Source organism: Plantactinospora sp. CA-290183 (assembly GCF_050936375.1).
Taxonomy (GTDB): domain Bacteria; phylum Actinomycetota; class Actinomycetes; order Mycobacteriales; family Micromonosporaceae; genus Plantactinospora.
On sequence record NZ_JBNJMX010000002.1, the window covers coordinates 458,706 to 514,535 of the forward strand.

Here is a 55,830-nt window from a genome sequence, read left to right on the forward strand (position 1 = left end):
GGTCGCGACCCAGCTCGGCGTCTCGGCCAACACCGTCAAGACCCGGCTGGCCCGGGGACGCAGGGCGCTGGCCCAACTGGTCGGCGACGTCCTACCGGAGGAGAGCGTCAATGCCTGATCCGCTTTTCGACCCCCTCTACCGGGACACCGAGCACCTGAGCTGGGCGCCGACCGCCGACGTACGGCTGCGGGGCCGGCAGCGGGCCGTGCGGCAGCGGGTCACCATGCTGGCCGCGGGCTCGGTCGTGGCGATCGCCGCCAGCCTCGGCGCGCTGGTCGCGCTCCCCGGCTCCGATTCCGGCCCCACCCCACCCGACGTCATCGCGACGCCGCCCACCCCGTCGACCTCGGCGCCGACTCCGAGCGCCGGGCCGACGGCCACCGCGACCCCGTCCGGCACCACCCCGCCGACCACACCGAGCCGGACGGCGGACTCCGGCGACGCCGGCGAGCCCGCCGATCGCGGCGATCCCGACCCGGCCATCCCGGCCGCCGCGATGTTGCAGGTCTCCGACCTGCCGTCCGGGTTCCGGATCATCGAGCCGGAATTCGAGGGCGACGGGAGCCTGGGCTTCTTCTCCACGGTCTGCGGCAACGACTGGACCTCTGGCGGCCCGGACACCGCGGAGCGGAAACGGTTCTTCGCGGCCGAAGGCACCGGCATCGATCAGCGCGTGAACCGCTATCCCCGCACCGTTGCCCAGCGGTACATGTCCGCGCTGCGGGCCGATGTGCAGGGCTGCCGGGACGCCGAGCTCACCATCGCCGACCAGGGCTTCGCGGGCCAGGAGTCGATGCTCGTCCTCAGCGGCGACAACGGCTGGATCCTCGTCCGGCAGGGCGACCTGCTGACCGAGATAACGGTCGACAACGGCTCCGACACCGCCGAGGCGCGGCGGCTCGGCGCCAGAGCGGCGCAGCGGCTCTGCGCCGGTACCGACGCCTGTTGACCGGCGCATCGCCAGGGACTGGACCCGGACGGCCGGGTCCGGTCCCGACGGTCAGAGGCGCAGCGTCTCCGGGGCGTGCAGGCGGAGCATGGTCGCGCCGATGTCGGCCGGCACGCGGCGCCGGGTCGCCCACGAGCCGGTGACCATCACGGTGAAGGCCAGCGGCACGGTCCAGGCGGCCGGCTGGGCGATCAGCACCGCCGGCCAGCCGGTCAGTTCCGGACCGACGACGGTGCAGAGCACCGCCGCGACCGCCGCGCCGCCCCCGGCGAGGATCCCGGCCGCCACCCCGACGTCGGTCAGCCTGCGCCACCAGATGCCGAGCACGAGCAGCGGGCAGAAGCTGGAGGCGGCGACCGCGAAGGCCAGCCCGACCACCTGGGAGACGTTCAGCCCGGAGACGTTGAGCGCGAGCACCACCGGCACCAGCCCGGCGAAGACCGTGGCCAGCCGGAAGTCGCGTACCGAGCCCTGGCCGAGCACGTCGGTGGAGATCACCCCGGCCACGCTGGTGAGCAGCCCGGACGAGGTGGAGAGGAAGGCCGCGAACGCCCCGGCGGCGACGAGGGCGGCCAGCAGCTGCCCGGTCAGGCCGCCACCGAGCGCCGCACCGGGCAGCAGCACCACCACCGCGTCGGTCTGCCCGGTCAGCAGCAGGTGCGGGGTGTAGATCCGGCCGAGCACCCCGTACAGGGTGGGGAGCAGGTAGAAGGCGCCGACCAGGCCGAGGACCACCAGGGTGGTCCGCCGGGCCGCCGCGCCGTCGCGGTTGGTGTAGAACCGCACGAGTACGTGCGGCAGCCCCATCGTGCCGAGGAAGGTCGCCAGGATCAGCGAGTACGTGGCGAAGAGCCCCCGGTCGTCGCTGCCCGCCGCGCTCGGCAGCAGCCAGTCGAGCCCGTCGGCGGCGTCCACGCTGGAGACCGCCGGCACCGGGTCACCGGCGGCGAAGCTCAGCTCCTCGCCGGGGCGTACCTCCCGGGTGGAGCCGTCGCGGAGGGTGAGCGTCGCCGCCTCCTCGACCAGGACGGTGGTCGCGGCGGGGAAGACGGCACCGGCCTGCGGGGTGACCGCCGGGCGCCCGTCCGCCTGCCAGTGCAGGACGAGGAAGATCGCCGGTACGGCCAGCGCGGTCAGCTTGAGCCAGTACTGGAACGCCTGCACGAAGGTGACCGCCCGCATCCCGCCCAGCGCCACGTTCGCGGTGACCACCGCGCCGACCAGCAGCGCGCCCAGCTCGTACGGTCCGCCGGCGACCGTGGTCAGGGTCAGCCCGGCCCCCTGCAACTGCGGTACGAGGTAGAGCCAGCCGATGAAGACCACGAAGAGGGTGGCGAGCTTGCGCAGTCGCCGGGAGCCGAGGCGCAGCTCGCAGAAGTCGGGCAGGGTGAAGGCGCCGGAGCGGCGCAGCGGCGCGGCCACGAAGAGCAGCAGGGCGAGGTAGCCGGCGGCGAAACCGACCGGATACCAGAGGACGTCGACGCCGTACTTGAGGATCAGCCCGGCGATGCCGAGGAACGAGGCGGCGGAGAGGTACTCCCCGCCGATCGCGGCCGCGTTCCAGGTGGGGCTGACCATCCGGGAGGCGACCAGGAAGTCCGAGGTGGTCCGGGCCAGCGTCAGCCCGTAGAAGCCGATCGCCACCGTGACCAGGGTGACCGCGACGATGGCGGGCACGGTGAACGGGTTGCCCACCTCAGCGCTCCGGCCGCTGGACCAGGTCGGTGAAGTCCTGCTCGTTGCGCTCCGCCAGGTGCACGTACGCCCAGCCGACGGCGAGCAGGAACGGGAACGCGGCCACCCCCAGCAGCAGCCACGGCAGGTTCACCCCGAACAGTTTGACCGCGCCGACCTCGGGGGCGATCGCGAAGAGCAGCGGCAGGCCGCCCAGGCCGATCGCGACCACCAGGGACAGCCGCAGCGCCAGGGCGAGCTGGGCCCGGACCAGCCCCCGCACCAGGGCCTCGCCGACCTGGGTCTGCTGGGCCAGTTCGGCCCGGGTCCGGTCGGCGCGGCTGTGCTGCCGGGCCACCTCCGCCAGCACCACCCGGGTCCGTCGCGGCCTGCCCGGCGGACCCGGATCGGGCTGCGGATCGACGGGTGCGGTCACCCCGGCAGTCTCGCCCGCTCCGGAGGAATGTCAAGTGGCCGGCGGGACCCGGAAGCGCTCCCGGTCGAGCGTACGGGGTTGTGCACAGCCTGTGGAAAACTGCCGAGCCCTGTGGATAACTACCCGCACGCCAGGAAGAGGAGGTTGGGGTGGTCCTCGGTGGCCGGCCGGACGACGGTGACCAGGCGAACCCCGGGCATCCGCGTCACCGGGGTCACCCGGGCGCAGTCGAACACCTTCGCGGTGGTCTCGACCCGCAACGACGCGGGCCGGTTACCGGGCTCGGCGTCCGGGACCAGGTTCGGTTCGTCCGCGTACTCCTCCCTGAGCCGCTGCCACGTCCGCTCCGGGTCCTCCGCCCGGACCCGGTCCGCCGGGTACCGGGCCGACAGCGCCGACTCCACCGCCCGCTTCTGCTCGGCGGTGACGTCGTCGGCCAGGAACACCGTCACGACGTAGCGGTCCCCCGCCTGCCAGACCCGCTGGGCGACGAGGATCCCGGTGGCGGTCGCCGCCCCGACGAGCATCGCCACCACGGCCACGGCGACGGCCACCGGCACGATCCAGGACGGCCAGCGGCCCGGCCGGCCGGCACCGGCGGGCGGCGGAACCGTGGGTGGCGGAACCGTGGGCGGCGGTACCGTGGGCGGCGCGACGGCGGGCGTCGGCGATCGGGGTGGCAGGTCGGACATGGGCTCCACTCTCCATCGGTCCGCGCCGGCGCGCGGTACCGCCGCTCGGAACTACGGGCACCCCAGGAGGTCCGCGTCGGGAAGCCCGCCGGCGGCGAGCTGCCGAACCCGGATCTGATCCACCCCCGGCAGCCGCTCCACCGGCGCCAGGCCCGCACAGTCGAACACCCGTCCGCCGCTGCGCACGAGGAACGACTCCGGCAGGTCGTCCGGCCGGACCCGGTCGAGCAGTTCCGGATCGTCCTTGAACACCTCCCGGAACCTCTCCCAGGTCTCGGCGCGGCTCTCCAACCGGACCCCGTCGGCCGGGTAGCGCGCGGTCAGCGCCGCCTCCACCGCCGCCTTCTGCTCGGCGGTGGCGTCCATGGTCAGGGTCACCCGGGTCTCGTACCGCTGCTGGGGCCTCGGCGGTCCGTCCGGCGCGAACGCCAGGACGACCGCGGTGGCGGCGCCCGCCCCGACGAGCATCGCCAGCACGGCGACGGCCGCCAGCAGGATCCAGGGCCGCCACGCCGCGGACCGGTCCGCGGCGCCGGGCGGCGGAACCGCGGGCGCCGGCGGAACCGTGGACGGCGGGCCCATCGTCGGCGGGCCCATCGCCGGCCGGGGTGGCAGGTCGGACATGGCGACCAGTGTGCACCGATCCACGCCGGCCCGCGACACCCGGCGACACCGACGCTCAGGTCGGCCCGGGCCGCACGGGCTGTCCGGGCTGGGCACCGGCCGCCGAGGCGGCGATCCGGCGGAGCTGCGCCGGACGCCACCGCCCCGCCACACCGGGGCGTACCCGCAGGTAGTCCGCGATCCGGGCGGCGTCCCAGCCGTGGCTCTCCCGCAGGCCGGCGGCGAGCATTCCCAGGTACGCCGGGGCCGGGCGGTTCCACCGCACCTCGTACGCCCGCCACGGGGCGGTGAAGGTCAGCATCGGATACCCGTCGAGTTCGCCGACCCGCAGCACGGTCTCGTACCGGCCCGGCCCGAGCCGGGTGCGGCCCCGCCGGACCAGCTCGGCGAGGTCGAGGTCCGTCCCCGGTGGCCGGTACATCTCCTGGGCGGCGACGTCGGCGAACTGCCCCGCGCCGAGCAGGTAGGCCCGGGCCGCCGCCTCGCCGGGCAGCTCCGGGTCGTAGAACGCCATGCCGCCGGTCCAGGCCCGGGACTCCAGCGCGAAGTAGATCCCGCCGGTCAGCATCACCGGCGCCGAGGCGCGGGGCGGGCGGCGGTCGCGGCAACCGGGATAGCCGCGCAGGGCGCCGGGCGGGCTGCCGCCGCCGAGATAGCAGCCGAGCCGGCCGGCGCAGAGGTTGGTGCCGTACGCGACGTACCAGATGTGTCGGAGGTCCACCGGCGCCGTCCCGGTCAGCGGTTCCAGTCCTGCTTCGCGGCGCGTACCAGCTTGTCCTTCAGCTCCCGGGTGTGCCGTCGGCTGACCGGCAGCTCGGTGTCGTCGATCACCACGACATAGCCGGAGTTGGCCACCCGCAGCTCGGCGATGAGCCGGAGCTGCACCAGGTAGGACCGGTGGATCCGGACGAATCCCGCGTCGGCCCACCGGTCGGCGAGGGTGGCCAGCGGCACCCGGACCAGGTGCGAACCGTCCGCGGTGTGCAGCCGCGCGTAGTCGCCCTGCGCCTCGACCCAGCGCACCGCCGAGCGGGGCAGCATCCGGGTGGTGCCGGCCAGCTCCACCGGGATCGTCGGGTCGGCCGTCGAGCGGGCGACCGCCGCCGGGTGGGTCGGCACCACCCGGGCGCCCACCACCCGGCGCAGCGACTCGGCCAGCCGTTCGGCGCGTACCGGCTTGCGGACGTAGTCGGTGGCGCCCAGGTCGAACGCGTCGACCGCGCCGTCGTCGTACGCGGTGACGAAGACGATCGCGGGCGGCCGGGCGAACCGGCGCAGCACCCGGGCCAGCTCCATGCCGTCCAGGCCCGGCATCCGGATGTCGAGGAAGACCACGTCCACGTCGGCGTCGCGGAGCACCCGCAGCGCCTCGGTCGCGTCGCCCGCCGTGTGCAGCCGGGCCACCCGGGGATCGGCCCGCAGATGGTACGCCAGCTCGTCGAGCGCCGGAGGTTCGTCGTCGACGGCCAGCACCCGCAGGAAACCACTCATGCGGCCACCCTCCCAGTCACCCGCGTCGTGCGCTCGCCCGCACCGCACGGTGGAACTTCGGCACCCGCATGCTCACCTTCGTACCCGATCCGAGGGCCGTCTCGACGACCAGGCCGAACTGGTCGCCGAAGACCGCGCGCAGCCGCTCGTCCACGTTGGAGAGCCCGACGTGCTGGCCGGAGTCCTCGCCCGCGTCGACGGCGACCTCGGAGAGGCCGGCCGCCAGCACCGCCGGGTCCATCCCCACCCCGTCGTCCTCGACCGTGATGTGGCATTCCGCGCCGGCGTCCCGGGCCTCGATGCAGACCGTGCCGATGCCGGGCTTGCGGGACAGCCCGTGCCGTACGGCGTTCTCCACCAGCGGTTGCAGGCAGAGGAACGGCAGGCTGACCGGCAGCACCTCGGGGGCGATCTGGAGGCGCACCTGCAACCGGTCCCCGAACCGGGCCCGCTCGATGGTGAGGTAGCGGTCGATCGACCGCAGCTCCTCGGCGAGCGTGGTGAACTCGCCGTGCGCCCGGAACGAGTAGCGGGTGAACTCGGCGAACTCCAGGAGCAACTCCCGGGCCCGCTCCGGGTCGGTCCGGACGAACGAGCCGATCGCGGTCAGCGCGTTGTAGATGAAGTGCGGGCTGATCTGGGCCCGCAGGGCGCGTACCTCGGCCCGGGCCAGCCGCTCCCGGGACGAGTCGAGCTCGGCCAGCGCGAGCTGGGCGCCGGCCCAGTGCGCGGTCTCCAGGGCGGCCTGCACCAGCCCGGGTGCGGGCTGGTCGTCGGCGATGGCCACCAGTGCCGCCCCGGCCCGCCCGTCCGGGCCGGTCAGCGGCGCGATCACGGCGCCCCGGACCGGGCAGTCCACCCGGTCGCAGCGCAGCTCCGACTCGCCGAGCACCGCCGAGCGCCGGGACTCGATCGTCGACACGGCGGCGGCGAGGAGCTGCGCGGAGTGGTGTCCGCCCCGCCCGTCGATCGCCAGCAGCCGCTCGCGGTCGGCCAGGGCCAGCCCGGCGGAGCCGACCAGCGCGCGCAGGTGCCGGACCGCCTTCGCCGCACCGGCGGCGGTGAGCCCGGCGCGCAGCGGCTCGGCGGCCAGCCCGGCGGTGTGCAGCACGTCGTAGGTGGCCCGCTGGGTGGCGGTGGCGATGCCCCGGCGCGCCCGCAGCCGTACGACCGCGAAGAGCGCGGCAACCAGCGCACTGACCAGAGCCAGGACGGCGAACACGGCGGAGAGGTTCGGCCCCACCCGATGATCCTGGCGGTTGCCGCCCCGTTCGCCAAGCTCGCCCGGCCCCGACCGGGTCAGTACGCGCCCTTGCGGGCCAGTACGACCCCGATGGTGCGCCACAGGATGGCCAGGTCGTACGCCAGCGACCAGTTGTCGACGTAGTAGAGGTCCAGCCGGACGGCCTCGTCCCAGGAGAGGTCGGAGCGGCCCGAGACCTGCCACAGCCCGGTGATGCCGGGACGCACCAGCAGCCGGCGCCGGACGTCGCCGAGGAAGTCGCCGTCGTCGGCGGGGAGCGGGCGGGGGCCGACCAGGGACATCTCGCCCCAGAGCACGTTGATCAGCTGGGGCAGCTCGTCCAGCGAGCTGGCCCGCAGGAAGCGGCCGGCGGGGAAGACCCGGGGATCTTCCTTGATCTTGAACAGCATGCCGTCGGTCTCGTTCTGGTCCACCAGGCTGGCGAGGCGCTGCTCGGCGTCGACGTACATGGTCCGGAACTTCCAGACCCGGAACGTACGCCCCTCGTGCCCGACCCGGGGCTGCCGGAAGAAGACCGGCCCGGGGTCGGAGATCCGGATGGTGACAGCGATCACCATGAAGAGCGGGGCGAGCAGCAGCAGCCCGAATCCGGCGGCCAGCCGGTCCAGCAGGTTCTTGGCCAGCAGCGCGGGGCCGGAGAGCGTCGGCTCCTCGACGTGCAGCAGCGGCAGGCCCTCGATCGGCCGGATGTGCACCCGGGGACCGGCGATGTCGGTGAGCTGCGGGGCGACGATCAGGTCGACGCCGGAGCCCTCCAGCTGCCAGGCCAGCCGGCGCAGCTCGCCGGGCTCGGTGCTGGCCGAGCCGCAGACCGCGATGGTGTCGGCGCCGACCTCCCGGACCAGGGACATCACGTCCCGGCCGGCGTACACCGGGATGGGGGTGTCGATACCGCGCGCGGCGGCGTAGCCGTCGGTGAGGTGGATGGCGATCGGGATGAGCCCCGCGGCCGGGCTCCGGCTGACCGCCGTGTAGACCTCCAGCGTCTCCGGCAGGGTGCCGACCAGCATCATCCGCTGCGCGGCCTGGCCGACCCGCCGCCGGATCGTGTGCAGCACCAGCCGGGCGAGGTAGCGGCCGAGCAGGATCAGCACCATCGCGCCGATCAGCGCGGTCGCCACGGCCTTCCGGGACAGGTCGGTCTTGGTGGCGAAGGCGAGGAACGAGACGCCGGCCGCCACTGCCACCGACGCCCGGCCGGCCCGCTTGAACTCGTCGGTGCCGAGGCCCAGGTAGCGCCGGTCGTAGGAGCCGGTCCCCCAGAGGAAGATCAGCCAGCCCAGCGGGAGGAGCAGGTAGGCGACGATGTGGAACCAGGTCGCGTTGTCCTCGGTGACCCGGAAACCCGCCCGGGCCTGCTCGAACTGGGAGATGGAGATCCAGCTCGCCAGCACCGCCGCCCCGAAGTCGAGCACCAGCAGCAGCGCGATGTAGGGCCGGTGCCAGCGGGAGGCGCGGCGCCGCGCCCGCGCCCACGCGGAGCGGGGCACGCCGTTGGTCGGCGACGACGCCGGCGGCTGGATCTCGAAGCTGTCGACGTGCCGCAAGGCGTCGGGCCGGCCTGTGCCGCCTACCGGGCGCTGGAGGCTTGTCGTCACCTCACCCACGTCCTCCCGCATGACACGTGCCGCCCAGTCGCCGTAAGGGCTCGGGTCGCCCACCGTCCCAGTCTCTCTTATGCAGGCCCCACCGGGACGCCGACCCGAGGGACAGTACGTCGCCCGCCCCGCCAGCGATGCGAGCCGGGCCAACCGGAGCGGAGTCGCAGACCGGGCCACTATACCGATGGTTACCGGCGAGGGTAGGTCCCGGCGGTGGTCGATTCATCGCCCGGTGGGCGTTTTCCGGTTGATCGCCGGCCCGCCGGGTCAGCGGACGAGCCGGGAGAGCCGGCGGTCGGCGAGCGGCTTCCCGCCGGTCTGACAGGTCGGACAGTACTGGAGGCTCGAATCGGCGAACGACACCTCCCGGATGGTGTCCCCGCAGACCGGACAGGGCAGCCCGGTCCGGGCGTGCACCCGCAGACCGGCACGCTTCTCCCCCTTCAGCTCCGCCGCGCGCTGGCCCATCGACCGCTCGACCGCGTCCCCCAGCACCTGCCGGGTCGCCTCGTGCAGGGCAGCCAGCTGCTCGTCGGAGAGCCGGTTGGTGAGCGCGAACGGGGAGACCTTCGCCACGTGCAGGATCTCGTCCGAGTACGCGTTGCCGACCCCGGCCAGCACCTCCTGGTCGGTCAGCACCCCCTTCACCTGCCCGCGCCGCGCGCGCAGCCGCTCGGCGAAGGTGGACAGGTCGGCGGCGAGCGCGTCCGGCCCGAGCCGGCCCACCCCGGGCACCAGCGCCGGGTCGGTCACCAGGTACGCCGCCAGCTTCTTCTGCGTACCGGCCTCGGTCAGGTCGAAACCGGACCCGTCGTCGAGGCGTACCCGCAGCGCGATGGGGCCTTTGCCCGGCTTGACCGGGGTGCTGGCGGGGAACGACTCCCGGTAGTGCAGCCAGCCGGCCCGGGCCAGGTGCACCACCAGGTGCAGGTCGGGCTGCCCGGCCAGCCGTACGTCGAGGAACTTGCCGTGCCGTCCGGCGTCCGCGACGGTCCGCCCGCCCGCGGCCGACGGCGGCGGGTCGTACGTCTTCAGGGCGCTGATCGCGGCGACCTCGATCCGGTCGACGCGGCGGCCGACCGCGCGCTCGCGCAGGTAGCCGGCGAGCGCCTCCACCTCCGGTAACTCTGGCACGAGGTAAACGGTAGCGTTCAATCCCGCGGGCGCGACACCTCGCGCTCACAGGGTGTTTCACGGCGGAGGGGAAACTGGCGTGCGGGTGGTCGTGGCGCACAACCGCTACCGGGAGGCCCAGCCCTCCGGCGAGAACACCATCGTCGACCAGGAGATCGGGCAGTTGCGGGCGGCCGGGGTGGAGGTGGTCCCCTTCCTGCGCAGTTCCGACGAGATCGCCGGGTTGCCGGTGACGGCGAAGGCGCTGCTGCCGATCTCGCCGATCTACGCGCCGCGGGCCCAGCAGGAGTTGGGCCGGCTGCTCACCGAGCACCGGCCGGACGTGCTGCACCTGCACAACCCGTACCCGCTGCTCTCGCCCTGGGTGGTGCGGACCGCGCACCGGCACGGCGTGCCGGTGGTGCAGACGGTGCACAACTACCGGCAGGTCTGCTCCTCCGGGCTCTACTTCCGGGACGGGCAGATCTGCCAGGACTGCCGTGGGCGGGCGCTCGGGGTCCCGGCGATCGTGCACCGCTGCTACCGGGGCTCCCGGGCGCAGAGCGCGCTGATGGCGACGACCCTGGCGGTGCACCGCCCGACCTGGCGCTCGGTGGACCGCTACGTCGCGCTCACCTCGGGGATCGCCGACCACCTGCGGGACTACGGCATCCCGGCGGACCGGATCGTGGTCAAGCCGAACGCCATTCCCGACCCGGGGCCGCCGGCGCCGCTCGGCGACGGGTTCCTCTTCTTCGGCCGGCTCTCCCCGGAGAAGGGGCTCGGCCTGCTGCTGGACGCCTGGCGGCGGCACCCGGAGGGTTCCCTCGGGCCGCTGCGCATCGCCGGCGACGGTGAGCTGCGCGGGCTCGCCGAGAGCGCCGCCGCCGAGCGGGCCGACGTGGAGTTCCTCGGCCCGCTGGACCGGGCCGGGGTGTCGGCGGCGCTGCGGGCCACCGCCGTGGTGCTCGCCGTACCGACCTGGCACGACGTGCTCCCCACCGTGGTGATCGAGGCGCTGGCCGCCGGCCGGCCGGTGCTGGGCACCGCGCTGGGCGGGATCCCGTACCTGGTCGGGGTGGACGAGCCGACCGGTCCGGCCGGCTGGCTCGTGCCGGCGGCTCCCGGCGCGCTCGCCGCCGCCCTGCCGACCGCGCGCTCCACCGCCGCGGCCACCTCGTTGCTCGCCCGGTCCCGCTACGAGCGCACCTTCCACCCCGACGTGGTCACCCGGCGACTCCTCGACATCTACGCCGGCCTCGCCGCCCCCACCCCCACAAGATCCGCCTGATCAGGGAGTCCTTCCGGCGTGTCGTCGGCGCGCCGGGGGTTCCACTCCCTGATCACCGCGATCAAGCCGGCCACCGGCCCGGAGCGGGCCGGCCGGCGGGAGCGGGGCGGGCGGAGCGGGCGGTCAGCGTAGGGAGGCGCGGGCGGAGAAGGCCACGCTGGCGAGCAGGAAACCGCCGTTGACCAGCGTGAACGCCACTATCAGCCAGGTGCTCCAGTCCGGTACGAGCGTCAGCACCAGCCCGGCCACGAAGATCACCGCACCGTAGTCCCGGATCAGCTTGACCAGCCGTACCGGCAGCGAGGTCGAGGTGACCATGCTGGCCGCGTTCGGCCCGGCCTGCATCACCGAGGTCACCAGGTTGACCATCCAGGTGCCGGCGAACGCCGCGATCAACCAGATCGGGGTGCCGGGCCGCTGCGCCACCGCCGTCGCCGACAGGGCGGTCACCAGGGCGATCTGGGCCGCCACGTCGCAGAGCACGTCCACCCGGGCACCGGCCGGGCTGCCCTGCGCGGTCACCCGGGCGAGCTGCCCGTCCGCGCAGTCCAGGGCGTACGCCACCTGCCAGCCGACCAGCGCGACCAGCCCGACCACCCAGGCCGGTACGGACCCGGCGGCGACCCGGTCGGCCAGCACCACCACGGTTGCCGAGGCCGCCAGCCCGAGCAGCAGGTTGGCGATGGTCAACGCGGTCGGCGGGAGCCCCAGCCGGTACGCGGCCAGGGCCATGCCGGCGCCGAGGCGCTGGCTGACCGCCTCGCTGAACAGCCCACCGCCCCGGTTGACCCGGTAGAAGTCGGCGGCGGTGGGCGAGGGCGACACGGACAGGTCAGCCGAGGTGTTCACGAAGTGCATCGACGTAGTTTGCCAGCCGTTCACCAAATGCCTCCGGCGGCAGGTCGAGATGTTCGAGAATCGTGTACCGGTCCGGCCGGGTCTGCGGCGCGTACGCCACCGCCGCCACGAACTGCTCGTCGGTCAGGCCGAGGTCGGCCGGGGTGGTCGGCAGGCCGTGCCGGTGCAGGCAGGACGCGATCTGCCCGAACCGCTCCAGGTCCCCCCGCAGGTACGTGCAGAAGAGCGCGCCGAGGCCGACCTGTTCGCCGTGCGAGCCGGTGCCCGGGTTCAGGTGGTCGATCGCGTGCGAGATCTCGTGGCAGCCGCCGCTGGCCGGGCGGCTCGACCCGCAGACCGACATGGCGAGCCCGCCGAGGATCAGCGCCTCGGCGAGGGCGGTCAGGAAGCCGTCGTCGGTGAACTTGCCCGGGTGGTTGACCAGCGCCTCCGCGCCGGTGCGGGCGAGCGTCACGGCCAGCCCGTCGATCGGCTCGTCCCGTACCCGGTGGGCGAGTTCCCAGTCGGCGACCGCGCTGAGGTTGCTCACCGCGTCGCCGATCCCGGCCTGGGTCTGCCGGTCCGGACCGTTCTCCACGAAGTCCAGGTCGACCACGATGGCGATCGGGATGTGTACGCCGTACGAGCCCTTCCCGCCGTCGTGGTCCAGGGAGGCGACCGGGGAGGCGATGCCGTCGTTGGCCAGGCTGGTCGCCACGCTCACCATCGGGATGGCGTACCGGGAGGCGGCGTACTTGGCGGTGTCGATGGTCCGGCCGCCGCCGATCCCGACCACCGCGTCGTACGAGCGGCGCCGCAGGCCCTCGCCGAGTTCCTGGGCGGCGTCCAGGCTGCCGCCGGTCACCGTGAACACGTCGGCGTTGCCGAGGCCGGGCCGGATCAGCTCGGCGATCCGCTCGCCCTGCCCGGGGCCGACCACCACGGCCACGTGGCCGCCGGCCGAGATGCGGCGGTCGGCGAGCAGCGGCCCGAGGTCCGCGATGGCGCCGCGGCGCACGTCGATGGCGAGCGGGGTGTTGACCGTACGGGCTAGTAGTGGCATGCGATCTCCCGGGCGCGGGCCAGGTCGGCGTGGTTGTCGACCTCGACCCAGGAGAGGTCGCCGATCGGGGCGGCCCGCACCTCGCCACCGCGCTCGGCGAACTCCTGGTAGCCGTCCTCGTAGTAGAGGCCGGGGTCGCGCCGCCAGGTCGCCTCCAGGGCGTCGGCCAGCTCCGCCGCGACGTGCGGCTCGATCAGCGTGGCGCCGATGTACTCGCCGTACGCCTGCGCCGGGTCCATCAGCTTGGTGATCCGGGTCAACTGGCCGGCGGCGTCGAAGGTGGTCTTCATCTCCTCGTCTGCGAGCTTCTTCACCGTGTCGACGGCGAGCAGGACGCCGGGGCCACGCCGGGCGAGCAGGGTCCGCTCCACGTCCACCGGGTGCACGGTGTCGCCGTTGACCAGCAGCGCCCCCTGGGCGAAGTGGTCCCGGGCCAGCCAGAGCGAGTACGCGTTGTTCCACTCCTCGGCCCGGTCGTTGTGTACCAGGGTGAGCTTCACGCCGTACCGCTCCTGGAGGGCGGGCACCCGCTCCTCGACCGCGCCGGCCGCGTAGCCGACCACCACGGTGACGTCGGTCAGCCCCACCTCGGCCAGGTTCCGCAGCGCGATGTCGAGGATCGTCGTCTCGCCGTCGACCGGGATGAGCGCCTTCGGCAGCGTGTCCGTGTACGGGCGCAGCCTCCGCCCGGCTCCCGCCGCCAGCACCATTCCGATCATTCCGTCGACCCTTCCTCGCGACCACCGCTATCGCAGGGAGGATAGCGCCGGGTGACGGAAGTCCGAATTCCCGCCGAACATCCCGACAACCCAGGGTCGACGAAACCCCCTGACCGGGGCCCGCTTCCGCTGCCGGCGGACGCCTCAGCCGGGCAGCGCGGCGAGGTCGGCGAGGAGGCCGAGCCGCTGGGCCGGGTCGAGCGCGGCGTAGGGCCCGGCGGAGCGCCGATCGGTCTCCAGCTCGATCGCGAGCCGCTCCGGGCCGGGCGCCAGCTCGGCGATGCTCCGGGCGGTGTGCCCGGCGGCCAGCCACGCCGCGGCGTGCGCGTCCGCCCGGTGGTACCGCAGCGTGCCGAGCCGGTTGAGCAGCAGCACCCCCGGCGGCGTCCCGTCCGGCTCGTACGGCGGGGCCGTCGCGCCGAACGCCTCGCCGGCCCCGCCGGCCGCCCCGCCCGACGCCTCGGTGCCGTTCGGCTCGGCGAGCGCGGCGGCCAGCAGCCGGCCGAGGGTGCCGACCAGCCGGTGCACCCGTTCCGGGTGGTCGACCCAGAGCCGCCGGGTCACCCAGCCGTGCAGCTCGTACAGCTCGGTGAGGAAGGTGCGGCCCCGCTCGGTGGCGAGGACGGCGCCGTCGTCGCGTCGGTGGATCATGCCGTAGGCGACCTGTTTGTCCAGGATGCGCTGGCACTCGACCGGATCCCGGTAGCGGGTGACGGCGGCCAGGCCCGCCCGGCTCACGACGCCGCCCGGGGCCGCCAGGCGGGTCCGGAACTCCACCAGGAAGCCGGTCGCGGCGCTGCCGCCGTACCGCTGGACCAGCTCGGCGCCGCCGCGTTCCCGGCAGGTGCCCATGGTGGCCAGGAAGAGCCGGTCGACGGCCGGCCAGGTCACCGCGGCGGCCTGGTGCGGTGCCAGGGGTACGGGGTCCTGCCCGAGCCGGTCGGGTGCGCCGCCCACCGGTTGGTCGACCTCGGTCACAGGCCGATCAGCCGCAGCGCCGCGAAGCCGTCCTCGGCGATCCGCCGGATCAGCCCGTCGTCGACCTTCCGGCCCTCGTCGAGCACCGTCGTCTCGTCCTCGGTGAGCCACCGGAACTCGGTGTGCCGGCCCGCCTCCAGCCGGGGCCGGGACAGGTCGCCGTCGACCCGGACCAGGAAGTCCGTCTCGATCCGGGTCAGGCCGTCGTCGCCGGTCCAGGTGTATTCGCCGACCTGGCCGAGCACCACGGAGACGGTCCAGCCGGTCTCCTCGGTCACCTCCCGGCGCAGCGCCTCCTCGACGGTCTCGCCCGCCTCGACGTGTCCTCCGACGATGTCCCAGGCGTTGGGAAAGAGTCTCCGGTCGGGGGACCGGCGCTGGAAAAAGATCCGGCTCTCGTCGTCGACGACGAGGGCACCGGCGCAGCGTAGGGGCTCTGTGGACACCGAACGAGCGTAGCCATCGAATGGCCCCCGGCGACATCGCCGGTCTTGTACTTCCCGGCCGGGGCGTCCAGTCTGTCCATAACCGGTACCGCCCGTCCCGAAGGTGTGATGTGTGATGCGGGTACGCGAAGCGATGTCCAGCGAGGTCCTTGTGGTCGGCCCGGAGCACACGCTCCGGCAGGCGGCCCAGATGATGGCCGACCGGAACGTCGGGTCGGCGGTGGTGGTCGATCCCGAGTCCGAGGGGATCGGCATCATGACCGAACGGGACCTGCTCAGGGCGGTCGGCACCGGACTCGACGTGGACGTCGAACGGACCGCGGCGCACCTGACCTGGGACGTGGTCTACGCCGGGCCGGACTGGACGGTGGACGAGGCGGCCGCCGCGATGGCCCGGGGCGGCTTCCGGCACCTGGTGGTGCTGGAGGAGAGCGAGGTGCTCGGGGTGATCTCCGTCCGGGACATCGTCCGGATCTGGGCCGGCCGTCCGGCGGTGGCGCCGATCTGACGGCTCCGCGGCGCGCGACCGCCGCTGGGCTGCTCAGGATGCGGACATTGTCGTGCCTGCGCCACGGGCGCCGGAGCCGCCCGTACGCTGGGTAGTCATGACTGTCGAGCAGCTGATCTCCTTCGCCCGTGGGGCGCCGTCGCTGGACATCGTCGATGTCGACGGGCTCAAGGCCGCCGCCGTCCGTGCCTTCGACGCGGACCCCGCCGGCATCACCGGGTACGGGACGTCCGTCGGATACCCGCCCCTGCGGAAGTGGATCGCCGACAAGCACCGCGTCGAGGTCGACCAGGTCCTGGTCACCAACGGGTCGCTCCAGGCCGACGCGTTCCTCTTCGACCACCTGGTGCAGCCGGGCGACGCGGTGGTGGTGGAGCGGCCGACGTACGACCGGACGCTGCTCAACCTTCAGCGCAAGGGGAGCGAGCTGCACGCGGTGACGATCCAGCCGGACGGGATCGACACCGAGGAGCTGGGCAAGCTGCTGGAGTCGGGGGTACGCCCGAAGCTGGCGCACATCATCCCCAACTACCAGAACCCGGCCGGGGTGACCCTGTCCCTGGAGAAGCGCCGCGCCCTGCTCGACCTCGCCACCGAGTACCGCTTCACGATCTTCGAGGACGACCCGTACGCGGACGTGCGGTTCCGGGGTGAGCCGCTGCCCTCGATGCTCTCCCTGGACGGGGAGGGCACCGTGGTCCACGCCTCCAGCTTCACCAAGACCGTCTGCCCCGGGGTCCGGGTGGGCTATCTGGTCGGACCGGCCGACCTGATCGCCGACATCGCGAAGCAGGCGACCAACCTCTACATCTCGCCGGGCCTGGTGGCGCAGGCGATCGTGCACCAGTTCTGCGTCTCCGGCGACATCGACAGGTCGATCCGTACGGTCAGCGCGGCCCTGGGTGAGCGGGCCGCCGCGCTGGGCGCCGCGCTGCGGCGCCACATTCCCGAGGCCCGGTTCACCGAGCCGAACGGCGGCTACTTCCTCTGGGTCGAGCTGCCGCAGAACGTCCGGGTGGACCGGCTGGCCCCGGCGGCCGCCGAGCGTGGCGTGACCGTGGTGAAGGGGAGCGATTTCCTGGTCGAGGGCGGTCAGCACTCGCTGCGGCTGGCGTACTCGGCGGTGACGGTGGACCAGATCGAGGAGGGCGTACGCCGTCTCGCCGAGGCGGTGCGGGCCGTCCGGGAGTAGCCGACGGGGTCCGGCGGCTGCGTCAAGTTGTGTCGGATAGCCGACAATACGCGTTAGTAACCGGTCCGGGGTTCCCTCCGGACCGGTAAGCACCCCACAATGCTGCGAGCGCCACTCGCGCCAGGGCGATCACCACCGCAGGTCGGTCGACCGGCGGAGAACTCCGTGCGCGGCTGGCGCCGCAGACAACACCCCCCGCCCCCAACGGCGCCGGGTGGGCCGTTCGCTCCTTACCCCCCGACGCGGACGGTCCACCCGGCGCCACTTTTCCGCCCCTGGGACGGGCGCTGTGACCGCCGACGCACCGAGCCCGGCCGCCCGGCGGCGTAGCCTGCAAGCCGCACCCGGAGCGCGGGCGGGGAGGAGGCGGCGGCCATGACGGATCGTGTCGATCGGGAGCAGGAGCACCCGAGGGGCGACGGACGCGGACGTACCCGGTCGCGGAGCTGGCCCGCGCCGGTACGCGCGGTGACCCGGATGCTCAGCGTCGAGATCAACCAGCCGCGCTCCCCGGACGGTGACGGGCGCCACCACGAGGGCGTGGTCGACTGCGGCCTCTACGTGGACGGGGTACGCCAGAGCGGTGATCTCCGTCACGCCGAGGCGCTGGCGGCGGCCCGGAAGCAGGGCGCCTTCGTCTGGTTGGGCCTGCACGAACCCAGCGCCGAGGAGATGGCCGGGATCGCCGAGACGTACGAGCTGCACGAGCTGGCCGTCGAGGACGCGGTCAAGGCGCAGCAGCGACCCAAGCTGGAGCGGTTCGGCGACGTCAGTTTCCTGGTCCTGCGCACCGCCCGGTACGTGCCGCACGGCGAGCTGACCGAGAACTCCGAGGTGGTCGAGACCGGTCAGGTGATGCTCTTCATCGGTCCGAACTTCGTGGTCAGCGTGCGGCACGGGGACGCCTGCCGGCTCGCCCCGGTCCGCTCCGACCTGGAGGCTCGCCGCGAGCTGTTGGAGCAGGGGCCCTGGGCGGTGGCGTACGCGGTCATGGACCGGGTCGTCGACCTCTACCTGGAGGTGGCCGAGCAGGTCGGCGAGGACCTCGACGCCCTGGAGAGCGAGGTCTTCGGCCGGCAGACGAGCGGACGGGTCCAGCGGATCTACCAGATGAAGCGGGAACTGGTCGAGTTCAAGCGCGCGGTGGTGCCGCTGCAACGGCCGCTGATGACGCTGACGACCCAGGCGAACCGCGAGGTGCCGAAGGAGATCCGCCGGTACTTCCGCGACGTGCAGGACCACCTGGCCCGTACGGTCGAGCAGGTCAGCTCGTACGACGACCTGCTGAACTCCATCCTCCAGGCGCGGCTGGCCCAGGTGACCGTCGAGCAGAACAACGACATGCGCAAGATCGCCGCCTGGGCCGGTATCGCCGCCGTGTGGACGGCGATCGCGGGCATCTACGGGATGAACTTCCAGTACATGCCGGAGACCCAGTGGAAGTACGGCTATCCGGTGGTGCTGGCCCTGATGCTGGCGATCTCGCTCGCGTTCTACCGCTGGTTCCGGCGCAACGGCTGGCTCTGACCGCCCCGGCCGCGTGCCCCGGCCCGACGCCGCGGTGCCCCGGTCCGGCGCCGGGGGGACCGGCCGGCGCCGCTGCGGCGCGGCCGGTCAGCCCGTCCGGCGTGCTCAGCCGCCGCTGTTCGGGGACGAGCCGGCGGCGCTGCCGAGCAGCCCGTCCTGGTCGGTGTGCTTGGTCGTGGCCTTCCGGGCACCCTCGGTGATCGAGGTGGTGGTCGATGCCAGCTTCTCGCCGGCCGCCGCCGCCCGGTTCTTCACCCGCTCGACCGGAGACGACTTCGGCGATCCCGGCTCGGGCGTCGCCCCGTCGGCGGAACCGCCCATGATCGCGGCCGCGTCGTCGCGTACCGCGTCCAGGGTGGCCGCCGGGTCGTACTCGTCCCAGGGCTGTTGCTCCCGGCGGCGCATCGCGGCCGCCCCCACGACCGCGGCGACGGCGCCGGCCACCAGCAGCCCGGTCAGGATCGGCCAGCGCCGACCCACCCTCGAGTTCTTCTTCCGCATCGCCCTCATCCTCTTCGAGTTTGCCTTGCGGGCCACCGAGCCGGCCTGACGGGCACCGTCCGTCGCCGCGACGGCCAGCGGCGCGAGCGCCGTCAGCGTCGACTCCCAGCCGTCCGAGGCCGTCCTGCGCACCCTGGTCGCGGTCGGCCCCACGTACTCGCGGGCGACGTACACCCGCGGCCCCACCGTCGCGCCCATACCGGACGCCGCATGGGTCGCCGCACGCATCAGATGATCGAGACTTTCGCCCAGCTCGGCCCTGACGAGTTGCCTGTGGGATGAGCGCCCCCCGAAACCGAACACCGGTCCCCACCTCCTTGGTGTTGTTCCTTCGCCATCCTGCACCCTCCGGTGCGCCCGCACTGGCAGAACGGGCACATGGGAGGATCCGCGTGGAACCACCGACAGTGCCGGCCCGTGCCATCTGGCCGGCGGACGTCCCGCCGGCCGGTACGACACGACCGGCGAACAAGACGAGCAAGGAGTACCCGTGGCCGAGGCTGCCTACGCGATCCTGCACACCAACGCCGGTCCGATCCGGCTGGAACTCTTCCCCAACCACGCGCCGAAGACCGTCCGCAACTTCGTGGAGCTCGCCGAGGGCACCCGCGAGTACACCGACCCGCGCACCGGTCAGCCGGGGAGCGGGCCGTACTACGACGGCACCATCTCGCACCGGGTGATCAGCGGCTTCATGATCCAGCTGGGTGACCCGACCGGCACCGGGCGGGGCGGCCCGGGCTACCAGTTCGGCGACGAGTTCCACCCCGAGCTGCGCTTCGACCGGCCGTACCTGCTGGCGATGGCGAACGCCGGACCGGGCACCAACGGCTCGCAGTTCTTCATCACCGTGGCCCCGACGCCGCACCTCAACAACCGGCACACGATCTTCGGCCAGGTGGCCGACGAGGCGTCGGCGAAGGTCGTCGACGCGATCGCCGGCACCGCGACCAACGCCCAGGACCGGCCGCTGCAGGACGTCGTCATCGAGCGCGTCGAGATCGAGCGCAAGGACGGCTGACGTCGATTCCCGGGTACCGTTGCCGCCATGAGCGAGCGCGGAGAGCGAATCAGCGGGCTCAGTGCGTGGGTGTCCCATGACGGTACGCGGCGGCGCGGAGCGACGGCATGAGCGAGTCCCCGCCGACGACCCCGGTCTGTTACCGGCACCCCTCCCGGGAGACCTACGTCCGGTGCACCCGATGTGAGCGGCCGATCTGTCCCGACTGCATGCGCGAGGCGTCGGTCGGGCACCAGTGCCCGGAGTGCGTGGCCGAGGGCCGGCGCACCCAGCGGCCGGCCCGCACCGTCTTCGGTGGCGGTGCGGCCGGCCGTCACGGGTACGTGACCAAGACCCTGCTCGGGTTGAACGTCCTGCTGATGCTCCTCTCCATCCTGTCCGACCGGGGCGGGGACTCCGCGGTCGGCGGCACGGGCTTCGGGGGGCTGCTCGGCGGGCCCACCCCACTCACCGAGTGGGGCTCGGTGGTGGGCCTGTTCCCGCTGCCGTTCCCGGCCGACCACGGCGTGGCGGCCGGTGAGTACTACCGCCTGATCACCGCGATGTTCCTGCACTACGGGCTGCTGCACCTGGCCATGAACATGTGGGCGCTCTGGGTGCTGGGCCGTTCCCTGGAGGCGACCCTCGGTCCGCTGCGTTTCCTGGGCCTCTACCTGGTCGCCGGCCTGGGCGGCAACGTGGCCGCGTACCTGTTCAGCCTGCCGAACCAGATGACCGCGGGCGCCTCGACAGCGATCTTCGGGCTCTTCGCCGCGCTCTTCGTGATCATGCGCAAACTGGGCCGGGACACCTCGGCCGTCATCCCGATCCTGGTGATCAACCTGGTCTTCACCTTCACGGTGTCGAACATCTCGGTCGCCGGTCACCTCGGTGGGCTGGCGCTCGGTGCGGTGATGGCACTGGTGCTGGCGTACGCCCCCCGGGCACGGCGCACGCTGTTCCAGTTCGGCGGCGGCGCGGTGATCGTGGTGGCGCTGCTCGGGCTGACCCTGCTCCGTACGGCGACCCTGGTCGTCCTCTGACCGTCCCCGGCCGGCGGCGGGCACCCCGTCCCGCCGCCGCGCGACACCCGGGGACAGCCCCCGGGTGGGCCGGCGGTCAGTCGGCCGGAGTCGCCGGGCGGACGGCGTGCAGCGCTTCGGCGACCTCGGCCGGGGGCGCGTCCAGGTCGTAGCGGCCGAGAAGATGCAGCGAGGACCCGGTGTCGATCTCCAGGGTCTCGGTGCGGAGTCCCAGCCGGGGCCGGGTGTCGACGGTGATCCGTTCGATCTCCGTCCACGGGATGCGGCGCCGTCCCGCGTACCCGCTGACCACGGTGATGCCGTCGGCGTCGGCGCAGAGGCGTACCGGCGCCAGCAGGTCCCGCGCGGCCCAGCCGAGCAACCCGACGGCGGCCAGTACCCCGATGCCGAGCCGGACCGGATCGCCGTCGGCGAAGAACGCGCCGAGCGCGACGAACAGCACCGCGCCGACCAGCTTCAGGGCGGGCACGCCCAGGCTGACCCGCCAGCGCGCCGGCGCAGCGCCAGGGCCGGGACGCGCGGGGCCGGGACGCCCGGGGTCGGGATGCGCGGGGCGGGGACGCGCCGGCTCGGGACGCGGGGGCTCGGGACGGGCGGGGTCGGGATGCACGGGTTCCAGGATGCCAGCCGGCGGGAGGCCTCAGCGACGGTTGTCGACGCACGACGTACGATCGGAGCAGTCGAAGTTACCGGCGGGTAGTCACCGGGAGTGGATATGACGGACGCGGTCATCGTCGGCGCGGTACGGACCCCGGTCGGTCGCCGCCGGGGCGGGCTGGCGGGGGTGCACCCGGTCGACCTCTCGGCCCGGGTGCTGCGGGCCCTCGCCGAGCGCACCGGCCTGGACCCGGGCGAGGTCGACGACGTGGTGTGGGGCTGCGTGTCCCAGGTCGGTGAGCAGGCGTGGAACGTCGGGCGCAACGCCGTACTCGCGGCGGGCTGGCCCGAGTCGGTCCCCGGCACCACCCTGGACCGGCAGTGCGGGTCGAGCCAGCAGGCGCTGCACTTCGCCGCGGCGGTGGTCCGCTCCGGCCAGGCCGACCTGGTGGTCGCCGGCGGCGTCGAGTCGATGAGCCGGGTGCCGATGGGCAGCAGCGCGCGGCTCACGGCCGGCGACGGGACGCCCGGCACCGGGCTGCCGTACGGCGGGCAGGTCCGCGACCGCTACCGGGGCCGGCCCGGGTTCACCGCGGACGACGCGGTGCCGTTCAGCCAGGGCGTCGGCGCCGAGATGATCGCCCAGCGGTGGCGGATGAGCCGCACCCAGCTCGACGAGTACGCGCTGGCCAGCCACCAGAAGGCCGCCGCGGCGCAGGACTCCGGCGCGTTCGGGCCGGAGATCGTGCCGGTCGCGGTGCCCGACGGCGGCAAGGTCTCCGCCGACGAGGGGATCCGCCGGGACACCACCCTGGCCCGGCTGGCCGACCTGCCGACCCCGTTCCGCGCCGACGGGATGGTCACCGCCGGCTCCGCCTCGCAGATCTCCGACGGCGCCGCGGCGCTCGCGGTGACCACATCGGAGTGGGCCCGCCGGCGCGGACTGCGTCCGCTGGCCCGGATCCACACCGCGGTGGTCGCCGCCGACGACCCGGTGATCATGCTGACCGCACCGATCCCGGCCACCGCGAAGGCGCTGCGCCGAGCGGGGCTGGGCATTGAGGAGATCGGGGTGTACGAGGTCAACGAGGCCTTCGCCCCGGTGCCGCTGGCCTGGCTCGCCGAGACCGAGGCCGATCCGGCCCGGCTCAACCCCCGGGGCGGCGCGATCGCCCTGGGTCATCCGCTCGGCGGCTCCGGCGCGCGGATCATGACGACGATGCTCCAGCACATGCGGGACAACGGCATCCGGTACGGCCTCCAGACCATGTGCGAGGGCGGCGGAATGGCCAACGCAACCATCGTGGAACTTCTATAAACTCATTTTCATCCATGCCCCCGCCATGTCACACCGGGTGGCGTCTCGTTGATATCGGCATGGATGTGTTCTTCCGAACGTTCCTGCCGGCCGCCGCGGAGACCGGCGTCGCCAGCCCGACCGTGAGTCTGCACCTGCCGGTGCTGCGCAGCTGCGTACCGGCCGGTGACCCGACGGTCCTGGTCACCCGGTGCGCCCGGGCCGAACAGCCGCTGCAGGTCCGGTACCTGCTGCTGATGACGCGGCGGCGCCTCGTGGTGACCCAGCACTCCCGGCTGCTGCACCGGCTCCGGCTGCACCTCAACGCCGAACTGCGGCACCTGAACAACGTCACCTGGAACCCCGACCCGCGCCGCTCCCTGGTCGAACTGGCCGCGACCGCCGTCGACGGGGTACGGGAACGCTTCGTGATCCGGGTCGACCGGCCGAGCCAGCTCTGGCAGCTCGACGCGCTCTTCGGCCACGCCTTCCGGCCCCGGGTGACGGCGGTACCGCGCCTGGCGGCCGGGGCCCGGGTGACCGAGCCGCGCTCGACCCCGGGCACCTCCCGCACCGGGCCGGTCCCGGTCGGCGCTGCCGCCGCCCGGGTGGCGCCGGTCGCCGGCAACCCGTCCCCGCTCGCCCGGCCCGCCCCGACCGGCGGTAGGTCGGTGCCGGCTCCGGGCCGTACCCCGAGGTTGAACCCGGCGGTCGCGGCCTGAGATCCGGCGGTGGCGCCGGGGCGACGAAGGGGAGCTGAGCTGGGCCACGCTGGATGCCAGCGAGGCGGGACCCGCCGATCAGGCTAGGCTAGTGGCGATTTGTCGTCGGCACCGTGGAGATTTGCGTGAAGCTCTCGATCCTCATGCCGGTCTACAACGAGGAAGAACGCATCGCGGACGCCCTCAAGCAGGCCCTCGCGGTGGACTATCCGTGTGAGGTCGAGCTCGTGGTGGTCGACGACGGCAGCCGCGATGGTACCGGAGAGATCCTCGGTCGGGCCGACGACACCCGGCTCCGGGTGATCACCCATCCCCGCAACGCGGGCAAGGGCGCGGCGATCCGGACGGCGGTCGACAGCGCCGACGGTGAATACATGGTCATCCTCGACGCCGACCTGGAGTACGACCCGCAGGACATCCCGAAACTGCTCGACCCGGTGCTCGACGGCCGGGCGACGGTGGTCTACGGCAACCGCACCTTCGGCAGCCACAGCGCCTACAGCTTCTGGTACGTGATCGGCAACAAGGCCGTCACCACCGCCGCCAACGTGCTGTTCAACTCCTACATCGGTGACCTGGAGACCTGCTTCAAGCTGATGCCGGTCGCGCTCTACCGTTCGCTAGACGTCCGCTCGCGCGGCTTCGGCATGGAGGCGGAGGTGACCGGCAAGCTGCTCCGGCGCCGCATCCGCCCGTACGAGGTGCCGATCAGCTACCGCGCCCGGGGCCGCGACGAGGGCAAGAAGATCACCTGGAAGGACGGGGTCGAGGCGCTCTGGATCCTCGGCCGCGAGCGCACCCGCCGCCAGCTCAGCCGAGGAAGCCGCTGATCGACCGGCGCAGCCCCGCCGCGTCCAGCCCGTGCCACCGGGCATGGTCCGCCGGGTCGCCGTAGCGCCGCAGGTCCGTGCGGCCCACGCCGAGGGCCAGCAGCCGATGCGGTACGTCGGCCAGCGCCCGGCTGAGCAGCGCACTGGACGTACCGGCCAGGTAGGGCTCGACGAGCACCACCGTCGGGGCGACGCCCACACCGGCCGGCGCGACCAGTTCCCGCAGCCCGGCGATGTCGAACGGACGCGGCGTGTGGGTGTACGCCACCGTCACGTCCAGCCCGGCGATGGCGTGCAGCACCGGGTTCAGCATCGGCCCGACCGCCACCACCAGCGGGGCGACCGGGCTGCCCCGGTGCACCACCACCAGCCGACCGGCGCCCGGCCGGGGCAGGTCGTTGACTCCGGTGGAGAGCCGCAGGTAGACCGGATCGTCGTGGTTCACCGCGGCGCGCAGCAGGCCGGGCACCTCGGCCGGGTGGCCCGGCACGTGCACGGTCCAGCCGGTGAGGGTGTCCAGCAGGGCCACGTCGCCCGGGGACATGTGGGTACGCCCCATCCGCGACCCGTCGTACGAGGCGCCGACGCTGACCAGCACCGCGCCCACGCCCTGGTGGTCCAGGTCCAGCTTGATCTGCTCGTACGCCCGGTCGACGACGAAGGTGGCGTACGAGTGGACGATCGGGCGCAGGCCGGTCAGCGCCAGGCCACCGGCGACCCCGATCATCAGTTGTTCCCGGATTCCGACGTTGAGCACCCGGTCGGGGTGCCGGCGGGCGGCGGGGACGAAGCTGCTGGCCGAGATGTCGGCGAGCACGACCGCCGTACGCGGGTCGTCGTCCAGTAGCGCGTTCGCGGTGTCGATGAAGGTTTCCCGCATCTCCGGCTCACTCCTTGGTTTCGACGACGGCGACCACGACGTGCGGCCGGTCCGGGCGGTGGTCGGTCAGCGCGGTGTGCAACGCCTGGTGGTCGCGGCCGTCGACGGTGGCCGCGGTCCAACCGTTGACGGTGAACCGGCTGGCGATGCCGCCCGGCCAACCGTGGCTGGCCGACCGGTTGTCGATCACGATGGCGGTCAGGTTGGCCAACCCGGTCGCGCCCGCGTAGGCGATCGCCTCGTGGTTCGAGCCCTCGTCCAGTTCGGCGTCGCCGAGCAGGACGTACACCCGGGGTTGGTCCAGGCCCTGGGCCCGCAGCCCGAGCGCGGTGCCGACGCCCAGCCCGAGGCCGTGGCCGAGTGAGCCGGAACCGATCTCCACCCCGGGTACGAGCAGCCGGTCGGGGTGGTGCCCGAGCCGGCTCTCCGGGCCGGCGAGGTCGTCCAGCCACTCGTGCGGAACGAATCCCTTGGCCGCGAGTACCGCGTAGTAGGCGGCCGGGCCGTGCCCCTTGGAGAGCAGGAAGCGGTCCCGGTCGGGACTGTCGGGCGCGTCGGGCGAGACCCGCAGCACCCGGTCGTAGAGGACCCAGAGCACGTCGAGGGTGGAGTGCGCGCTGGGCGCGTGTTTCTCGTCGCCGGTCAGCCGGCGCAGCAGCGGCCCGAGTCGCGCCGGATCGTCCGGCTGCGCTGTCCCGGCCGCCTGTCCGGCGCGGGCCGGGGTGGTCGTTGTCGTCGTCATGCCCCTACCCTGCAACCTGAAGCGCACTTGAACTCAAGCGGCGACGACGAGGACCGGTGTGGTGCACGGGACATTGACGATCGGCGAACTGGCCGCCCGCTCCGGGGTGGCGCCCTCGGCGCTGCGCTACTACGAGCGGCTCGGGCTGATCCGGGCCGGCCGCACCGGAGGCAACCAGCGGCGCTTCGACCGGGCCGAGCTGCGCCGGGTCTCCTTCATCCGGATCGCCCAGCAGATCGGGGTGTCGCTGGAGGACATCCGGGGTGCGCTCGACGCGCTGCCGGAGGGGCGTACCCCGACGAAGGCCGACTGGGCGCGGCTCTCCGCGCGCTGGCGGTCCCGGCTGGACGACCGGATCGACCTGCTCACCCGGCTGCGCGACGAGCTGACCAACTGCATCGGCTGCGGCTGCCTTTCGCTGCGCGCCTGTGGCCTCTACAACCGGGACGACGCGCTGGCCGGGCAGGGCGCCGGGCCGCGCCGGATGCTGCCCCCGGAACCCCCGCCGGCCGGCCCGGTGACGTCCCCTACGGCACGGTGAGCAGGATCTTGCCGAGGTGGTCGTTGGTCTCCACCACCCGGTGCGCCTCGGCGGCCCGGTCCATCGGCACCCGGCGGTCCACGACCGGCCGGATCGCGCCGGACCCGATCAGCGGCCAGACCTCGTCGCGGACGCCCCGGACGATCTCGGCCTTCTCGGCCGCCGAGCGCGAGCGCAGCGCGGTGGCGGCCACCGACCCCTGCTTGGCCAGCAGGGCCGCCAGGTCCAGCTCGCCCCTGCGGCCACCCTGCAACCCGATCACCACGATCCGCCCGCCCCGGGCCAGCGCCGCGACGTTCCCACCGAGGTACGCCCCGCCCATGATGTCCAGGATCACGTCGGCGCCCCGGCCGCCGGTGGCCTTCTTCGTCGCCTCCGGGAAGTCCTCGGTCGAGTAGTCGATGGTGTGCGCCGCGCCCAGCTCGCGGAGCCGGTCGTGCTTGGCGGCCCGGGCCGTGGTGACGACCGTCGCGCCGAGGGCCGCGCCGAGCTGGATGGCGAAGGTCCCGATGCCGCTGCCCCCGCCGTGCACGAGCAGCGTCTCGGCACTGCCCAACCGGGCCAGCCGGACCACATTGGACCAGACGGTGCAGGCGACCTCGGGCAGCGCGGCGGCCTCGGCCAGGTCGACGCCCTCCGGCACCGGCAGGAGCTGCCCGGCGGGTACGGCGACCCGTTCGGCGTACCCGCCGCCGCCGAGCAGGGCGCAGACCGGCTGGCCCACCTCCCAGCCGGTCACCTCGGACCCGAGCGCGCTGACCACCCCGGCGCACTCCAGCCCCGGGTAGGGCGGCGCGCCCTTCGGCGGCGGGTAGAGGCCCTGCCGTTGCAGCAGATCCGCCCGGTTGACCGCGCTGGCCCGTACGTCGACCAGCACCTCGTCGGGTCCGGGGCTCGGGTCGGGCACGTCCGCCCAGACGAGCGCTTCCGGTCCGCCTGGCTCGGGGATGGTGATCGCCTTCATGCATACAGTATGGCGCAAGCCTCCCGCGGGCACCGGGAGTGTGGCGTGCCGCGGCCCGCCGACCGGCTGCCCCGCCCCGCGCGGCCCGCATGGCACACTAGGCAGCGGCAGGTGGTCGCCGTTGCGCGGCTCCGGCCCGGGAGGGCTCGCCTAGTGGCCGATGGCGCTGGTCTTGAAAACCGGTAAGGGGAGCGATCCTCTTCGTGGGTTCGAATCCCACGCCCTCCGCCGCTCCCTCCGCACTCATCAGCGCGCCGCCACCGGGGGTCCGGACGGCAAACCGCCGACGATCGCCGGTCCTGCCGAAGGAAAGCCCCGCTGGCTCCAACCGTTGACGGCGTAGCACCTCGCGGCCGAGGCGGCGGCGTCCGGTCCCGCCCACATCAAGGTCCACGAGTTCCGAAAGTTCCGGGGGACGGTGCGAAAACCAGCGGCCATGGCACCCCGGACGGGGGCCGGATTCCGGTACCGTACGCGAACTACCTTGGGGTCAAGATGGGCCTTATTATGGGACAACGAGACAACGCTCCGACCAACCCGGGCAGACCATCGTTCCGGAAGTTTTCGAAGGGTTCACCGGTAGGCAGGGGCGATGACACGGGTATGGGCCCCGCGGCCTCGGCGGTCGGCGGCGTACCACGATCGAAGGGAAGTCATGTCGACCACGACCACCACGCCGGCGCGACCCACAGACGACATGACGCGGCACCCGGTGATCCGGAATCCGGTGCTACCCGGCTTTCACCCTGATCCATCGATCCTGCGTGTCGGCGCCGACTACTATCTCGCGACGTCGACCTTCGAGTGGTACCCGGGAGTACGGGTGCACCACTCCACCGACCTCGTGCACTGGCGCACACTCGGCGGCATCCTGACCGAACGGCGTCTGCTCGACCTGACCGGCGCCGGCGACTCCTGTGGCGTGTGGGCCCCCGACCTGTCCTACGTGGACGGTCAGTTCCACCTGGTCTACACCGACGTGTCGAGCTTCGCCAGCGGCTACTGGGACCCGCAGAACTACCTGATCACCGCGCCCACCCCCACCGGCCCCTGGTCCGATCCCGTGGTGCTGCACGGCCGCGGATTCGACGCCTCGCTCTTCCACGACGAGGACGGCACCAGCTGGCTGCTGTCGATGACCGCGGACTGGCGGCCGGGACGGAACCGGTTCGCCGGGATCCAGATCCAGCAGTACGACCGGGCGGCGCGCAAACTCGTCGGCTCGGAACAGCACATCTTCACCGGCACCCCCGTCGGCGTCACCGAGGGCCCGCACATCTACCGCAAGGACGGCTGGTACTACCTGCTCGTGGCCGAAGGCGGCACCAGCTGGGAGCACCAGGCCATCATGGCCCGGTCCCGTACCCTGCTCGGCCCGTACGAGCCCGATCCGGCGGGTGCGCTGATCAGCTCCTACCACCGGCCGGACCTGACCATGCAGAAGGCCGGCCACGGCAGTCTCGTCGCCACCCCGGACGGCCACTGGTACCTGGCCCACCTGGTGGGCCGGCCGTACTCGCAGCGGGGCGCCTGCGTACTCGGCCGGGAGACGGCGATCCAACAGGTGAGCTGGGAGCCCGGCGAGTGGCCCCGGGTCGACGGCGGTATACCGGCGGACGTCGTACCCGCGCCGCCCGGCGCCGCCCCGGTCGCCCAGGACCCGGGGCCCGCGCCGGTCGACCACGACGACTTCGACGCACCCGTGCTCGGCCTGGACTGGTCCACGCTGCGCCGCCCCGCCACCCCGGACTGGGTGGACCTGTCGGCCCGCCCATCCCACCTGCGCATCCACGGCGGGCAGTCCCCGGTCGGCCTGCAACGCCCCAGCCTGGTCGCCCGGCGGGTCACCGCCCAGAACTGCAGCCTGGAAACCACCATGCAGTTCACCCCGGCCAACTACCGCCAGCTCGCCGGGATCACCGCCTACTACAACACCCGCAACTGGCACTACGCCTACGTCACCGCCGACGACGACGGCTGCCCCGTGCTGGAGGTGCTCAGCTGCGACACCGGTGAACGCACCGAGCACCCGGCCTGCCGTACCCGACTCGACGGCATCGACCGGATCGGTCTGCGGGTGGTGTTCGACCAGGCGACGATCCGGTTCGCCTACACCAGCCCCGCCACGACCGGCTGGTGCGAACTGCCCGTCGAACTGGACGCCACCATCCTGTCCGACGAACACGCCGCCCGGACCGCTCCCGGCGAGCCCGAGGTGTGGGGTTTCACCGGTGCCATGGCCGGCCTCTGGGTGCAGGATCTTGGCGCCGACGGCGGCTACGCCGACTTCGACTCGGCCACCTACCGCACGCTCTGAGCCTTCGTCGACCTCCCTCGCGTCCGTTGGAGACACGGGCGAGGTCGGGGCGCAGGCGGCGCGGTTCAGGGCGAGAAGGTTCACCGACCCGGGGCCGGAACGGCCTACCGAACCAGGACCTGCCCGACCGCACGGAACCGGGTGACCCGCGACGCGGGTCACCCGGTCCGCTATGCCGGCGGAAGTGCGACTAGTTGGAGACCCAGATGCTCTCCGGGGTGAAGGTGCCGAAGTTCGGCAGCGAGGTGCCGGCCGGGATCTGGTAGGGCCCGCCGACACAGTCGTCGTTCATGAACATGCTCGCGCTGGTGCTGCTGGTGTTGATCGCCGACCGCGCCCGGTCGCCCCAGCCGTGGTCCACCAGGCTCACGCAGACACCCGGGGCCACCGGGGATCTCGCGGTGAACCGCTCACCGGTGTAGTTGGTCCCGCTGAACAGGCACAGCGTGTTGGTGAACGGACAGTCGGCAGCGAGCGCCACGGCGTCGCGCTGGACCGCCGGGCCGGCCACGGCGGGCGCCGCGGCACTGCCCAGGACCCCGACGAGGAGGCCGACCGCCAGCAGCGGACGCGACAGCCAACGCGCAACGGTCCGACCAGAGTGATTCGTCATGACGTACCTTCCTTGACCCCGATTGGGTGTCGATGAGGCACTGGCGACCGACTCGCCAGCGCACCTTACGTCGATCAGTTGACAACCGGCCCTGCCGAGCCGACGTTCTCCGGGACTCCGATCTGGTTCGGCCGTGACGGCCCAGGTGACCACCCCCCTTCGGATCTGCGGAGGCACGGACGGCGCCGGAACCGGCGGGTCCGGTCAGCGGAGGTCAGCGGGATCAGCGCCGCGACGAGCGGGCCTCCCGGTGCTTCGGAGGCGGTGCCGGCGTTCCCCGTCCGGCGTCCACCGGTCCTCAGGACGGCGGTCCGCGGAATCCCGCTTCCAGGGCGGGACGTCCGGGTGCGGCATAGGTCCAGCCCGCCCGTTGCCACCCGGCGGCGTCGAGCAGGTGACGCGCGTCCACGATCTTCCGATGCCGGACCTCCTTCCCCAGCACGTACGGGTCGACGGCGGCGAACTCCGGCCAGTCCGTGAGCAGAGCCACCGCGTCGGCGTTCCGCACGGCATCGAGCAACGTGCGCTCGTACCCGAGATCCGGGAACGCCCGGCGGGCGTTCTCCATCGCCCGCGGGTCATAGACGGCGACCTCGCCGTCCCCGCGGTTGATCGTGTTCGCGACGTGCAGTGCGGGCGAATCGCGGATGTCGTCCGTGCCCGGCTTGAAGGCGGCCCCGAGGATCGCGATCCTCCGACCCGTGAACGCTCCGCCGCACTGCTCGCGGATCAACTCCACCACCCGGTCGCGGCACCGCATGTTCACCGCGTCCACCTCGGCGAGGAAGGCCAGGGCGTGGCCGACACCCAACTCGTGCGCGCGGGCCTGGAAGGCCCGGATGTCCTTCGGCATGCAGCCGCCACCGAAGCCGAGCCCCGAGGTGAGGAACTGGCCTCCGATCCGCGCGTCGTGGGCGAGCGCCTCGGTGACGACCTTCACGTCGGCACCGCTCGCCTCGCAGAACTCGGCCATCGCGTTGATGAACGACAGCTTGGTGGCCGTGAAGGAGTTGGCCGCGGATTTGATCACCTCCGCGGTGGGCAGGTCGGCCACCACCACCGGAACTCCCGCCTCGATCAGCGGTGCGTAGACATCCCGCAGCACCTTCTCGGCTCGGGCGTCCGGAACGCCCAGGACAATGCGGTCGGGCCGCAGCGTGTCGGCCACGGCCTTGCCCTCGCTCAGGAACTCGGGGTTCCAGGCGAGCGAGACGTCCGCCCCGGCCGGGGCGGCGGCGCGGAACATGGCCGCCAGCCGCGCCGCGGTGCCGACCGGGACCGTCGACTTGCCGACGGCGAGGCACTCTTTCACCAGGTACGGGGCGAGCCGCTCGACCACGGCCTCCAGGTGGCTGAGGTCGGCGGCGACGCCGTCGCTCCGCTGTGGCGTACCGACGCAGATGAAGTGCACGTCGGCGGTGGCAGCCTCCTCGTACGACGTGGTGAACCGCAGTCGTCCGGACCCGAGATGCCGGCGGACCAGGTCGTCGAGTCCGGGCTCGAAGAACGGCACCCGGCCGCCGGCCAGTGCGGAGATCTTCGCCGGGTCGATGTCGACAGCGATGACGTCGTGGCCCAGTTCCGCCATGCCGGCGGCATGGGTGACTCCGAGGTATCCGCAGCCGACTACGGAGATCGCGTACACCCGTTCACCTCGCCTTCGTTCGTTGATGTTCGGGCCGGACCGGTCCTGGAGACCACCGATCCCCAGGACCGCCCGACTCAGGACTGCTGGGCGGACCGCTCACGCAACGCCGCCGCCACGGTGCGCCGCAGTCCCTCGTCGAGCGGGACCCGCGGTTCCCAGCCGAGCTCCCGCTTCGCCAGGGTGATGTCCGGGCGGCGCTGCCGGGGATCGTCCTCGTCCGCCTCGACGTGCTTCAGCGGCGACCGGCTGCCCGCGACCTCGCGGATCATGAGGGCCAGGTCCCGGACGCTGATCTCCTCGGTGTTGCCGATGTTGACCGGTCGCTGGTAGTCACTCCCGGCCAGGGCGAGAACGCCCTGCGCCGTGTCCTCGACGTAGCAGGGCGACCGGGTCTGGGCCCCGTCGCCGTGGATCAGCAGCGGCAGGCCACCGAGGGCCTGGTCGACGAAGTTCGAGATCACCCGGCCGTCGGGCCGCATCCTGGGCCCGTAGCTGTTGAAGATGCGGACGATTCCCACGCTCATGCCGTGCTTCTGGCCGTACGCGACCGTCAGCGCCTCGGCATACCGCTTCGCCTCGTCGTAGACCGACCGCGCGCCGATCGGATTGACGTTGCCCCAGTACCCCTCGTCCTGCGGGTGCCGGAGCGGATCACCGTAGATCTCGGAGGTGGAGGCGAGCACGTACCTGGCCCGATTCCGGTGCGCGAGCCGCAGGGTGTGGTGTGTACCGGCACTGCCGGCCAGCATCGTCTCGATCGGCAGCCGGGCGAACTCGGGAAGCGACGCTGGCGACGCGAGGTGGAGGACGAGGTCCACCGCCTCCGGTACGTCGAACTCCTCGGTGACATCCGCCTCGATCAACGTGAAGCCGGGCTGGCCCAGCAGGTGCGCGACGTTGCTCCGGTACCCGGTGGAGAAGTTGTCGATGCAGACGACTTCCACCCCGGAGGCGAGGAGTATGTCGCAGACGTAGGAGCCGAGAAAGCCACCGCCCCCGGTGACCGCGGCCCGGGAGAACCGGCTCAGCCGCTCGTCCCGCAGGCTGTTGTCCGACATGTGGATGCTCCTCAACTGGTCCGGCGATCAGGAATGTTTGTCCAGGCCCGCACTGCGCAGGAGGTTGTCGAAGCACTTCAGCTTCACGTCCTCGTCCTGGGTGCCGTGCATGCTGCCGGGGTCGAGCCGCAGGTCGCAGTGCTGGACCCGGAGCGGCCACCGCTCCGGCCGGGCGATCCTGCGACCGCAGGACCGTCCGACGTGCGTGGCGAGGCTCTCCCACTGGTACTCGAAGCCCATGTCCCCGTTGAAGGTGTTCCGCTCCCACGCGCCGAACTGCCGGGCAGCCGGCTCGAACTGCCGGGTGTTGTAGGCGATGAGCTGGTCGATCGCCCGGTTCACCGAACGTACGTCGGGCTCGATCTCGGGGCCCACGTCGATGAGCGGCGTGTCCCACTCCTCGTGGTCGTCGACCTTGTTGATGAGCGTCACCTCGGGATGCCGCTCGAAGATCCCCGCCATCGCGTCCAGCACGTCGAAGGTCTCGTCGCTCTTCCAGATGAACGAGTCGTCCGTGAAGGAGACCAGATACGGATTGACGGTGGTGAAGTTGTTGGCGTGGAAGTTGTTCGATCCGAGACCCGCGAACGAATGCCGGTCGGTCCGACGGAAACGCAACTCGTCCACACCGAACTCGGACAGTCTCGGCAGCAGTCGGGCGACCGCCTCGTCGGTGGCCCGATCGGCGACCAGAATCACCTCGAAGTCGTGGCGGGTCGGCTGGGTGAGCGACCGGACCGCGAGCGGGAGCGTCCGCTCCAGCAGTCGCTCGGTGTTGTGGAATGCGCAGGCCAGGGTGAAGAACGCCACGCGTCCTCACCTCCGTTCTTCGTCGCTGTCGGTTGTCATGGCAGAAGGTCGGTCAGGGCCACGGCCAGCTTGTCGCTGTCGTGAGCGGTGCCGTCCGGGGCGGCCAGCGACGCCTGGACGACATCGATCTTGACGTCCCCCAGCGGGAGGGCGCAGTCGCGGCTCACCAGCACGACATCGGGTTCGACGCCGTGCGCGACCAGCGCCGCGACGTGGGCGGCCACGTCGTAGCCCAGGGTCTCGGCGTCCTCGGGCTCCAGATTGCACACGTACACCTCCCGGGCCTGGGCCTCGGCCAACGCGAGGTGGATGTCGGGTACGAGGGCGGCGGCCAGGATGGACGTGTAGAGAGACCCGGGACCCAGCACGATCTGATCGGCGTCCAGAATCGCCGCCACGACCCTCTCCGGCGCGTGCACGTCCGGCGGATGCAGCCACACCCGCGCGATGCCCGGCGTCTTCGACACGGCGTACTGCCCGAAGACCTCGGTTCCGCCGACGGTCGTCGCGGACAGGTCGACCGGGTTGACCGTGGCCGGGAGTGTCGCGGCGACCTCCGGATCGAGGCCGAGGAGTCGGCTCACCTCGTCAATCGCCCCGAGGAAGTGACTGGTCACCGCGGTCATCCCGGCCAGCAGCAGGTTACCGAGGGCGTGTCCCTCGACATCGGTACCGGCGAACCGGTGCTCGAACGCCCGGCCCAGCGGCAGGTCCTCCAGCCCGGCCATCGCGATCATGCACCGCCGTACGTCGCCCGGTGCCGGGATGGCCATGGAACTCCGCAACCGCCCGGTCGACCCGCTGTCGTCGGCCGTGGCCACCACCGCGGTGGTACGCCCCGCGTACGCCCGGACCGCCCGCACCGTCGCGGTCAGTCCCCGCCCGCCACCGAGGACAACAACCCTTGGCCGCCCACCCGCGACTCCGGAGCCAGGCATTCTCCATGTCCCCCTTCTGGTCCGGCGTGGGTGGCAGGGTTGTCGGAAGCGCGTGGCGGCGGCCCGGACCGCCCGGGGTTCACCGGGCGGCTGTCCCGGGCGGTCCGGCCGGCGACCGGTCAGGCCGGCGTGCCGGAGGCCTCGGCCACGGCGAACCGGTCGATGCGTCCGATGGGTCCGTCCGGGCGCCAGCTCAGCCCCGGGATGTGGGCGTTGACCAGCTCGCCGTCCTCCATCAGCAGGGACGACGGCGGGTGGGCCATGTGCAGCAACCAGTCGTCGTAGCTGTCGAAGGCGGCGTTGAAATCCATCCGGTAGACGAAGTCGTTGTCCTCGCCGCCCCACCCCTCGTAGCGTTCGTCCATGCCGCCGATGAGGTGGAAGGCCCCGGTCCGTACCCAGAGGCAGCAGCCCGGCGGCCGGCGCAGCAGGAAGCCGCGCAGGGTGTCGGGGTCTGCCTGCCCGGCACCGCCCAGCACCCGCTGCCGGATGGCATTCGAGGTGGCCGTCTCGCTGAGGCTGAACATGTTCCGGTAGGTCAGGTGCCCCGCGGTGCCCGGGCGTTGGAACCGGGCGGCGTTGCGCGCGATGAAGTCGCGGTCGGTCAGGACGTCCGCGTCGAGGATGCAGATCACCTCGGCCGCGCGGGCGGCGTTCACCACACCGACGTTGACCGCCCAGGACTTGTTGAAGGTGTCCGCCTTCGGCGCGAAGATGTAGTCGTCGACGTGCGGCCTGATGACCTCGGAGAACCGGGGCCGGTCGTCCGTCTCCACCACCACGACCCGGTAACGCTCCCGGGCGTACGACTGGTCGTGCAGCGTGTGCAGGCAGGCCAGCAGGTTCCGCAGCCGCGCCTCCCTGGTGTCGCGGTCCCGGAACGGGATGACAACCAGAATCTCCGCGTCCGCGCCGGCGGCCGGCCGGGTTGACGGCGCCAGGGCTTTCAGCTCGTCGGGGGTCACCGGGTCGGCACCGTCGTCCGCGTAGCGCGGACCGAGGTGGTACCCGAGCCGGTTGTTGCACTCCGCCTGCCAGGCCGCCTCGAAGAGTTCGGCTGTCGCGGGATCATCGTTTCCCCTGGCGACGAGCGCCTGCCGCAGGGACCGGTGGTGCGCCGGGTCGGCCGGGTTCTCCAGCAGCCGCTCACCGATCGACCGGATCTCGTCGTCCCTGCTCTTCCGGACGCCGTCGACCACGGCGGTGAGCCAGGGGCGGGCATTTTCCCAGTAGAACAGGCAGGACCGAGGGGCGTCCGGGTCCACCGCGACGACCAGGCTGTCGGCGACGGCGGTCGCCAGGACCTCGGGATCCGAGGGCCGCAGACCAGTCATGTCATCTCCTTCTTCGACGAGGCTCGGCACGTTGGGAGCGTGTCCGTGCTACGGCGCGGCCATTGGTGGCGGGGCGCTCGGCACCGCGCGCGGCTGCCACACCTTGACCGCGTACATCAGGATGGCGCTGGCGACGGCGAGCAGGCTCACCGCGCTGAGCGCCCTGGGCAGGCCGACGACCTGGGCCAGGAAGCCGATGATGGGTGGCCCCATCAGGAACCCGGTGCCGCTGATGCTGGACACCAGGGTGATCGCCGGCCCGGTGCGCTCGCCGCCCAGCCGACCCGCCGTAGAGAAGATCACCGGCATGACGACGGACAGCCCGATACCGAGGCAGCCGAACCCGCAGAGCGCGACCACCGGATTCCCGGAGGCCAGAGCCACCGCGAAGACGGCTCCGGCCGACACCACCGAGCACATCGCGACCCGCAGGCCGCCCCATCTGGCGACCACTCTGTCGCCGACCAGTCGCCCGGCCGCCATCGTGATGGAGTAGACGGCATAGCCGTACGACGCGAACTGGGCGCTCTGGCCCAGGTCGTCGCGCAGGTACAGGGCGCTCCAGTCGCCGATGGCTCCTTCTCCGGCCATGGCGCACAGGCCCGCGAAGGCCAGGAGGAACAGCGGGAGGCGTTTGTCCCGGGGCACCCTGACCCAGCGGACGCCGGAGCCGCCCCGTGCGGTGGCGTCCAGGGCGGACGGCAGCAGCCAGGGCGACACCGCGAGCGCAGCCGTCGCGGTGACCACCGCGACCAGCGTGAAGTGGGTGGCGCTACTGACCCGCTCGGCCGCCAGCCAGCCGCCGGCCACCGCCCCGACGAGCCCGCCGACGCTGTAGGCCGCGTGCAGGAACGAGAGGACGGGGCGCCCGGACTTCTCCTCCATGGTCACCCCGTGCGCGTTCATGGCCACGTCCAGGATGCCCATGGCGGCGCCGAATCCGACGAGCGCCAGCCCCAGGGTGACGCCGTTGTCGGCAAGCCCGGGGAGGATCAGCGCGAAGCAGCTGAGCAGTACCCCCACCCGGGTGACCGGTGCGCTGCCCAGCCGGGCCACCAGTTGCCCCGAGATCTGCTTCGACACCAGCGCGCCGACCGCTATCCCCAGCAGGGCAAGCCCCAGCCCGCCGGTCCCCACGTCGACGTGCTCCTTGACGGACGGGATGCGGGAGGCCCAGTTGCCGAAGAGTGATCCGTTGACAAAGAAGACCGCGAGCAGTGCGACGCGGGCTCTGCGGAGACGTCGGGGGTCCGTGCCGGAGCTCTGTCCGGCCACGACAGAGCTCACCGGACGGGCGCGGCGACGGACGCCGTACCCTGCTCGAAGCCCTGGGTGAGCCAGATCCCCGCCCAGACCTCGGGCGCCGACGGCAGCACCAACTCGACCATGCTCGGGCCGTCGACCGCGGCCGCCTCGGCCAGTACGGCGGACAACCGCGCTATCCCGGCGTCGACCTCCTCGGGGGAACCGCCGAGGGGCACGGAGACCACCTCGGCGGGAATACCGAGCGCCTCGGCGATCGCGTGATACCGCAGGCCCGGCACATTCGACAGGTACGGCCGATCCACCGCACCGTACGACGCGGTGCCCTGCTTCTTCAGCGACACGGACTCACCGTTGTTGCAGACGACGTACAGAACCCGGGCCCGCTCCTGTACGGCCGCCACGAGCCCCTGGAAGGAGTTCACGAACGCCTGGTCCCCGAGAGTGCACATCACCCGCACCCCGTCGTCGGCAATGGCGAGCCCGGTCGCGTAGGACAGTCCGCTCCCGACAAACGCGCCGTGCCCGCCGAGAACGCGCAGCCCCTTCGGCAGCTCGTCGTAGTCCTCGGCGAGCAGACCGCCGAACATCTGACTGTCATCGACCAGAACGGGCTGTCGCCAGCCGCCGAGAACCTCCGCGATCGTCCTGACCACGGCCCGTCGAGCGCGTCGCACCTGCGCGTCGACCCGCTCGACCACCACGGCGTCCGGCTCACGGGCCTCCGGGCCGAACCACGGAGCCCGGGTTGGCACACCACGCCGACCCAGCATGTCCGCCAGGTCCCGCAACACCCCGGTCGGCTCACCGACGACCAGAAGATCCTTGTCCTTCAGGTATTCGTTCTTGAACACCTTTTCCGGGTCGGTGTTCACCGCGATCTTCCGGCAGTCCGGCAGCGCACCCACGACCCGCTCGTATATGTTGCGGTCCTCCACCGTCACCACCAGGTCGGATGAGGCGAGCAGATCGCGGTGTACCGGGCTGAACGAGTCCAGCCAGCCGAGGAAGTTCTCCACCTCGTCCCGCCGCAGCCGCTCGAACAGCATCGGGCCGCGCCGGTACCGCACCTGTAGCACGGGAGCGCCCAGAGCCGCACTCACCGCATCGATTGCCTCTCTGAACCCTTCGAAGCGCAAGGCGTAGTCGTCGACGAGGAACAGCGGGCGCTCGGCCCTGGCCAGCAGCTCGACCGCGGACTCCACGGCCGCCCGGTCCACCGCCGGCACCGGGCCGGCGGGCGCGGGGGTCGGCGGCACCAACGCGGCCAGCGGCAACCACCGTTGCTCGGCCACATCCTGCGGCACCCCGAACATCGCCGGCCGGAACGGGGCCCGGGACGAGAATGTCAGCGCCTGCCGGAACTGCTCGACGAACCGGCGCGCCTCCCGGTCCCGATCCTCGGGTTCGGCCGGAACCGGTCCGGCCTGCCAGTGCCAGTCGACAAGGCCACTCAGTCCGTCCAGCAGGCCCGGTTCGCCGTGCGGCGGAAGGAAACGCGCCGAGCTGGTGGACGGCAGCCCGACCACGAACAGCGTCCCCGCCTCGCTCCGCCGGGCGTCGGCCACCGCGCCCATCGCGTTGGTCAGGCCGCGCGCCCCGTGCAGAATGGCCGCGCCCCGGTTCGGGTGCAACAGCGACGCGCCCGCCGCCATGAACGCCGACTCCTTGTCACCCCGCCCGTTGACGAGCTGTATCCCGTCGACCCGCTCGACGGCGTCACCCAGAGCCAGCTCCGACGTGCCGGCGTAGATGAACACCTTCACCACGCCACCCGCGGCGAGCAGACCCGCCACCACCTCAGCCCCGGTCAACCAGACCCGCCAACCGAGTATCTCCGCCACCGCCTCCGCGGCGATCCGTCCGGCGTCCTCCCGGTCGACCGCACCCGCCAGCGCCCCCCGCAGCAGACGCTCCCCCTCGAGCCGCCCACCCGCGAGCAGGAGCGCACACCGCAACGCGTCCGGAGCACCGGACGGGCTCCGGAAGCAGCCGAGGACCGACGCCAGGTCCACCGAGTCACCCGAACCGAGGACGCCCGCAAGGGAAACGGAAAGGGACACACCGGCCGTGGCCGCCCCGGCAGCGCCGGACCGTGGTGCGGGATCGGCCGCCAGTGGCGGCGTCTCTCCGGATATCGCGGTGCTCCCCGGGGCGGTTGGTCCACCCCGGCCAGCGGCGGGGTCGACCGCCGAGGAAACTTTTCCAGCCGAATCCTTCACCTGTACGCCCCCCGTTGATCGCCTCCTCGGCCAGATCCGAGGAAAGACGTGGCGTCGCTCCTACCGTCTACTCCGATGCAGACCGGGGCCGCGTCTCACTCCCAACGGTGAAATAGCGTCCGGACTCATCGGGTCAAATTCCACTCGATTTCCTAATCGCGCCAGACGCGGAATCGGACTTCGAGTTTCTGGCCGCTCGACGGCTCCAATTGATCCGTCGGTCATGATCAGGTGCTCACTCATCCGACCGTATCCGGGGGCCGGCCAGCGGCAACCGGCAACGGACACCTTCGGACAACACGCGTCGACGGTCCTGCTCGGCGCGGGGCAGCGGGTCCGGATCACCGGACAACGCCGGACAACACCCGGTCTGGGCGGCCGAGCGCGTCCGGGGTCGCCACCGGGCGTCCCGGCACGCCAGTTCCGGACAGGACACCAGGATCGCCACGCCGCGCGCCGCGTTCCGCCACGGCCACGGCAAATTACCGATTCCCACCGTTCTCGCTGAGGTCGTTACGGTGCCGCCGGCCCAGGCCGGACAGCACCGGACAGTTCATCGCCGCAGCCGGCGGCATACGCGGCAGCCGCCCAGGTTTTCCCGGGCACGGACGGGCTGGGACGAGGTAGCGTATTGATGTTGTTCGTGCTCGGACCGCAGGCCCGGGTGACCGGACAACGCCGGACGGCACGGGGGGAGCAAGGCCATGACCATCGACGGTGCCCAGGAACTGCTCGCCCGGCTCTGCGCGGACCTCCGGATGTTACGACTCCAGGCCGGCGGGCCCAGTCTGCGCGCGCTCAGCGAGCAGCTCGGGGTGAGCAAGAGCCAGCTCGGCGCGATCCTCAACGGTCAGCTGCGGGATCTGCCGGACTGGCGGGTCGTGCGGGGACTGGTGGAGGGCTCGCTCCAGCACGCCCGGGACCACGAACGCCTCGGGCTGGTGTCGCTGCCGGTCGGCGTGGAGGAGTTCTGGCGACACCAGTACGGCATGATCGACCATGCCTTCAGCCAGGCCCGCCGGTCGCGCGACGGCCCGAAATCCCGGTTCGCCGTCCGGCACCCGCCGGCGACGCCGGTGATTCCGCGCCAGCTTCCCGCGGCGGTGCGGCACTTCGTCGGCCGGGCCGCCCAGCTCGCCGAGTTGACGAGCCTGCTGGACGATGTCTCCGACCCGGCGTCCACAGTGGTGGCGTCGGCGATCAGCGGCACGGCGGGCGTGGGCAAGACCGCCCTGGCGGTGCACTGGGCGCACCGGGTCGCCGACCGGTTCCCCGACGGCCACCTGTACACGAACCTGCGCGGCTTCGACCCGGGCGCCTCGCCGGTGACCCCGGCCACGGCACTGTGTGGCTTCCTCGAAGCGTTCGCCGTGCCACCCGAGAGCGTCCCGGCCAACCTCGAGGCGCGGATCGGCCTGTACCGCAGTCTGCTGGCCGGCCGGCGGGTGCTGGTGCTGCTGGACAACGCCCGGGACGCGGAACAGGTCCGCCCGCTACTGCCCGCGACACCCGGCTGCCTGGCACTGATCACCAGTCGTAACCGGCTCGCCGGCCTGGTCGCCACCGACGACGTCCAGCCCATCCCGTTGGACCTGATGACCCCGGAGGAGGCCCACGACATGCTTCGTCGGCGCCTCGGCGGTCGGCGGGTCGCGGCCGAGCCGGAGGCGGTCACCGAGATCGTCACCGGATGCGCGCGGCTGCCGCTGGCTCTCGCGATCGCCGCCACCCGCTCCGCCGTGGAGCCCGACCATCCGCTGCGCAGCACCGCCAACGAGCTGCGACGGTCGCGGGGCAGCCTGGAGGCCTTCGCCTCCGACGACCCGCCGGCCAATCTCCGGGCAGTCTTCTCCAGCTCGTACGACACGCTCAGTCCCGAGGCGGCCCGGCTGTTCCGGCTGCTGGCCCTCGCGCCCGGAACCGACATCACCCTGCCGGCCGCGGCCGGGCTCGTCGGGCTCCCGGTGGCTCCCACCCGGCTCCTGCTCGCCGAACTGACCCGGGCGCACCTGTCGACCGAACACCTGCCCGGTCGGTACACGTTCCACGGCCTGCTGCGGGCGTACGCGGCCGAGCAGGCGCGGGCGTGCGAGTCCGCCGACGAGCGACGCACCGCGGTACACCGGATACTCGACCACTACCTGCACACGGCGTACGCCGCCGACCGGGCCCTGGATCCGCACCGGGAGCCGATCGCCCTCGCTCCGGCACTGCCCGGCGCCGCCCCCGAGGCCATCGTCGGCCACCGGGCGGCGCTCGCCTGGTTCGCCGCCGAGCGAGCCACCCTGCTGGCCGCCGTGGAGCAGGCCCGCGGCAGCGGTCGGCACGCCCACGCGTGGCAGCTCGCCTCGACCCTCATGACGTTCCTTCAGCGGCGTGGGCACTGGCGGGAGTGGGCGAAGATCCGGGAGATCGGGTTGGACGCCGCCCACGGGATCGGCGACCGTCGCGCCCGGGCCCTCGCCCAGCACACCCTCAACCGCGCGATGCCCCTGCCCCAGCGGACCGTCGCCGCGGGACAGTGACGGCGGGGTCGCCGTCCCGACTCCCGATCGGCGCCGGCGGTCGGCGCACCGCGTCAGACCACGTACGCGGCGATGGTGCGCGCGCAGTCCAGGGACTCGGTGTGGCTGGTGTCCACCTCCACGTCGTAGACGACACCCTGGTGCACGGTCTCGGCCTGGGACGCCGCCATCCCGATCACCCGGTCACCTCGTGCGATCTCGCGGCCCGCGGCGATGTCCGGGGCGCAGCGCACCCCGACCCACAGCACGTCGAGGCCCTCCAGGCACATCCGAGCACGTTCCTGGGAGGCCGCGCCGCCGAGGAACACGTCGTCCATGATGACCGGCGCTCCAGCCCTGGCCATCGTGGCGATGCCGGCCATCCAGGCACGCTGGAGGTCGCCGAAGCCCTTGCCCAGGGTGACCTCCCCCTGCTGCCCGAACGTCACCATGGACGGCGGCAGCCGGTCGACCAGATCGTCGACGCCCAGGTCGATCCAGGGCTTCGGCAGGAGGTACTTGAGACACCGGACGATCCCGGACTTGCCCGAGCTGGAACCGCCGTTGAGTACGATGACCTGCGTCGTCACGTGATCGGTTCACCTTCCGGTCGGAGACGGTGTAGCGCCGGACAGGGAGATCGTCCCAGATTTCCACATTCCCCTCCTTTCCTGGAGCGGCACGCGCAGTCCGGCGGTCGGGTGTCCCGCCTGCTTGACCCTCGATCTGGTCGAGCCCCCAGGATCCTCACGTCAGCCGGTCGGCGATCAACGGGAGTGATGATGGATCTCGACAATCCGGTGCTGCGGCTGTGCCAGGACGGGATGCGGGCGGAGGCGCAGGGGCGGCCGGCCGAGGCGCGGGCGTTGTTCGAACAGGCCTGGGCGAGGCGTACCGACGACTACGACGCCTGCGTCGCGGCACACTGCGTGGCCCGGCAGCAGGACGACCCCGAGGAGATCCTGCGGTGGAATCAGGAGGCGTTGCGGCATGCCGACGCGGTCGGCGACGACCGGATCGCCGCCTTCTACCCTTCGCTGCAGGTGAGCGTGGCGATGGCGCACGAACGGCTCGGTAACCCTGTCGCCGCGCGCACCGCCTTCGGGCGGGCGGCCGAGCATGTCGGCGCGTTGCCGGCAGACGCATACGGCGAGCAACTCCGGACGGCCGTCACCGACGGTCTTCGCCGGCTGGGCTGACCCGGTGGCCTTGATCGGCGCGAACGCCCCTGACCAGCGCAGACGCGGGTCAGGGGCGGAGTGGGTTGGCGGGTGTCAGGGGCTGCCGGTATCCCGCTCGTCCGGCAGCGGTCGTCACCGCGCGCAGGATCCGACGTCGAGGTGGAAGTACCTGGCGTTGGCCCAGTGGCAGAGCCGGACGCCGAGCACGATGCCCGCGATCGTCACCAGGGCCGGCAGGTACCCGGTGGCGACCTGGACGATCGGGATGGCCGGGCATCCTCCGGAGATCGCCCAGCCGGTGCCGAACAGCACCGCGCCGGGTATCACACCCGCGTGGATGCGTCCCGGAGTGCGGCGGACGCGGATCAGGGCGAAGACCACGACGATTATCGCCACGCCGCCGGCGAAGGCGAGAAGCATGCGCGGGTCCTGGAACGTGAACATGCGATTCAGCTCGGCGTAGTCGCCGAACCCGATATTGGCGACGGTGTAGCCGAGGGCGAGCCCGGCGATGATGTTGGCGACGAGAAGCCCGCCCCGGGTGCGCATCAGACCACCTTCCACAAGAGGAACGACACGAGGACGGCGGCGCCGAAGAAGACGGCCGTCGCGACGATGCTGTCCGGGTGCAGCCGGCCGCAGCCGTTGAGCCCGTGGCCGGAGGAACAACCTCCGGCGAGGCGGGTACCGAATCCGACCAGGACACCGCCGACGAACAATACGCCGATCATGTGCGGTGGACTCGCGGTGACGATCTCCCGGAAGCCCTCGCCCATGTCGAGACGGAGGTCGAACCGTCCGGCGGTGACCGCCGCCAACCAACCACCCAGGAGAATCGACAGCAGCAGGGCGGCCTGGCTGACCAGAGGTGCCGGGCGCACCCTCGGGCCCGAGGCCGGCTCACCCGTGGCCGGCCCGACGTTCCGGGCCGCCGTGTGCGGGTCGCGGGGCTCGGCGTACGGCGGGGCGGGCGCGTCCCCCGGGCGGGTGCCGAAGTGCGCGGCGGTGGCCGCCGCGAGCGCCTCGGTGAGGCTGCGCTCGTCGGCGAACTGGGCCTCCATCCGTTCGACCCGGCGTTCGGCCCGCCAGCGCAGGACGCGTTCCCAGGACGAGGAGACGCCGAAGGACCGATCGGTGGTGACGGTGTAGTTGATGGTGACGACGGCGAGCCCCACCGCGCCCGCCCACCAGGGCCAGTAGTTGCTCATGCGGGACCTGAGATCCAATCAGCGAGGCGGGTCCACCAGCGGCGCCGCGGTCGCGGCCGCGCCACGTCATGGCGCCCTGGGGTCGGTACGACCTGTGCGTGCAGCGGGGGCCTCAGCGGTTGGGCCGGCGCACGGATCTGTTCGAACGGGGTCGGGGGTGCGGCGGTCGTCGGCTGATGGGGATCCGGCACCGGCCGGCGGGCCTGGGTCGACCGGCTCGGGCCGGTCCAGTCGGTCCCCGCGCCGGTGGCTCTCAGATGCTGCGCGGTGACGCCGTTCGGCAGCAGTACGATCGGCACGACAGCGCCGGTGAGTGCCAACTGATATCGGGCACAGCCCCGCCAGCCGTCGTCGGTGTCGCAATAGTAGTCTCGCCAGCTTCGCAAACTGGCATTGAGCAGCGGGAATAGCGGGCATCGTTCGGCGTGCGAGCAGCCCATGTCGCTCCCGTCTGACCGGCATGCGCCACCCCTGCGGGCCTGGCGTTCCGGCACGATCCCCGTTTGCATGATCCAGCCGGAAGCATAGAGCATCGGCAGTACGTTCGCATTCCGCAAATGATCATTAGTGCGGTTAATCCGAGTCGCGCGGGAACGGGATCCGATCCGGTCGAACGGTTCCGTCGAGCCCTTCAATGATCTTCGTGAACCACGGACAAGATCGACGGTGAACATCGTCCGCGCCGGTCCCCGCGGAATGCGACAGCCATCCGCCCGTTTCCCACACGCGTAGGGCCAGTCCCGGTGGGACAGAAGCCGCCAAAGCGCTCAAGGGGCCAGTAAGGGAGATAATTCACAGCGGTTGACGGCCGCCCCATTGCCTCCACTAACCTACTAGCGGTAATCGAGCCGTGATCGTACGTAAGTAACGATTCTGGTTCACGTTCAGCCGCCGAGGGCGAACGACGTCGGCCGGCACGACGGACGAGGCGAAGCGAGGGCGCCATGAATCTTCGGCTGTCCCCGGTACAGGTCCGGAACCGGCTGATCCTCGCCGCCCGGCGGATTGTCGCGGACCACACCCCGGACCGGGAGGGCGTCTGCCCGGTCTGCGGGGTGCTGCACTGCGAGGCGCTGGCCGTCGCGCTCGGCTACCTCGCCGGGGCCGAGCCGCCGACACTCGCGGTCAAGATCCACTGTCGGGCCGCCGTACCGCCGCCCGGGTTCACCGCCGCGCAACTGCGGACGGCCGCCAACCTGGACCCGGTCGACGCCGCGCCGGAACCGCCCGACGCCGGCGCGTGAGGTCGGCGCGACCGCCGCGCCCGGCGGCGGCCGGAATCGGGTGGTGTGCCGCGGGTGGCGATGCGCCGAGCGGGTAGAAAGGCACGCTGAACCGCCTCCGATCGGCGGAGGCCCCCGTTGAGGGAAGGATCCTTCGATGACGCTGGACCGACCGATTCCACCCGACCCGTACGAGATGCTGCCACCCGTGCCGTCGTTCACGCTGACCAGCGACGACGTGCGCAATGGTGAGCCGATGGACGCCCGGCACGCCCATCCGAGCGTCGGCGGCGAGAACCTCTCGCCGCACCTCGCCTGGTCGGACTTCCCGGCCGGGACCAAGGGCTTCGTGGTGACCTGCTACGACCCCGACGCGCCGACCGGCAGCGGGTTCTGGCACTGGGTACTGGTCAACGTGCCGGTGGGAGTGACCGAGCTGCCCCGGGGGGCCGGCGCCGCCACGTCGGACGACGCCGCCGGGAAGGGCGCCTTTACGGTGCGCAGTGACTACGGCCAGCAGGGCTACGGGGGCGCCGCGCCGCCGCCCGGGGACCGCCCGCACCGCTACCTGTTCGCCGTACACGCCCTGGACGTGGAGTCCCTCGACGTCACGCCGGAGGCGACGCCCGCGTACGTCGGGTTCAACCTGGCGTTCCACACCCTGGCCCGGGCGGTGATCCGCCCCACGTACCAGGTAACGGGGTAGCCCTCGATCGGCGGCCGGTGCCGGTGTCCCGGAGGGATGCCGGCCCGCCGCGGGTGGTGCACCGGTCAGCCGGGGACCCGGGCGACCGCGAAGACGGACTGGCCGAACGGTGGGCGCACGACCCGCTCGGCGGCCTTGGTCACCGGCAACACGAGGGTGTCGTACACCTTGACCATCGGGCCCTCCTTCGGCATCAGCCGGAAGACGTTGGTGGCCATGTAGTAGCCGATCAGGCCCAGCGCGTTGGCGTAGTGCAGCGTCTCCACCTCCAGGCCCGCCTCTTCGAGCGCGGCCCGCATGGTCTTCTTCGTGTAGCGGCGCACATGCCCGGTGGCGATGTCGGCCGGACCCATCGCGAACTCGAACGCCGGCACGATCAGCACGATGGCGCCGCCGGGGCGGACCAGGCTGCGCATGCTGCGCAGCGCGCTGACGTGGTCCTCGATGTGCTCCAGCACGTTGTACGAGACCGCCGCGCTGTAGTCGCCCTGCTCCGTGGTCGGCAGCAGCATCTGCCGGACCTCGATGGTGGGCTCGCCGGCGAGGCGCTCCTTCAGCGCGATCAGCCGGTCCGGGTCCGCCTCGGTGGCGGTGAACCGGTCGAGGAACGGCGCCCACTCGATGGCGTAGTCGCCCAGACCGCTGCCGATCTCGATCGGGTTGTCGCCAAGGTAGGGCAGGGCCAGCTCGACGAACCAACGCCGATGGTTGACGGCGGTGGCGAGGCCCTCAAGGACCTCTTCCTGGACCCGCTGATCCCCAAGGATTTCTGACATGCGTCGATTCCTCACGCTCTGAACTCGACCTGCACCTGGACCGACAGAGTGAACCATCTACGACGACCGTATGGAAATTGGGGCACCGGTGCGAGCGGAACTCGCGACTTGCATACGGGTTGTGACCAGGACACGGACGTTACCGGACAGACCACGCGCAAAGATCATATCCCTGTGTGCCGGCCCGGCCACCTTGAGTATCGACCCTGTGTCGGGCCGAATCCGCGTGACGCCCCGGTCAGGGGGTGCGGATGCAGCAGCCGGCACAGATCTTCGGCTGCGGCAGGGTGAAGGCGAGGCAGCACGTCTTGCGCTGCACGGTCAGCTCGCCGCTCGGTCCGGGGACCAGGTCGATCAGGTCGGCCACGTCGAGGGTCTCCAGCAGGGTGCCGATCGTCTCCGCCGAGCCGCCCGGCAACGCGTCGGCGGCGCGCAGTACGGCGTGTGCCACCCCCGAGGCGACCGAGCCGAGCAGCGTACGGGCACCGATCCGCACCTCGGCGTGGATCGCGTCGAGTAGCGGGGTCAGGTGCGCGTCCAGCAGGGACGCCCGGAGCGTACGGAGCAGCTCGGCCTCGTCGGCGACGACCCGGACCTCGGGCGGGCCGGCCAGGGCCAGCGGGTCGGAGGGCAGCACCGCGACCCCGGTGGAGCGGCGCAGCCCGAAACTGAGCAGTGGGCGCTGCTCCTCGAAGTGCACGAGGACGTCCGCCGGATAGAGCAGCGGCACCCGGCGGGCGGAGGCCCAGCCGAGCACGACCGGCAGGGCGAGCCAGTAGGTGTAGCTCTTCCAGGCGAGTGCGGCGCCGGCGTGCGCGGTGGCGCCCCAGCGCTGCCGGGTGGCGTCGAGCAGCTCGGGCAGCCGGGTGCCGTCGACCAGGTCGGTGGCGGGGACCCACCCCGCCTCGTCGGTGACGGTCAGCCCGGTGGCGAGTCCGGGCAACCGGTCGGTGCCGAACATCGCGCGCAGCGTCGCGGTGACCGGGGCGAGGGGTGCGGCGGCCCGGTCGTGAATCAGTGCTGTCACGATTGGTAGCCGATCACTGCCGTGCCAGTGCGCGGGCAGTCCGCCGGTACGGCAGCCGCAACCGGTCTGATCTGCCTCGACGCCCGCACTGCCACCTGGATCCACCCTCCACCGTTACCCAGCTGTCCGTCACCCTAGCCTACTAAGGTCAGCCTAACCATAGTTGCGGGTTCGGGGCACCCGGGGCGGGGCGTAGCGGCCAACACGGTGGCCGCGCGCGCCGGCTGACGAGAAGGTGTCCCCGGCTGAACTAGAGTGGCCGAAATGTCAAGCCAATGTCGTTAACGCGGCAGTTCTGCCAGACTGGCCGGCTCGGCCGGCCAGACTGAAACTCCCGGCCAGAGGATCCAGATGACCACCTCGCCTATCGAGCGAGCTGCCGACTCGTTCGCGGCCGAGCTTTCCCGCCGACGGGTCGAGCGGGGCATGACCAAGAAGCAGCTTGCCGCCAGGATGGGCTTCGACCCCTCCTACGTCAGTCACGTCGAGGGCCGGCGCCACCGCCCCACCGAGGACTTCGCCCGGCGCGCCGAGGCCGTCCTCGGCGCCTCCGGCGCGATCTGGCAGCGCTTCCAGGAGTACGACGAGCTGCGTCAGGCCCGCTCCGCGGTGGCCGCCCACCGCGACCCGCCGGTGCCCGAGCAGTGGATGCCCCCGGGCACCGGGCTCATCGTCGAGCAGGAGACAGCCACCCTCGCCTACCAGGACGACGCGTACCGCTGCGTGATCCGGCGCGCCCTCTACAACGCCGGCACCGAACCGGTGACCCGCTACCTCGTCCGGGTCGCGGTGGACCGGTACCCGAACGATCCGGGGCGGTCCAACCGGCACCACCGGGAGAACCCGCTCACCTTCGCCGAGCTGGACCTCCAGGCGTTCTGCGACGACCAGGGCACCCGGGAGCCGATGGAGTGGCGCAAGAAGCACGACCGGGACGCGTTCAAGGAGGTCTGGCTGCTCTTCGAGAACGCGCAGGGCCGGTTCCCGCTCTACCCCGGCGAGCGGGTCACCACCGAATACTCCTACCGCGTCAACCAGGACAAGTGGGGCCAGTGGTTCCAGCGGGCCGTACGGCTGCCGACCCGGCGGCTCGTGCTCCGGCTGGACCTGCCGCTCCACCTGGACCCGCAGGTGTGGGGGGTGGAGACCTCGCTCTCGGCCGAGGAGGGTCCGCTGCGTACCCCGCTGGTCCGGCACGACGAGGACGGCCGGACGCGCTTCGAGTGGTCGACCGACGACCCCCCGCTGAACGCGCGGTACCGGCTGGAGTGGCGGTACCGGGCCCAGCCGCCGGCGCCGCCGTCCGACGACGACGCGCCCACCCGGGCCAGCGACCGGATGCGGGCCGCCGGCATCGTGCAGCTCGGCGCGGACCTGCTCCGCCAGCCGGCCCGGCAGTTCGACCTGCCCCGCGACGAGGTCAACGCCCGCGACGTGGTGGCCCGGATGCGCGCCACCCTGGACCAGCTGGACGAGCTGCACCCGTTCAGCAAGGGCGTCGGGCTGGCCGCGCCGCAGATCGGACTTCCCTGGGCCGCCGCGGTGGTCCGGCCGCCGGACCGGGAGGCGGAGCCGGTCGTCCTGCTCAACCCCCGCGTGGTGGACGCCGCGCTGGAGCGCGACGAACAGTACGAGGGCTGCCTCTCCCTCTTCGACCTGCGGGGCCTGGTCCCCCGGCCGCTGCGGCTGGACGTCGAACACGCCCGCTGGGACGGCGGGCGGGTGATCACCTCGTTCGAGTTCGCGATGGCCCGCCTGGTGGCTCACGAGATCGACCACCTGGAGGGCCGGCTCTACGTGGACCGGATGGATCCGGACGTCCCGCTGGTGCCGGTCGAGGAGTACCGCGACACCGGCAACCCCTGGCGGTACTGAGCCGCGCCCGGCCCCCTCCGCGCGGCGCGGGGAGTACGCCGGAAGAGGGGAAGCCGGGCCTCGTGCCCTACCGGCAGGGCACGAGACCCGGCTGGGGGGAGGGGGTCTGCGGGGGCGGTGGGAGGGCGACGGTGCTAGACGTCGCCGAACGCGTCGTAGCGGATGTGCTCCGGGGGCACGTCGTCGGCGGCCAGCGCCCGCAGCACGGACCGGACCAGCGGCACCGAGCCGGAGACGTAGCAGTCGTGCGTCGTCCAGGGGCCGTACCGGGCGCAGACGTCGGCGAGCTCGCCCCGTTCACCGGGGAAGCCGGGATCCGCGCCGCACACCGGGATCACCGACAGCCACGGATGCTCGGCCGCCAGCGCCGAGAGCTCCGCGAGGCCGTACAGGTCGTCCCGGGTGGCGGCGCCGACGAAGACGTGCATCCAGCGGGTACGGTTCCAGCCGGCCATCTCCTCGGCCAGCGCCTTGATCGGGGCGAGGCCGACACCACCGGCCACGCAGAGCACGTCCCGGGTCGAGGTGCGGTCCAGCGTCATCGAGCCCATCGGGGCGGCTAGCCGGAGCAGGTCGCCGACCCGGACCCGGCGGACCAGGGTGCTGGAGACCCAGCCGGCGCCGACCGCGCGGACGTGGAACTCCAGGACATTGTCCTCCCGGGGGGCGTTGGCGATCGAGTAGGTGCGCCACAGCCGGGCCTGGTAGCGGGGGACCTCGATGCTGACGTACTGACCGGCCTGGTAGGGCAGCGGGTGCTGCAACGGCCGGCAGGTGAGTACGGCGACGTCCGGCCCGCGCCGCTCGTGACCGAGCACCTCGGCATCCCAGTACGGCGGGTTGGTGTCGGTGGCCGCGCCCGCCTGCATCCGCGCCGAGATCGCGTCGTACGCGTCCCGCCACGCCTGGTCGTACTCGATGGTCCAGCGCTGTCCGGCGGCGCTGCGCAGCGCGTCCAGCAGCGCCACGCCCATCACCTCGTAGTGCTCGGGCCGGACGTGGTACTTGCGGTGGTCCCGGCCCAGCGAGCGGAGGTAGCCGTCGAAGTGCTCGGGATCCTCGATGGTCTGGACGGCGGTGACGATCGCCTCCAGCAGGCGGTCCCTTTGCCCGTCCATCTGTACCGGGAAGAGCGTGCGCAGGCTGGGGTCGGACAGGAACATGCGGGCGTAGAAGTAGCCGGCGAGCCGGTCCCGATGGTCGTCGACCAGGGTCCAGCTCTCCTTCAACAACTGCGCGAGGTTGTCCATGGACACCTTCTCGGTCGGGGGCTGCGCAGCAAGAATGCTCATCATCTTCGGTAATCGGTCGGACACCCTGTGCGATCACCCGCAACGGGTGCGACAGGGGCCAGTCCGCGTCTCCGGGACCCTCGTCGCCGGGCGACGCCCCACCGTCGCCGCGGATCGGGCACAGTTGTCGGGTGACGGTTGACCTTGCCCGACCACTCGCCCGCCGGACGCTCGGTACCGAGGTGCTGCTGGTCCTCGGGGTGTCCCTCGGACAGTCGGCGGTCTACTCGGCGGTGACGATCATCGCCCGGCTGACCGCCGACCGACCACTGTCCCAGCAGACCGCGACACTGAACGCCTCACACTCGGCGCGACCCTGGCTCGACCTCACCTACCAGCTGCTGAACATCCTCTTCGCGCTGGTGCCGGCGCTGCTCGCCGTACACCTGCTGAACCGGGACCGGGTGCTCGACCGCACCGGGCTGCTCGACCGGGAGCGGCTGCTGGACCGCGACGGGACCCACGACGCGGCGCAGCCGCCCGGCGGCGCCCGGCGGCTGCTCGGCCTCGACGCCCGCCGGCCCGGCGCGGACCTGGCCCGGGGTGCGGCGCTGGCCGCCCTGATCGGCCTGCCGGGCCTCGGGCTCTTCTGGGTGGCCGCGCACCTCGGCGTCAACGCCAGCGTCGTCCCGGCGGCGCTGCCGGACATCTGGTGGGCCGTCCCGGTGCTGATCCTCTCCGCCGCGCAGAACGCGATCCTCGAAGAGGTGGTCGTGGTCGGCTACCTGGTGACCCGACTGCGCGAGATGGGCTGGCGGATCGGCGTGGTGATCGCGGTGAGCGCGGTGCTGCGCGGCTCCTACCACCTGTACCAGGGTTTCGGGGCGTTTCTCGGCAACGCCGTCATGGGCGTCGTCTTCGCGCTGTTCTTCCTGCGTACCCGGCGGGTGCTGCCCCTGGTGGTGGCGCACACCCTGCTGGACGTGGTGGCCTTCGTCGGGTATGCCCTGCTGCCCCCGGACTGGTTCGACTGGCTCTAGACCACCCGGTCGATACGCCCGCAGCCCACCGCCAGGACCCTCCGGGGCCGGAGGGGCGGCGGGCCCGCTCAGGCGCCCGGCGGAAGGTCCCGGCCGGTCGACCCGGCGGCGGCCCGGTAGTGGACGACGGCACGGGCGGCGAGCCGTTCGGCGGCGGCCGAGCCCGCGGCGGCGGCCACCAGCGACGTCGCACCGGGCAGTCGCCGGGTCGCCAGCCGCAGCGCCAGCCAGCCGGTACCCCGGGCGACCAGTGGGGCACCGAGCCGCCAGCCCGCCTCCGCCAGCCGGTCCGGCGGCGCGGCACCCTCGCGTACCGCCACCACCGCCGCGCCGAGCGCGGCTCGGGCGCTGGCGGCGTTCGGATGCACCCCGGTCAGCATCAGCAGGTCGACCGCCCGTTCGGGGTCGGTCGGGTCGAGTTCGTGGGCGGCGGCCAGGTGCAGCACCAGCCCGGCGTACGCCCAGGCGACGACGGCGGCCTCGGCGACCGGCGCCAGGACCCCCGTCACCGCCGCCCCGGCCGCCCCGGCGGCGGCGATCCGCACGTACCGCCGGGTGGCGAGCCGGGCCAGCCCGTCGGCGGTCGCCGTCGGGTAGGCCTCGCGGGTCCGCGCCGCCCAGGTCCCCGCCCCGGGACCGAGCACGTCGACGGCGGCCAGCGCGAGCAGTTCCGGGGCGTAACCCGGGTGGTCGAGGATCCGGGCCGTCGCCCAGGGCCGCGCCTCCGATCCAGCGGTACGCCCCAGCGCCGCGCCCGGGCTCGTCGATTCCAGCGCGGTCCCGGGTGGGGGCGACACCCCCTCGACCGGTACGGGGACCGCGCGAGGGCCGTCGTCGTCCGGGGTGGCGGTCGGCTCGGGCGTGATCTCGGTCACCGTCTCCGCCTGCGGCGCCGGTCCCTCCGGCCCGGTACCCGTCGCTGCCCCGGTCGGGGTTTCCGCGCTGGCGCTCTTCCGGGCGGCCTTCTTCACCCCGGCGGTCTTCGCGGCGGCGGCCTTCTTCGCGCCGGCCTTCTTCGCGGCGGTGGCTTCCTTGGCGCCGGTGGTCTTCGCGGCGGTGGCTTCCTTGGCGCCAGTGGTCTTCGCGGCGGCGGCCTTCTTGGGGGCGGTGGCCTTCTTGGCGCCAGCCTTCCTGGTGGCGGCCTGCTCCGCGCCGGTCTTCTCGGTGCCGGTGCCGGTGCCGGTGCCGGTCACGGTCGGAGCGGCCGGGGCCCTCTCGGCCGGGCCCGCGGCCGGGCCGGCGGGGTCGGCGGGGTCCGCCGTCGCCTTTGCGGCGAGGCTGGCCTTCCTGCTGGGTGCCTTTCTGGCGGTGGCCTTCCTACCGGGGCCCGGCTGCGGGACGACCGTCGACTCGGGCGGGGTTTCGGCGTCCGGTCGGTCGCCCAGGGCGGGCTGGGCGGAGCCGCCGGACTCGATCGGGCCGCTCGGCAGGGCCTCGGTGAACCCCGGCGGGGGCACCGGTTCCGCTCGCCCGGCCGGCGCCGGGATCGGCTCGCCGGGTTCGGCGGGTGGCTGGAAGAGCACGGCGGGCGGTACCTGCGGCGTACGGGCACGGGGCGGCCTCGGCGCCTCCGCCGCGCTCTCCGCCGACTCCTCGGAGGGCGGGGTGAAGGCAGCCCTGGCGGGGCCGGAGCGGCGGGTCGACTTGGATGCGGGACGGCGACGCGGCGGCTCGGCGGGCGACTGCTCCTCCATGCTCTGCGAGCCTAGTCCCGCTGGGCGGTCGGCACCTCTCGGAAATCGACCCGGGTCGCGCCCAGCGTCCCGCGGGCCGCCCGCCCGGCCCGGCGGCGGCGGGGCTGGCAACCCGCCTGGCCCGGCCGGTGACGGGGTCCGGCACCGGCCGAGGCGTACGGATCGGGATACCGTTTTGCCCTCGCGGGCCGCCTCGCTGTATCCTCGACCGACGGTGGTCCCTGGCCACCTGGGAGACTTCGCCTAGTCTGGTCTATGGCGCCGCACTGCTAATGCGGTTGGGGTCTTAAAGCCCCTCCCGGGTTCGAATCCCGGAGTCTCCGCGCCGGAGCCGGTGTGTAAACTGGTCAGGCACCTGCGCCCGTAGCTCAACGGATAGAGCATCTGACTACGGATCAGAAGGTTAGGGGTTCGAGTCCCTTCGGGCGCACGAGATCAACAGGCATCTGAGCTGCGGAAACGCATATTAGGTGTCTGTTGTGTTTCGTCCATGGTGGACCTCTGGTGCTGTTCCGGAGCAGTCCGTACGCCCCTGGTCGATAGCGTGCCGGATAAGGGCTGCCAGTCCGGATCCTGCGCTCGGTCCCCCATCTCCTGGTCGCTGACCAGCGGCGCGGAGCAGCCGGAACTGCGCCGGCATTAGCCTCCGCTGACCTCACCGTGCTGGCACGGGCGCAGTCGGATCCGGCGCAACCGCCGCCACCTACACGGGCACGCGAGCACCAAACTTTGAAGTGTCGGAGCCTGTGCCGCTCATGTATCGTTGTCCTACGACAATGCGTGACGTCATCGGGTGTGCCAGGCTGCCCGGATCCCTGCGCGAGGAGGTCGAGTCATGGGGCGCGGCCGTGCCAAAGCCAAGCAAGCGAAGGTGGCTCGGGAGCTGAAATACTTCTCTCCAGAGACAGACTTCACTGCCTTGCAGCGTGAACTGACCAGTACGGGAGAGTCGGACCATCCGTACGCCGACTACGCCGACAACGACACCGATGAGTGTCAGGCTTCCTGGTCCTCTTTCCGGCACTGACCCCCAATTGAGCTGACGACTCAGCCCTCCTCGGCGGGGTGCAGGGCGCCGACGAGGCGGTAACCCATGTGCGGCACCTTGAGGATCTGCGCGCCGGACCCGAGAGCGCTGAACCGGCCCCGCAGGGCGTTGATCGTACGCAGAGGGTCGCTGCCCCCGGTCGCCGACATCAGGTCCGCCCGGGACACGATCCCGTCCCGCCGCTCACCGAGGAGCCGCAGAGCGGAGACCTCGGCGTGCTCCAGTTCGGCAGTGCCCATTGGCGTTACGAGCGTTCCGGTATCCGTAAGTCGGAGGATCTGCGACCTCGGCGGGGCGGCGACATCGCAAATGTAACGCAGGAAGTTGGATACTCGGTCCGTGGGCAGCGGCGAACCGAAAACGAAGTGATAGCCATTCCGCGCCGCGTGCAACATCTGCATGCCGGACACCGTTTGCTGCACCTGCACCGCGTAGGCGCCGTGCTGGCGGATTTCCGCGGGAGACACCGGCGGATCGGTGCCCTCGGCGATGAACACCGCCAACAGGTCGTCTTCAAGGCCCGCGGCGCCGTCGGCCGGCGCGTCGTGCAGCAGTATGCGGTTCCGTGAGCAGGCGCGCCCCAGGCTTTC

53 protein-coding genes, 3 tRNA genes and 2 pseudogenes (2 of these 58 running past the window's edge) are annotated in these 55,830 nt (G+C 72.3%); 23 read left to right on the plus strand and 35 right to left on the minus strand.

From position 1 onward, the window contains the following. Window positions 1–118, plus strand: partial view of a SigE family RNA polymerase sigma factor gene (locus ACQEUR_RS06965; protein ID WP_433027093.1) — the final stretch only. The gene continues 383 nt to the left of window position 1, outside the view; 118 of the gene's 501 nt are visible here — the last part of the coding sequence; its start codon lies beyond the left edge, outside the window; the stop codon is at window positions 116–118. After that, entirely contained in the window at window positions 111–950 is an 840-nt protein-coding gene (locus ACQEUR_RS06970) for a hypothetical protein (protein ID WP_433027096.1), read from the plus strand. The genes ACQEUR_RS06965 and ACQEUR_RS06970 overlap by 8 nt, the downstream gene beginning before the upstream one ends. Before the next feature lie 51 nt (window positions 951–1,001). Here the strand turns inward: ACQEUR_RS06970 and ACQEUR_RS06975 are convergent, their stop codons facing one another. The 9 genes from ACQEUR_RS06975 to ACQEUR_RS07015 form a co-directional block, all read right to left on the minus strand. Beyond that, a complete protein-coding gene (locus ACQEUR_RS06975; RefSeq protein ID WP_433027099.1) occupies window positions 1,002–2,645 on the minus strand; it encodes a cation acetate symporter in 1,644 nt (547 codons plus the stop codon). A gap of 1 nt (window position 2,646) precedes the next feature. Continuing rightward, window positions 2,647–3,060: a DUF485 domain-containing protein gene (locus ACQEUR_RS06980; RefSeq protein ID WP_433027102.1), complete on the minus strand. Its 414-nt coding sequence runs from the start codon at window positions 3,058–3,060 to the stop codon at window positions 2,647–2,649. A 119-nt stretch (window positions 3,061–3,179) separates the two neighbouring features. Further along, window positions 3,180–3,752: a permease-like cell division protein FtsX gene (locus ACQEUR_RS06985; protein WP_433027105.1), complete on the minus strand. Its 573-nt coding sequence runs from the start codon at window positions 3,750–3,752 to the stop codon at window positions 3,180–3,182. Between the two features lie 51 nt (window positions 3,753–3,803). Beyond that, window positions 3,804–4,376, minus strand: a complete 573-nt coding sequence (locus ACQEUR_RS06990) for a permease-like cell division protein FtsX (RefSeq protein WP_433027108.1) — start codon at window positions 4,374–4,376, stop codon at window positions 3,804–3,806. Between the two features lie 55 nt (window positions 4,377–4,431). Next, the gene (locus ACQEUR_RS06995) at window positions 4,432–5,097 is read right to left on the minus strand and encodes a histone deacetylase (protein ID WP_433027111.1); all 666 of its coding nucleotides are present in this window, start codon (window positions 5,095–5,097) and stop codon (window positions 4,432–4,434) included. 14 nt (window positions 5,098–5,111) lie between these two features. After that, a complete protein-coding gene (locus tag ACQEUR_RS07000) occupies window positions 5,112–5,867 on the minus strand; it encodes a LytR/AlgR family response regulator transcription factor (protein ID WP_433027113.1) in 756 nt (251 codons plus the stop codon). 16 nt (window positions 5,868–5,883) lie between these two features. After that, the gene (locus tag ACQEUR_RS07005; protein WP_433027116.1) at window positions 5,884–7,110 is read right to left on the minus strand and encodes a sensor histidine kinase; all 1,227 of its coding nucleotides are present in this window, start codon (window positions 7,108–7,110) and stop codon (window positions 5,884–5,886) included. Window positions 7,111–7,166: 56 nt separating this feature from the next. Continuing rightward, window positions 7,167–8,678 (minus strand): sugar transferase, encoded by a 1,512-nt coding sequence (locus ACQEUR_RS07010; RefSeq protein ID WP_433027780.1) that lies wholly within the window; start codon window positions 8,676–8,678, stop codon window positions 7,167–7,169. 321 nt (window positions 8,679–8,999) lie between these two features. Beyond that, entirely contained in the window at window positions 9,000–9,866 is an 867-nt protein-coding gene (locus ACQEUR_RS07015; RefSeq protein ID WP_433027119.1) for an Fpg/Nei family DNA glycosylase, read from the minus strand. 40 nt (window positions 9,867–9,906) lie between these two features. Between ACQEUR_RS07015 and ACQEUR_RS07020 the strand changes: the two are divergent. Continuing rightward, window positions 9,907–11,136: pseudogene (locus ACQEUR_RS07020) on the plus strand (glycosyltransferase family 4 protein); the annotation flags it as partial. 123 nt (window positions 11,137–11,259) lie between these two features. On the opposite strand, the gene ACQEUR_RS07025 reads toward ACQEUR_RS07020, so the two are convergent. From ACQEUR_RS07025 to ACQEUR_RS07045, 5 genes are all read right to left on the minus strand, one after another. After that, window positions 11,260–11,994, minus strand: coding sequence for a CDP-alcohol phosphatidyltransferase family protein (locus ACQEUR_RS07025; protein ID WP_433027122.1), 735 nt, complete (start codon window positions 11,992–11,994; stop codon window positions 11,260–11,262). Then, window positions 11,969–13,036 carry an iron-containing alcohol dehydrogenase family protein gene (locus ACQEUR_RS07030; RefSeq protein WP_433027125.1) on the minus strand — a complete coding sequence of 356 codons (1,068 nt, stop codon included), beginning with the start codon at window positions 13,034–13,036 and terminating at the stop codon, window positions 11,969–11,971. Before ACQEUR_RS07030 ends, ACQEUR_RS07025 begins: the two co-directional genes overlap by 26 nt. Continuing rightward, window positions 13,024–13,755, minus strand: a complete 732-nt coding sequence (locus ACQEUR_RS07035; RefSeq protein ID WP_433027128.1) for a sugar phosphate nucleotidyltransferase — start codon at window positions 13,753–13,755, stop codon at window positions 13,024–13,026. The genes ACQEUR_RS07030 and ACQEUR_RS07035 overlap by 13 nt, the downstream gene beginning before the upstream one ends. A 144-nt stretch (window positions 13,756–13,899) precedes the next feature. After that, window positions 13,900–14,733 (minus strand): hypothetical protein, encoded by an 834-nt coding sequence (locus ACQEUR_RS07040; protein ID WP_433027131.1) that lies wholly within the window; start codon window positions 14,731–14,733, stop codon window positions 13,900–13,902. Next, a complete protein-coding gene (locus ACQEUR_RS07045; RefSeq protein ID WP_433027134.1) occupies window positions 14,730–15,179 on the minus strand; it encodes an NUDIX hydrolase in 450 nt (149 codons plus the stop codon). The genes ACQEUR_RS07040 and ACQEUR_RS07045 overlap by 4 nt, the downstream gene beginning before the upstream one ends. 115 nt (window positions 15,180–15,294) lie before the next feature. Between ACQEUR_RS07045 and ACQEUR_RS07050 the strand changes: the two genes are divergently transcribed. The 3 genes from ACQEUR_RS07050 to corA all read left to right on the plus strand — a co-directional run bounded on the left by ACQEUR_RS07050 (window position 15,295) and on the right by corA (window position 18,406). Then, window positions 15,295–15,687, plus strand: coding sequence for a CBS domain-containing protein (locus ACQEUR_RS07050; RefSeq protein WP_433027137.1), 393 nt, complete (start codon window positions 15,295–15,297; stop codon window positions 15,685–15,687). Window positions 15,688–15,784: 97 nt separating this feature from the next. Next, complete coding sequence (locus tag ACQEUR_RS07055) at window positions 15,785–16,879, plus strand: PLP-dependent aminotransferase family protein (RefSeq protein ID WP_433027140.1); 1,095 nt, start codon at window positions 15,785–15,787, stop codon at window positions 16,877–16,879. A gap of 375 nt (window positions 16,880–17,254) precedes the next feature. Then, window positions 17,255–18,406: a magnesium/cobalt transporter CorA gene (gene corA, locus ACQEUR_RS07060; protein WP_433027143.1), complete on the plus strand. Its 1,152-nt coding sequence runs from the start codon at window positions 17,255–17,257 to the stop codon at window positions 18,404–18,406. 105 nt (window positions 18,407–18,511) lie between these two features. On the opposite strand, the gene ACQEUR_RS07065 is transcribed toward corA, so the two are convergent. Next, window positions 18,512–19,093: a hypothetical protein gene (locus ACQEUR_RS07065; RefSeq protein WP_433027146.1), complete on the minus strand. Its 582-nt coding sequence runs from the start codon at window positions 19,091–19,093 to the stop codon at window positions 18,512–18,514. A 304-nt stretch (window positions 19,094–19,397) separates the two neighbouring features. On the opposite strand from ACQEUR_RS07065, the gene ACQEUR_RS07070 reads away from it, so the two are divergent. After that, window positions 19,398–19,928, plus strand: a complete 531-nt coding sequence (locus ACQEUR_RS07070; RefSeq protein WP_433027149.1) for a peptidylprolyl isomerase — start codon at window positions 19,398–19,400, stop codon at window positions 19,926–19,928. 107 nt (window positions 19,929–20,035) lie between these two features. Beyond that, a complete protein-coding gene (locus tag ACQEUR_RS07075; protein WP_433027152.1) occupies window positions 20,036–20,950 on the plus strand; it encodes a rhomboid family intramembrane serine protease in 915 nt (304 codons plus the stop codon). A gap of 76 nt (window positions 20,951–21,026) precedes the next feature. On the opposite strand, the gene ACQEUR_RS07080 is transcribed toward ACQEUR_RS07075, so the two are convergent. Beyond that, window positions 21,027–21,419: a PH domain-containing protein gene (locus tag ACQEUR_RS07080; RefSeq protein WP_433027155.1), complete on the minus strand. Its 393-nt coding sequence runs from the start codon at window positions 21,417–21,419 to the stop codon at window positions 21,027–21,029. Window positions 21,420–21,665: 246 nt separating this feature from the next. Between ACQEUR_RS07080 and ACQEUR_RS07085 the strand changes: the two genes are divergently transcribed. From ACQEUR_RS07085 to ACQEUR_RS07095, 3 genes and pseudogenes are all read left to right on the plus strand, one after another. Continuing rightward, the gene (locus tag ACQEUR_RS07085; protein WP_433027158.1) at window positions 21,666–22,865 is read left to right on the plus strand and encodes a thiolase family protein; all 1,200 of its coding nucleotides are present in this window, start codon (window positions 21,666–21,668) and stop codon (window positions 22,863–22,865) included. Window positions 22,866–22,924: 59 nt separating this feature from the next. Continuing rightward, window positions 22,925–23,407: pseudogene (locus ACQEUR_RS07090) on the plus strand (hypothetical protein); the annotation flags it as partial. A 284-nt stretch (window positions 23,408–23,691) separates the two neighbouring features. Then, window positions 23,692–24,396 carry a glycosyltransferase family 2 protein gene (locus ACQEUR_RS07095; protein ID WP_433027161.1) on the plus strand — a complete coding sequence of 235 codons (705 nt, stop codon included), beginning with the start codon at window positions 23,692–23,694 and terminating at the stop codon, window positions 24,394–24,396. On the opposite strand, the gene ACQEUR_RS07100 is transcribed toward ACQEUR_RS07095, so the two are convergent. Beyond that, on the minus strand, window positions 24,377–25,276 hold the full coding sequence (locus ACQEUR_RS07100; protein WP_433027164.1) for a transketolase family protein: 900 nt from the start codon (window positions 25,274–25,276) through the stop codon (window positions 24,377–24,379). The two genes, ACQEUR_RS07095 and ACQEUR_RS07100, sit on opposite strands and share 20 nt — an antisense overlap. 7 nt (window positions 25,277–25,283) lie before the next feature. Continuing rightward, entirely contained in the window at window positions 25,284–26,018 is a 735-nt protein-coding gene (locus ACQEUR_RS07105) for a transketolase (RefSeq protein ID WP_433027167.1), read from the minus strand. Window positions 26,019–26,079: 61 nt separating this feature from the next. On the opposite strand from ACQEUR_RS07105, the gene soxR reads away from it, so the two are divergent. Further along, a complete protein-coding gene (gene soxR, locus ACQEUR_RS07110) occupies window positions 26,080–26,559 on the plus strand; it encodes a redox-sensitive transcriptional activator SoxR (RefSeq protein ID WP_433027170.1) in 480 nt (159 codons plus the stop codon). Here the strand turns inward: soxR and ACQEUR_RS07115 are convergent. Next, on the minus strand, window positions 26,546–27,523 hold the full coding sequence (locus ACQEUR_RS07115; RefSeq protein WP_433027173.1) for an NAD(P)H-quinone oxidoreductase: 978 nt from the start codon (window positions 27,521–27,523) through the stop codon (window positions 26,546–26,548). The genes soxR and ACQEUR_RS07115 overlap by 14 nt on opposite strands. Before the next feature lie 139 nt (window positions 27,524–27,662). Here ACQEUR_RS07115 and ACQEUR_RS07120 point away from each other — a divergent pair. Together ACQEUR_RS07120 and ACQEUR_RS07125 are read left to right on the plus strand one after the other, a co-directional pair. After that, window positions 27,663–27,751, plus strand: a tRNA-Ser gene (locus ACQEUR_RS07120). Between the two features lie 469 nt (window positions 27,752–28,220). Further along, on the plus strand, window positions 28,221–29,840 hold the full coding sequence (locus ACQEUR_RS07125) for a glycoside hydrolase family 43 protein (RefSeq protein WP_433027176.1): 1,620 nt from the start codon (window positions 28,221–28,223) through the stop codon (window positions 29,838–29,840). Between the two features lie 190 nt (window positions 29,841–30,030). On the opposite strand, the gene ACQEUR_RS07130 is transcribed toward ACQEUR_RS07125, so the two are convergent. The 8 genes from ACQEUR_RS07130 to ACQEUR_RS07165 all read right to left on the minus strand — a co-directional run bounded on the left by ACQEUR_RS07130 (window position 30,031) and on the right by ACQEUR_RS07165 (window position 39,519). Next, window positions 30,031–30,453: a peptidase inhibitor family I36 protein gene (locus tag ACQEUR_RS07130; protein WP_433027179.1), complete on the minus strand. Its 423-nt coding sequence runs from the start codon at window positions 30,451–30,453 to the stop codon at window positions 30,031–30,033. Window positions 30,454–30,751: 298 nt separating this feature from the next. Beyond that, entirely contained in the window at window positions 30,752–32,098 is a 1,347-nt protein-coding gene (locus ACQEUR_RS07135) for a UDP-glucose dehydrogenase family protein (protein WP_433027182.1), read from the minus strand. A gap of 77 nt (window positions 32,099–32,175) precedes the next feature. Then, window positions 32,176–33,159 (minus strand): GDP-mannose 4,6-dehydratase, encoded by a 984-nt coding sequence (locus ACQEUR_RS07140; protein WP_433027185.1) that lies wholly within the window; start codon window positions 33,157–33,159, stop codon window positions 32,176–32,178. Between the two features lie 27 nt (window positions 33,160–33,186). Further along, window positions 33,187–33,969: a glycosyltransferase family A protein gene (locus tag ACQEUR_RS07145; RefSeq protein WP_433027188.1), complete on the minus strand. Its 783-nt coding sequence runs from the start codon at window positions 33,967–33,969 to the stop codon at window positions 33,187–33,189. Between the two features lie 35 nt (window positions 33,970–34,004). Beyond that, window positions 34,005–34,907 (minus strand): gluconeogenesis factor YvcK family protein, encoded by a 903-nt coding sequence (locus ACQEUR_RS07150; protein WP_433027191.1) that lies wholly within the window; start codon window positions 34,905–34,907, stop codon window positions 34,005–34,007. A 119-nt stretch (window positions 34,908–35,026) separates the two neighbouring features. Then, the gene (locus ACQEUR_RS07155; protein WP_433027194.1) at window positions 35,027–36,241 is read right to left on the minus strand and encodes a glycosyltransferase; all 1,215 of its coding nucleotides are present in this window, start codon (window positions 36,239–36,241) and stop codon (window positions 35,027–35,029) included. A 48-nt stretch (window positions 36,242–36,289) separates the two neighbouring features. Beyond that, the gene (locus tag ACQEUR_RS07160) at window positions 36,290–37,516 is read right to left on the minus strand and encodes an MFS transporter (protein ID WP_433027197.1); all 1,227 of its coding nucleotides are present in this window, start codon (window positions 37,514–37,516) and stop codon (window positions 36,290–36,292) included. Between the two features lie 8 nt (window positions 37,517–37,524). Next, entirely contained in the window at window positions 37,525–39,519 is a 1,995-nt protein-coding gene (locus ACQEUR_RS07165) for a thiamine pyrophosphate-binding protein (protein WP_433027200.1), read from the minus strand. Between the two features lie 911 nt (window positions 39,520–40,430). On the opposite strand from ACQEUR_RS07165, the gene ACQEUR_RS07170 reads away from it, so the two are divergent. Next, window positions 40,431–42,251: an ATP-binding protein gene (locus ACQEUR_RS07170; protein ID WP_433027203.1), complete on the plus strand. Its 1,821-nt coding sequence runs from the start codon at window positions 40,431–40,433 to the stop codon at window positions 42,249–42,251. 53 nt (window positions 42,252–42,304) lie between these two features. Here the strand turns inward: ACQEUR_RS07170 and cpt are convergent, their stop codons facing one another. Next, complete coding sequence (gene cpt, locus ACQEUR_RS07175) at window positions 42,305–42,820, minus strand: chloramphenicol phosphotransferase CPT (protein WP_433027206.1); 516 nt, start codon at window positions 42,818–42,820, stop codon at window positions 42,305–42,307. Between the two features lie 192 nt (window positions 42,821–43,012). On the opposite strand from cpt, the gene ACQEUR_RS07180 reads away from it, so the two are divergent. Continuing rightward, a complete protein-coding gene (locus ACQEUR_RS07180) occupies window positions 43,013–43,429 on the plus strand; it encodes a hypothetical protein (protein ID WP_433027209.1) in 417 nt (138 codons plus the stop codon). 114 nt (window positions 43,430–43,543) lie between these two features. On the opposite strand, the gene ACQEUR_RS07185 is transcribed toward ACQEUR_RS07180, so the two are convergent. Together ACQEUR_RS07185 and ACQEUR_RS07190 are read right to left on the minus strand one after the other, a co-directional pair. Further along, entirely contained in the window at window positions 43,544–43,960 is a 417-nt protein-coding gene (locus tag ACQEUR_RS07185; RefSeq protein WP_433027211.1) for a YeeE/YedE thiosulfate transporter family protein, read from the minus strand. Then, on the minus strand, window positions 43,960–44,619 hold the full coding sequence (locus ACQEUR_RS07190; RefSeq protein WP_433027214.1) for a YeeE/YedE family protein: 660 nt from the start codon (window positions 44,617–44,619) through the stop codon (window positions 43,960–43,962). Before ACQEUR_RS07190 ends, ACQEUR_RS07185 begins: the two co-directional genes overlap by 1 nt. Before the next feature lie 944 nt (window positions 44,620–45,563). Here ACQEUR_RS07190 and ACQEUR_RS07195 point away from each other — a divergent pair. Together ACQEUR_RS07195 and ACQEUR_RS07200 are read left to right on the plus strand one after the other, a co-directional pair. Continuing rightward, window positions 45,564–45,863 carry a hypothetical protein gene (locus tag ACQEUR_RS07195; RefSeq protein WP_433027810.1) on the plus strand — a complete coding sequence of 100 codons (300 nt, stop codon included), beginning with the start codon at window positions 45,564–45,566 and terminating at the stop codon, window positions 45,861–45,863. Window positions 45,864–45,999: 136 nt separating this feature from the next. Further along, a complete protein-coding gene (locus ACQEUR_RS07200; RefSeq protein WP_433027217.1) occupies window positions 46,000–46,548 on the plus strand; it encodes a YbhB/YbcL family Raf kinase inhibitor-like protein in 549 nt (182 codons plus the stop codon). 65 nt (window positions 46,549–46,613) lie between these two features. On the opposite strand, the gene ACQEUR_RS07205 is transcribed toward ACQEUR_RS07200, so the two are convergent. Further along, on the minus strand, window positions 46,614–47,324 hold the full coding sequence (locus tag ACQEUR_RS07205) for a class I SAM-dependent methyltransferase (RefSeq protein ID WP_433027220.1): 711 nt from the start codon (window positions 47,322–47,324) through the stop codon (window positions 46,614–46,616). 238 nt (window positions 47,325–47,562) lie between these two features. Then, on the minus strand, window positions 47,563–48,285 hold the full coding sequence (locus ACQEUR_RS07210; protein ID WP_433027783.1) for an IucA/IucC family C-terminal-domain containing protein: 723 nt from the start codon (window positions 48,283–48,285) through the stop codon (window positions 47,563–47,565). 417 nt (window positions 48,286–48,702) lie between these two features. Here ACQEUR_RS07210 and ACQEUR_RS07215 point away from each other — a divergent pair, with 417 nt between their 5' ends. Continuing rightward, complete coding sequence (locus ACQEUR_RS07215) at window positions 48,703–50,226, plus strand: peptide deformylase (RefSeq protein ID WP_433027223.1); 1,524 nt, start codon at window positions 48,703–48,705, stop codon at window positions 50,224–50,226. Between the two features lie 134 nt (window positions 50,227–50,360). On the opposite strand, the gene ACQEUR_RS07220 is transcribed toward ACQEUR_RS07215, so the two are convergent. Next, complete coding sequence (locus ACQEUR_RS07220) at window positions 50,361–51,476, minus strand: globin domain-containing protein (RefSeq protein WP_433027786.1); 1,116 nt, start codon at window positions 51,474–51,476, stop codon at window positions 50,361–50,363. A gap of 173 nt (window positions 51,477–51,649) precedes the next feature. Between ACQEUR_RS07220 and ACQEUR_RS07225 the strand changes: the two genes are divergently transcribed. Beyond that, on the plus strand, window positions 51,650–52,498 hold the full coding sequence (locus tag ACQEUR_RS07225; protein ID WP_433027226.1) for a CPBP family intramembrane glutamic endopeptidase: 849 nt from the start codon (window positions 51,650–51,652) through the stop codon (window positions 52,496–52,498). A gap of 68 nt (window positions 52,499–52,566) precedes the next feature. On the opposite strand, the gene ACQEUR_RS07230 is transcribed toward ACQEUR_RS07225, so the two are convergent. Continuing rightward, window positions 52,567–54,192 (minus strand): hypothetical protein, encoded by a 1,626-nt coding sequence (locus ACQEUR_RS07230; RefSeq protein ID WP_433027229.1) that lies wholly within the window; start codon window positions 54,190–54,192, stop codon window positions 52,567–52,569. Window positions 54,193–54,424: 232 nt separating this feature from the next. Between ACQEUR_RS07230 and ACQEUR_RS07235 the strand changes: the two genes are divergently transcribed. The 3 genes from ACQEUR_RS07235 to ACQEUR_RS07245 all read left to right on the plus strand — a co-directional run bounded on the left by ACQEUR_RS07235 (window position 54,425) and on the right by ACQEUR_RS07245 (window position 55,219). Further along, window positions 54,425–54,515 (plus strand) — tRNA-Ser (locus ACQEUR_RS07235). A gap of 34 nt (window positions 54,516–54,549) precedes the next feature. Next, window positions 54,550–54,622 (plus strand) — tRNA-Arg (locus ACQEUR_RS07240). 405 nt (window positions 54,623–55,027) lie between these two features. Then, window positions 55,028–55,219 carry a DUF3073 domain-containing protein gene (locus ACQEUR_RS07245; protein WP_433027232.1) on the plus strand — a complete coding sequence of 64 codons (192 nt, stop codon included), beginning with the start codon at window positions 55,028–55,030 and terminating at the stop codon, window positions 55,217–55,219. A 20-nt stretch (window positions 55,220–55,239) separates the two neighbouring features. Here ACQEUR_RS07245 and ACQEUR_RS07250 read toward each other — a convergent pair whose 3' ends face one another. Then, window positions 55,240–55,830: the 3' portion of a hypothetical protein gene (locus ACQEUR_RS07250; RefSeq protein WP_433027235.1), read on the minus strand. The gene runs 39 nt beyond the window's last position; only the last 591 of its 630 coding nucleotides appear in the window; the start codon falls outside the window, past its right edge — the gene reads right to left on this strand; the stop codon is at window positions 55,240–55,242.

Coding starts and splice junctions, on each gene's coding strand:
- ACQEUR_RS06970 (WP_433027096.1), top strand. CDS start 111: ATGCCTGATCCGCTTTTCGACCCCCTCTACCGGGACACCGAGCACCTG.
- ACQEUR_RS06985 (WP_433027105.1), bottom strand. CDS start 3,752: ATGTCCGACCTGCCACCCCGATCGCCGACGCCCGCCGTCGCGCCGCCC.
- ACQEUR_RS06990 (WP_433027108.1), bottom strand. CDS start 4,376: ATGTCCGACCTGCCACCCCGGCCGGCGATGGGCCCGCCGACGATGGGC.
- ACQEUR_RS07000 (WP_433027113.1), bottom strand. CDS start 5,867: ATGAGTGGTTTCCTGCGGGTGCTGGCCGTCGACGACGAACCTCCGGCG.
- ACQEUR_RS07025 (WP_433027122.1), bottom strand. CDS start 11,994: ATGCACTTCGTGAACACCTCGGCTGACCTGTCCGTGTCGCCCTCGCCC.
- ACQEUR_RS07030 (WP_433027125.1), bottom strand. CDS start 13,036: ATGCCACTACTAGCCCGTACGGTCAACACCCCGCTCGCCATCGACGTG.
- ACQEUR_RS07035 (WP_433027128.1), bottom strand. CDS start 13,755: ATGATCGGAATGGTGCTGGCGGCGGGAGCCGGGCGGAGGCTGCGCCCG.
- ACQEUR_RS07050 (WP_433027137.1), top strand. CDS start 15,295: ATGCGGGTACGCGAAGCGATGTCCAGCGAGGTCCTTGTGGTCGGCCCG.
- ACQEUR_RS07055 (WP_433027140.1), top strand. CDS start 15,785: ATGACTGTCGAGCAGCTGATCTCCTTCGCCCGTGGGGCGCCGTCGCTG.
- corA (WP_433027143.1), top strand. CDS start 17,255: ATGACGGATCGTGTCGATCGGGAGCAGGAGCACCCGAGGGGCGACGGA.
- ACQEUR_RS07075 (WP_433027152.1), top strand. CDS start 20,036: ATGAGCGAGTCCCCGCCGACGACCCCGGTCTGTTACCGGCACCCCTCC.
- ACQEUR_RS07085 (WP_433027158.1), top strand. CDS start 21,666: ATGACGGACGCGGTCATCGTCGGCGCGGTACGGACCCCGGTCGGTCGC.
- ACQEUR_RS07100 (WP_433027164.1), bottom strand. CDS start 25,276: ATGCGGGAAACCTTCATCGACACCGCGAACGCGCTACTGGACGACGAC.
- ACQEUR_RS07105 (WP_433027167.1), bottom strand. CDS start 26,018: ATGACGACGACAACGACCACCCCGGCCCGCGCCGGACAGGCGGCCGGG.
- ACQEUR_RS07115 (WP_433027173.1), bottom strand. CDS start 27,523: ATGAAGGCGATCACCATCCCCGAGCCAGGCGGACCGGAAGCGCTCGTC.
- ACQEUR_RS07125 (WP_433027176.1), top strand. CDS start 28,221: ATGACGCGGCACCCGGTGATCCGGAATCCGGTGCTACCCGGCTTTCAC.
- ACQEUR_RS07130 (WP_433027179.1), bottom strand. CDS start 30,453: ATGACGAATCACTCTGGTCGGACCGTTGCGCGTTGGCTGTCGCGTCCG.
- ACQEUR_RS07140 (WP_433027185.1), bottom strand. CDS start 33,159: ATGTCGGACAACAGCCTGCGGGACGAGCGGCTGAGCCGGTTCTCCCGG.
- ACQEUR_RS07150 (WP_433027191.1), bottom strand. CDS start 34,907: ATGCCTGGCTCCGGAGTCGCGGGTGGGCGGCCAAGGGTTGTTGTCCTC.
- ACQEUR_RS07155 (WP_433027194.1), bottom strand. CDS start 36,241: ATGACTGGTCTGCGGCCCTCGGATCCCGAGGTCCTGGCGACCGCCGTC.
- ACQEUR_RS07170 (WP_433027203.1), top strand. CDS start 40,431: ATGACCATCGACGGTGCCCAGGAACTGCTCGCCCGGCTCTGCGCGGAC.
- ACQEUR_RS07180 (WP_433027209.1), top strand. CDS start 43,013: ATGGATCTCGACAATCCGGTGCTGCGGCTGTGCCAGGACGGGATGCGG.
- ACQEUR_RS07185 (WP_433027211.1), bottom strand. CDS start 43,960: ATGCGCACCCGGGGCGGGCTTCTCGTCGCCAACATCATCGCCGGGCTC.
- ACQEUR_RS07190 (WP_433027214.1), bottom strand. CDS start 44,619: ATGAGCAACTACTGGCCCTGGTGGGCGGGCGCGGTGGGGCTCGCCGTC.
- ACQEUR_RS07195 (WP_433027810.1), top strand. CDS start 45,564: ATGAATCTTCGGCTGTCCCCGGTACAGGTCCGGAACCGGCTGATCCTC.
- ACQEUR_RS07200 (WP_433027217.1), top strand. CDS start 46,000: ATGACGCTGGACCGACCGATTCCACCCGACCCGTACGAGATGCTGCCA.
- ACQEUR_RS07205 (WP_433027220.1), bottom strand. CDS start 47,324: ATGTCAGAAATCCTTGGGGATCAGCGGGTCCAGGAAGAGGTCCTTGAG.
- ACQEUR_RS07210 (WP_433027783.1), bottom strand. CDS start 48,285: ATGTTCGGCACCGACCGGTTGCCCGGACTCGCCACCGGGCTGACCGTC.
- ACQEUR_RS07215 (WP_433027223.1), top strand. CDS start 48,703: ATGACCACCTCGCCTATCGAGCGAGCTGCCGACTCGTTCGCGGCCGAG.
- ACQEUR_RS07220 (WP_433027786.1), bottom strand. CDS start 51,476: ATGGACAACCTCGCGCAGTTGTTGAAGGAGAGCTGGACCCTGGTCGAC.
- ACQEUR_RS07230 (WP_433027229.1), bottom strand. CDS start 54,192: ATGGAGGAGCAGTCGCCCGCCGAGCCGCCGCGTCGCCGTCCCGCATCC.
- ACQEUR_RS07245 (WP_433027232.1), top strand. CDS start 55,028: ATGGGGCGCGGCCGTGCCAAAGCCAAGCAAGCGAAGGTGGCTCGGGAG.